The sequence below is a fragment of the Wocania arenilitoris genome (assembly GCF_021728535.1).
GTDB lineage: Bacteria > Bacteroidota > Bacteroidia > Flavobacteriales > Flavobacteriaceae > Wocania_A > Wocania_A arenilitoris.
Genome location: NZ_JAKKDU010000007.1, coordinates 1 through 57,671, shown reverse-complemented (window position 1 = coordinate 57,671; position 57,671 = coordinate 1). Strand labels below are relative to the sequence as shown.

At 31.4% G+C, this 57,671-nt stretch carries 60 protein-coding genes, 2 tRNA genes and 2 pseudogenes (1 of these 64 running past the window's edge); 43 read left to right on the top strand and 21 right to left on the bottom strand.

Features of this window, described 5'->3' with window-relative positions:
- The 3 genes from L3X37_RS07145 to L3X37_RS07135 form a co-directional block, all read left to right on the top strand.
- A protein-coding gene (locus tag L3X37_RS07145; protein WP_237239484.1) for a M28 family peptidase crosses the window boundary here: on the top strand, window positions 1-859 show its 3' portion. 197 nt of this gene lie to the left of the window's left edge; 859 of the gene's 1,056 nt are visible here — the last part of the coding sequence; the start codon falls outside the window, past its left edge; its stop codon occupies window positions 857-859.
- A gap of 69 nt (window positions 860-928) precedes the next feature.
- A complete protein-coding gene (locus L3X37_RS07140) occupies window positions 929-1,942 on the top strand; it encodes a M28 family metallopeptidase (protein WP_237239483.1) in 1,014 nt (337 codons plus the stop codon).
- A 50-nt stretch (window positions 1,943-1,992) separates the two neighbouring features.
- Window positions 1,993-2,415, top strand: a complete 423-nt coding sequence (locus L3X37_RS07135) for a hypothetical protein (protein WP_237239482.1) — start codon at window positions 1,993-1,995, stop codon at window positions 2,413-2,415.
- Window positions 2,416-2,460: 45 nt separating this feature from the next.
- Here the strand turns inward: L3X37_RS07135 and tnpA are convergent, their stop codons facing one another.
- The 3 genes from tnpA to bshB1 all read right to left on the bottom strand — a co-directional run bounded on the left by tnpA (window position 2,461) and on the right by bshB1 (window position 4,190).
- Window positions 2,461-2,892 carry an IS200/IS605 family transposase gene (gene tnpA, locus L3X37_RS07130; RefSeq protein WP_237239481.1) on the bottom strand — a complete coding sequence of 144 codons (432 nt, stop codon included), beginning with the start codon at window positions 2,890-2,892 and terminating at the stop codon, window positions 2,461-2,463.
- A gap of 248 nt (window positions 2,893-3,140) precedes the next feature.
- A tRNA-His gene (locus L3X37_RS07125) sits at window positions 3,141-3,216 on the bottom strand.
- A gap of 257 nt (window positions 3,217-3,473) precedes the next feature.
- The gene (gene bshB1 / locus L3X37_RS07120) at window positions 3,474-4,190 is read right to left on the bottom strand and encodes a bacillithiol biosynthesis deacetylase BshB1 (RefSeq protein WP_237239480.1); all 717 of its coding nucleotides are present in this window, start codon (window positions 4,188-4,190) and stop codon (window positions 3,474-3,476) included.
- Between the two features lie 295 nt (window positions 4,191-4,485).
- Between bshB1 and L3X37_RS07115 the strand changes: the two genes are divergently transcribed.
- From L3X37_RS07115 to L3X37_RS07105, 3 genes are all read left to right on the top strand, one after another.
- On the top strand, window positions 4,486-6,327 hold the full coding sequence (locus tag L3X37_RS07115) for an SLC13 family permease (protein ID WP_237239479.1): 1,842 nt from the start codon (window positions 4,486-4,488) through the stop codon (window positions 6,325-6,327).
- 35 nt (window positions 6,328-6,362) lie between these two features.
- Complete coding sequence (gene pckA, locus L3X37_RS07110; protein ID WP_237239478.1) at window positions 6,363-7,994, top strand: phosphoenolpyruvate carboxykinase (ATP); 1,632 nt, start codon at window positions 6,363-6,365, stop codon at window positions 7,992-7,994.
- Between the two features lie 108 nt (window positions 7,995-8,102).
- Window positions 8,103-8,786: a DUF2490 domain-containing protein gene (locus L3X37_RS07105; protein WP_237239477.1), complete on the top strand. Its 684-nt coding sequence runs from the start codon at window positions 8,103-8,105 to the stop codon at window positions 8,784-8,786.
- Between the two features lie 28 nt (window positions 8,787-8,814).
- Here the strand turns inward: L3X37_RS07105 and rlmF are convergent, their stop codons facing one another.
- Entirely contained in the window at window positions 8,815-9,693 is an 879-nt protein-coding gene (rlmF, locus tag L3X37_RS07100; RefSeq protein ID WP_237239476.1) for a 23S rRNA (adenine(1618)-N(6))-methyltransferase RlmF, read from the bottom strand.
- A gap of 3 nt (window positions 9,694-9,696) precedes the next feature.
- Window positions 9,697-10,122, bottom strand: coding sequence for an MATE family efflux transporter (locus L3X37_RS07095; protein ID WP_369409884.1), 426 nt, complete (start codon window positions 10,120-10,122; stop codon window positions 9,697-9,699).
- A gap of 314 nt (window positions 10,123-10,436) precedes the next feature.
- On the opposite strand from L3X37_RS07095, the gene L3X37_RS07090 reads away from it, so the two are divergent.
- Window positions 10,437-11,096, top strand: coding sequence for an HAD family hydrolase (locus L3X37_RS07090; RefSeq protein WP_237239475.1), 660 nt, complete (start codon window positions 10,437-10,439; stop codon window positions 11,094-11,096).
- Window positions 11,097-11,143: 47 nt separating this feature from the next.
- Here the strand turns inward: L3X37_RS07090 and L3X37_RS07085 are convergent, their stop codons facing one another.
- Both L3X37_RS07085 and mscL read right to left on the bottom strand, forming a co-directional pair.
- Window positions 11,144-11,290, bottom strand: a complete 147-nt coding sequence (locus L3X37_RS07085) for a hypothetical protein (protein ID WP_237239474.1) — start codon at window positions 11,288-11,290, stop codon at window positions 11,144-11,146.
- Between the two features lie 8 nt (window positions 11,291-11,298).
- Window positions 11,299-11,742: a large conductance mechanosensitive channel protein MscL gene (mscL, locus tag L3X37_RS07080; RefSeq protein ID WP_237239473.1), complete on the bottom strand. Its 444-nt coding sequence runs from the start codon at window positions 11,740-11,742 to the stop codon at window positions 11,299-11,301.
- Between the two features lie 319 nt (window positions 11,743-12,061).
- On the opposite strand from mscL, the gene L3X37_RS07075 reads away from it, so the two are divergent.
- Both L3X37_RS07075 and L3X37_RS07070 read left to right on the top strand, forming a co-directional pair.
- Entirely contained in the window at window positions 12,062-12,664 is a 603-nt protein-coding gene (locus L3X37_RS07075; protein WP_237239472.1) for a SatD family protein, read from the top strand.
- The gene (locus L3X37_RS07070) at window positions 12,658-13,380 is read left to right on the top strand and encodes a DUF3307 domain-containing protein (protein ID WP_237239471.1); all 723 of its coding nucleotides are present in this window, start codon (window positions 12,658-12,660) and stop codon (window positions 13,378-13,380) included. Before L3X37_RS07075 ends, L3X37_RS07070 begins: the two co-directional genes overlap by 7 nt.
- A 318-nt stretch (window positions 13,381-13,698) precedes the next feature.
- Here the strand turns inward: L3X37_RS07070 and L3X37_RS07065 are convergent, their stop codons facing one another.
- Window positions 13,699-16,968 (bottom strand): cytochrome c biogenesis protein, encoded by a 3,270-nt coding sequence (locus L3X37_RS07065; RefSeq protein ID WP_237239470.1) that lies wholly within the window; start codon window positions 16,966-16,968, stop codon window positions 13,699-13,701.
- 196 nt (window positions 16,969-17,164) lie between these two features.
- Entirely contained in the window at window positions 17,165-17,569 is a 405-nt protein-coding gene (locus tag L3X37_RS07060) for a group III truncated hemoglobin (RefSeq protein ID WP_237239469.1), read from the bottom strand.
- Between the two features lie 60 nt (window positions 17,570-17,629).
- On the opposite strand from L3X37_RS07060, the gene L3X37_RS07055 reads away from it, so the two are divergent.
- The 12 genes from L3X37_RS07055 to L3X37_RS07000 all read left to right on the top strand — a co-directional run bounded on the left by L3X37_RS07055 (window position 17,630) and on the right by L3X37_RS07000 (window position 29,598).
- Window positions 17,630-18,397 (top strand): Rossmann-like and DUF2520 domain-containing protein, encoded by a 768-nt coding sequence (locus tag L3X37_RS07055; protein ID WP_237239468.1) that lies wholly within the window; start codon window positions 17,630-17,632, stop codon window positions 18,395-18,397.
- The gene (locus L3X37_RS07050) at window positions 18,378-18,908 is read left to right on the top strand and encodes a KdsC family phosphatase (protein WP_237239467.1); all 531 of its coding nucleotides are present in this window, start codon (window positions 18,378-18,380) and stop codon (window positions 18,906-18,908) included. The genes L3X37_RS07055 and L3X37_RS07050 overlap by 20 nt, the downstream gene beginning before the upstream one ends.
- Window positions 18,909-19,013: 105 nt before the next feature.
- Window positions 19,014-19,919 (top strand): geranylgeranylglycerol-phosphate geranylgeranyltransferase, encoded by a 906-nt coding sequence (locus L3X37_RS07045; protein WP_237239466.1) that lies wholly within the window; start codon window positions 19,014-19,016, stop codon window positions 19,917-19,919.
- A gap of 7 nt (window positions 19,920-19,926) precedes the next feature.
- On the top strand, window positions 19,927-20,520 hold the full coding sequence (locus tag L3X37_RS07040) for a Maf-like protein (RefSeq protein WP_237239465.1): 594 nt from the start codon (window positions 19,927-19,929) through the stop codon (window positions 20,518-20,520).
- An 88-nt stretch (window positions 20,521-20,608) separates the two neighbouring features.
- A complete protein-coding gene (locus tag L3X37_RS07035) occupies window positions 20,609-21,544 on the top strand; it encodes a septum formation inhibitor Maf (protein WP_237239464.1) in 936 nt (311 codons plus the stop codon).
- Window positions 21,545-21,599: 55 nt separating this feature from the next.
- Complete coding sequence (locus L3X37_RS07030) at window positions 21,600-22,130, top strand: mechanosensitive ion channel domain-containing protein (RefSeq protein ID WP_237239463.1); 531 nt, start codon at window positions 21,600-21,602, stop codon at window positions 22,128-22,130.
- A 33-nt stretch (window positions 22,131-22,163) separates the two neighbouring features.
- Entirely contained in the window at window positions 22,164-23,231 is a 1,068-nt protein-coding gene (gene corA / locus L3X37_RS07025) for a magnesium/cobalt transporter CorA (protein ID WP_237239462.1), read from the top strand.
- Window positions 23,232-23,314: 83 nt separating this feature from the next.
- Window positions 23,315-25,840, top strand: a complete 2,526-nt coding sequence (locus L3X37_RS07020; RefSeq protein WP_237239461.1) for a PIG-L family deacetylase — start codon at window positions 23,315-23,317, stop codon at window positions 25,838-25,840.
- Window positions 25,841-25,954: 114 nt separating this feature from the next.
- The gene (locus L3X37_RS07015) at window positions 25,955-27,769 is read left to right on the top strand and encodes a sodium:solute symporter family protein (protein ID WP_237239460.1); all 1,815 of its coding nucleotides are present in this window, start codon (window positions 25,955-25,957) and stop codon (window positions 27,767-27,769) included.
- Window positions 27,750-28,739, top strand: coding sequence for a Gfo/Idh/MocA family protein (locus tag L3X37_RS07010; protein ID WP_237239459.1), 990 nt, complete (start codon window positions 27,750-27,752; stop codon window positions 28,737-28,739). Before L3X37_RS07015 ends, L3X37_RS07010 begins: the two co-directional genes overlap by 20 nt.
- A gap of 204 nt (window positions 28,740-28,943) precedes the next feature.
- Entirely contained in the window at window positions 28,944-29,408 is a 465-nt protein-coding gene (locus L3X37_RS07005) for a hypothetical protein (protein WP_237239458.1), read from the top strand.
- Window positions 29,398-29,598 carry a helix-turn-helix transcriptional regulator gene (locus tag L3X37_RS07000; RefSeq protein ID WP_237239457.1) on the top strand — a complete coding sequence of 67 codons (201 nt, stop codon included), beginning with the start codon at window positions 29,398-29,400 and terminating at the stop codon, window positions 29,596-29,598. The genes L3X37_RS07005 and L3X37_RS07000 overlap by 11 nt, the downstream gene beginning before the upstream one ends.
- Window positions 29,599-29,671: 73 nt before the next feature.
- Here the strand turns inward: L3X37_RS07000 and L3X37_RS06995 are convergent, their stop codons facing one another.
- Entirely contained in the window at window positions 29,672-30,520 is an 849-nt protein-coding gene (locus tag L3X37_RS06995; RefSeq protein WP_237239456.1) for a DUF2911 domain-containing protein, read from the bottom strand.
- Between the two features lie 216 nt (window positions 30,521-30,736).
- Here L3X37_RS06995 and L3X37_RS06990 point away from each other — a divergent pair, with 216 nt between their 5' ends.
- From L3X37_RS06990 to L3X37_RS06915, 16 genes and pseudogenes are all read left to right on the top strand, one after another.
- Window positions 30,737-31,393, top strand: a complete 657-nt coding sequence (locus L3X37_RS06990) for an MIP/aquaporin family protein (protein WP_237239455.1) — start codon at window positions 30,737-30,739, stop codon at window positions 31,391-31,393.
- A 76-nt stretch (window positions 31,394-31,469) separates the two neighbouring features.
- The gene (locus L3X37_RS06985; RefSeq protein ID WP_237239454.1) at window positions 31,470-32,126 is read left to right on the top strand and encodes a TetR family transcriptional regulator C-terminal domain-containing protein; all 657 of its coding nucleotides are present in this window, start codon (window positions 31,470-31,472) and stop codon (window positions 32,124-32,126) included.
- A 9-nt stretch (window positions 32,127-32,135) separates the two neighbouring features.
- Window positions 32,136-33,448, top strand: a pseudogene (locus L3X37_RS06980) (ABC1 kinase family protein).
- A 1-nt stretch (window position 33,449) separates the two neighbouring features.
- Window positions 33,450-34,076: pseudogene (locus tag L3X37_RS06975) on the top strand (flavin reductase family protein).
- 88 nt (window positions 34,077-34,164) lie between these two features.
- A complete protein-coding gene (locus L3X37_RS06970) occupies window positions 34,165-35,634 on the top strand; it encodes an SDR family oxidoreductase (protein ID WP_237239453.1) in 1,470 nt (489 codons plus the stop codon).
- Between the two features lie 192 nt (window positions 35,635-35,826).
- Window positions 35,827-36,255: a hypothetical protein gene (locus tag L3X37_RS06965; RefSeq protein WP_237239452.1), complete on the top strand. Its 429-nt coding sequence runs from the start codon at window positions 35,827-35,829 to the stop codon at window positions 36,253-36,255.
- A complete protein-coding gene (locus tag L3X37_RS06960; protein WP_237239451.1) occupies window positions 36,252-36,524 on the top strand; it encodes a TIGR03643 family protein in 273 nt (90 codons plus the stop codon). The genes L3X37_RS06965 and L3X37_RS06960 overlap by 4 nt, the downstream gene beginning before the upstream one ends.
- 50 nt (window positions 36,525-36,574) lie before the next feature.
- Window positions 36,575-37,264, top strand: coding sequence for a GTP cyclohydrolase I FolE (folE, locus tag L3X37_RS06955; protein ID WP_237239450.1), 690 nt, complete (start codon window positions 36,575-36,577; stop codon window positions 37,262-37,264).
- A gap of 4 nt (window positions 37,265-37,268) precedes the next feature.
- The gene (locus L3X37_RS06950; protein ID WP_237239449.1) at window positions 37,269-37,487 is read left to right on the top strand and encodes a hypothetical protein; all 219 of its coding nucleotides are present in this window, start codon (window positions 37,269-37,271) and stop codon (window positions 37,485-37,487) included.
- A gap of 157 nt (window positions 37,488-37,644) precedes the next feature.
- Window positions 37,645-37,860: a hypothetical protein gene (locus tag L3X37_RS06945; protein WP_237239448.1), complete on the top strand. Its 216-nt coding sequence runs from the start codon at window positions 37,645-37,647 to the stop codon at window positions 37,858-37,860.
- Between the two features lie 21 nt (window positions 37,861-37,881).
- Window positions 37,882-38,565, top strand: a complete 684-nt coding sequence (locus L3X37_RS06940) for an SDR family NAD(P)-dependent oxidoreductase (RefSeq protein WP_237239447.1) — start codon at window positions 37,882-37,884, stop codon at window positions 38,563-38,565.
- 3 nt (window positions 38,566-38,568) lie between these two features.
- Entirely contained in the window at window positions 38,569-39,105 is a 537-nt protein-coding gene (locus L3X37_RS06935; protein WP_237239446.1) for a glutathione peroxidase, read from the top strand.
- Window positions 39,106-39,111: 6 nt separating this feature from the next.
- Window positions 39,112-39,288: a Lacal_2735 family protein gene (locus L3X37_RS06930; protein ID WP_237239445.1), complete on the top strand. Its 177-nt coding sequence runs from the start codon at window positions 39,112-39,114 to the stop codon at window positions 39,286-39,288.
- Window positions 39,275-39,736: a TspO/MBR family protein gene (locus tag L3X37_RS06925; protein ID WP_237239444.1), complete on the top strand. Its 462-nt coding sequence runs from the start codon at window positions 39,275-39,277 to the stop codon at window positions 39,734-39,736. Before L3X37_RS06930 ends, L3X37_RS06925 begins: the two co-directional genes overlap by 14 nt.
- Before the next feature lie 99 nt (window positions 39,737-39,835).
- Complete coding sequence (locus tag L3X37_RS06920; protein WP_237239443.1) at window positions 39,836-40,297, top strand: SRPBCC family protein; 462 nt, start codon at window positions 39,836-39,838, stop codon at window positions 40,295-40,297.
- 1 nt (window position 40,298) lies between these two features.
- The gene (locus tag L3X37_RS06915; protein WP_237239442.1) at window positions 40,299-41,603 is read left to right on the top strand and encodes a cryptochrome/photolyase family protein; all 1,305 of its coding nucleotides are present in this window, start codon (window positions 40,299-40,301) and stop codon (window positions 41,601-41,603) included.
- A gap of 156 nt (window positions 41,604-41,759) precedes the next feature.
- On the opposite strand, the gene murA is transcribed toward L3X37_RS06915, so the two are convergent.
- From murA to L3X37_RS06900, 4 genes are all read right to left on the bottom strand, one after another.
- The gene (gene murA / locus L3X37_RS06910; RefSeq protein WP_237239441.1) at window positions 41,760-43,070 is read right to left on the bottom strand and encodes a UDP-N-acetylglucosamine 1-carboxyvinyltransferase; all 1,311 of its coding nucleotides are present in this window, start codon (window positions 43,068-43,070) and stop codon (window positions 41,760-41,762) included.
- Window positions 43,071-43,078: 8 nt separating this feature from the next.
- Window positions 43,079-43,726, bottom strand: coding sequence for a DUF4290 domain-containing protein (locus L3X37_RS06905; RefSeq protein ID WP_237239440.1), 648 nt, complete (start codon window positions 43,724-43,726; stop codon window positions 43,079-43,081).
- Between the two features lie 177 nt (window positions 43,727-43,903).
- The gene (locus tag L3X37_RS15230; RefSeq protein WP_262910790.1) at window positions 43,904-44,035 is read right to left on the bottom strand and encodes a hypothetical protein; all 132 of its coding nucleotides are present in this window, start codon (window positions 44,033-44,035) and stop codon (window positions 43,904-43,906) included.
- A 16-nt stretch (window positions 44,036-44,051) separates the two neighbouring features.
- Complete coding sequence (locus tag L3X37_RS06900) at window positions 44,052-44,345, bottom strand: DUF493 family protein (RefSeq protein WP_237239439.1); 294 nt, start codon at window positions 44,343-44,345, stop codon at window positions 44,052-44,054.
- Between the two features lie 92 nt (window positions 44,346-44,437).
- Between L3X37_RS06900 and L3X37_RS06895 the strand changes: the two genes are divergently transcribed.
- The 5 genes from L3X37_RS06895 (at window position 44,438) to L3X37_RS06875 (ending at window position 49,275) form a co-directional block, all read left to right on the top strand.
- A complete protein-coding gene (locus L3X37_RS06895; RefSeq protein WP_237239438.1) occupies window positions 44,438-44,977 on the top strand; it encodes an AAA family ATPase in 540 nt (179 codons plus the stop codon).
- The gene (locus L3X37_RS06890; protein ID WP_237239437.1) at window positions 44,978-46,882 is read left to right on the top strand and encodes a RecQ family ATP-dependent DNA helicase; all 1,905 of its coding nucleotides are present in this window, start codon (window positions 44,978-44,980) and stop codon (window positions 46,880-46,882) included.
- 299 nt (window positions 46,883-47,181) lie between these two features.
- Window positions 47,182-48,129: a methionyl-tRNA formyltransferase gene (fmt, locus tag L3X37_RS06885; RefSeq protein ID WP_237239436.1), complete on the top strand. Its 948-nt coding sequence runs from the start codon at window positions 47,182-47,184 to the stop codon at window positions 48,127-48,129.
- Between the two features lie 188 nt (window positions 48,130-48,317).
- Complete coding sequence (locus L3X37_RS06880) at window positions 48,318-48,590, top strand: HU family DNA-binding protein (RefSeq protein WP_099564007.1); 273 nt, start codon at window positions 48,318-48,320, stop codon at window positions 48,588-48,590.
- 124 nt (window positions 48,591-48,714) lie between these two features.
- Window positions 48,715-49,275 carry a YqgE/AlgH family protein gene (locus tag L3X37_RS06875; RefSeq protein ID WP_237239435.1) on the top strand — a complete coding sequence of 187 codons (561 nt, stop codon included), beginning with the start codon at window positions 48,715-48,717 and terminating at the stop codon, window positions 49,273-49,275.
- Here L3X37_RS06875 and L3X37_RS06870 read toward each other — a convergent pair.
- Together L3X37_RS06870 and L3X37_RS06865 are read right to left on the bottom strand one after the other, a co-directional pair.
- The gene (locus tag L3X37_RS06870) at window positions 49,272-50,114 is read right to left on the bottom strand and encodes an aminotransferase class IV (protein ID WP_237239434.1); all 843 of its coding nucleotides are present in this window, start codon (window positions 50,112-50,114) and stop codon (window positions 49,272-49,274) included. The genes L3X37_RS06875 and L3X37_RS06870 overlap by 4 nt on opposite strands.
- 63 nt (window positions 50,115-50,177) lie before the next feature.
- Window positions 50,178-50,570: an START-like domain-containing protein gene (locus L3X37_RS06865; protein WP_237239433.1), complete on the bottom strand. Its 393-nt coding sequence runs from the start codon at window positions 50,568-50,570 to the stop codon at window positions 50,178-50,180.
- 133 nt (window positions 50,571-50,703) lie between these two features.
- Between L3X37_RS06865 and L3X37_RS06860 the strand changes: the two genes are divergently transcribed.
- Window positions 50,704-50,777, top strand: a tRNA-Met gene (locus L3X37_RS06860).
- A 98-nt stretch (window positions 50,778-50,875) separates the two neighbouring features.
- On the opposite strand, the gene L3X37_RS06855 is transcribed toward L3X37_RS06860, so the two are convergent.
- From L3X37_RS06855 to L3X37_RS06835, 5 genes are all read right to left on the bottom strand, one after another.
- The gene (locus L3X37_RS06855; RefSeq protein WP_237239432.1) at window positions 50,876-52,024 is read right to left on the bottom strand and encodes an alpha-hydroxy acid oxidase; all 1,149 of its coding nucleotides are present in this window, start codon (window positions 52,022-52,024) and stop codon (window positions 50,876-50,878) included.
- Between the two features lie 332 nt (window positions 52,025-52,356).
- Window positions 52,357-54,009, bottom strand: coding sequence for a sodium:solute symporter (locus L3X37_RS06850; protein ID WP_237239431.1), 1,653 nt, complete (start codon window positions 54,007-54,009; stop codon window positions 52,357-52,359).
- A 66-nt stretch (window positions 54,010-54,075) separates the two neighbouring features.
- Entirely contained in the window at window positions 54,076-55,392 is a 1,317-nt protein-coding gene (gene xylA / locus L3X37_RS06845; RefSeq protein WP_237239430.1) for a xylose isomerase, read from the bottom strand.
- 146 nt (window positions 55,393-55,538) lie between these two features.
- The gene (locus L3X37_RS06840; RefSeq protein ID WP_237239429.1) at window positions 55,539-57,026 is read right to left on the bottom strand and encodes a xylulokinase; all 1,488 of its coding nucleotides are present in this window, start codon (window positions 57,024-57,026) and stop codon (window positions 55,539-55,541) included.
- 393 nt (window positions 57,027-57,419) lie between these two features.
- Window positions 57,420-57,671 (bottom strand): transposase (locus tag L3X37_RS06835; protein ID WP_237239428.1); only part of this gene is annotated, 252 nt, incomplete at its 5' end.

The following is a 57,671-nucleotide window of genomic DNA, read 5'->3' as shown; positions in this document are numbered from 1 at the left end:
TCGAGAAGTAGGTGAAATTGGGCAAAAAAAAGCAGCTCAGTTTCTTAAATCATATTATCAAACAGAACAAATAGAATCTCCTTATGGCAATAATGCTAATTACTATCAAACAATACCTGAGAGTTTCTTTTATGGAAAAGCAAAAAAAACAGAAAATGTTTTAGCATATATTAAAGGTTCTGAAAAACCTGAAGAAGTCATTATTATTTCAGCACATCTTGATCATTTGGGTATTTCAGAAAAAGGAGAAATATTTAACGGTGCCGACGATGATGGATCGGGCACTGTAGCTATAATGGAAATTGCTCAAGCTTTTAATCAAGCAAAAAAAGATGGCAATGGCCCTAAAAGAAGTGTATTATTTATTCATTTTACTGCTGAAGAATTGAATAAACAAGGTTCTGAATATTACACAAAATACCCAGTATTTGCTTTAAAAAATACCGTTACAAACCTTAATATTGATATGATTGGACGAGTTGATGATGCACATTTAAATAACAAAAATTATATCTATTTAATAGGCTCAGACAGGTTAAGTAAAGAATTACACTATACCTCTGAAAAAGTAAATAATTCTTACTTTAACATTAATATAGATTATAGATATAATGTTGTAGGTGAAAAAAATCATTATTATAAACGGTCCGACCATTATAATTTTGCAAAGCACGATATTCCAGTTATTTTCTACTTTAATGGTGTGCATGATGATTATCATGAAATTACCGATACACCAGATAAAATAGATTATAACGTATTAGAAACACGTACTAAACTTATATTTGCAACAGCATGGCAAATAGCGAATCAAGAGCATCGTATTAGAAAAGATGAAGACAACGAGTTCTTAAAATAAGAGCAAATAATCACTATATTTATTTCCCTTTTTTGTAATATAGTAACTTAAAAACAACACGTATATATAATGAAAAAAATAGGTTTGCTTTTTTGTATGGCTATTCTAATAGCGTCATGTAGCAGTTCAAATAATAAAAATGCAAAGAAAGATGTTACAGACTATGCTAAAACCATTGCAGCAAGCGAGTTAAAAGACATGCTTTACACCTATGCATCAGATGATTTTGAAGGTAGAAAAACTGGTGAACCTGGACAAAAAAAAGCCATTGAATTTATAAAAAAACAATATGAAGATGCTAAAATCCCTTCTCCAATTGCTAATGGCAATTATTTTCAAGAAATACCAGAAAAGTATTTTAAAGGTAGAGCTAAAACTTCAGAAAATGTTGTGGCATTTATAAAAGGCTCAGAAAAGCCAAACGAAGTTATTGTAATATCTGCTCATTTAGACCATATTGGAATATCATCTGATGGCGAAATAAATAACGGAGCAGATGATGATGGTTCTGGCACAGTAGCAATCTTAGAAATTGCTAAAGCCTTCAAAACAGCATCAGAAGAAGGTAATGGACCTAAACGCTCTATTGTATTTTTACATGTAACAGGCGAAGAAATTGGTTTGTTTGGTTCGCGTTATTATACCGATGTAGATCCTATTTTTCCATTAGAAAATACCGTGACTAATTTAAATATAGATATGATTGGTCGTGTAGATCCTAAACACGAAAATGGTAAAAATTATTTGTACCTCATTGGGTCAGATAGACTAAGTAAAGAATTGCATGATGTTTCTGAAGCTGTAAATAAAAAATATGTAAATCTAGAATTGGATTATACTTTTAATGCTATTGATGATCCTAATCGTTTTTACTACCGATCTGATCATTACAATTTTGCAAAAAACAATGTGCCAGTAATTTTTTATTTTAATGGTACACATGCTGATTACCACAGACCATCTGACACTCCAGACAAAATAAATTACGAATTTTTAGAAACACGTACCCAACTTATTTTTTATACGGCTTGGGAATTGGCTAATAGAGATGAGCGGGTTAAGGTTGATCCAAAAGAATCATAATTTTTATACAACATAGTTATTCTTGTAAGTAAAAAAATGGCAACTAATTTATGAATAAGAAAACTTTTGCTCTCTATACTATCTTAGCTATGCTTTTAAGCTCTTGCTATTCATACAGAGTTCAACCAAAAGAATTTCGAAAATTAGAAAACACTAATACTCAGCCAAAAGCTTATATAATTAATCGAACATTGGAAAAGGAAGTTGAAATTCTGAAATCATCTGAATTATTTATAATTGTTGAGGATAGTTTGCATGCAGATTTAAACATTAAGCTTTACCCTATAAATAAATACAGGCGAGGTGGCGACGGAACTATTTGTTCTATTACTATATTTCTTACAATTATGCAATTACCTTGTTTTAATTCATCTTCGTATAAATTCAAATTTGACGAGATTTACAAAGAAAACATAAAGAAAAACAATATTGAATTATTTATAACTAAACCACTATGGACTAAAGTACCATAGGTTTTTAAATCTGACTAAAGTCAGCAGTACGCAAACAATTCGTGATTACTCAAGTATAAAAGAATCTGTATCATTGTTTGATTTTCGATGATGTTCTAAATATTCATTTACCATTTCATCTGTAATATTACCAGTACTCCAACAACCAAATCCTATAGCCCAAAAATGCCGCCCCCAATATTTTTTGTGCAATTTCGGGAACTCTTGCTGCAATCGACGAGAACTTCTCCCCTTCATTTTCTTTACTATACTGCTAATATCTTGTGATGGACGATATTCTATATGCATATGAACATGATCTTTACTAACAACCCCTTTCAAGATATTTATCCCTTCCGCATCACAAATCTGTATCAATATAGACCTACACTTTTTTTGGATATCACCTTCCAAAACTGAATATCTGTATTTTGTACTCCAAACTATATGTACTGTTAATCTAGAAACAGTATGTCCATTTACTCTTTGCTCTGACATAAACCAAAGATAAAAATTTTTAGAAGCTAAAGCGAGATGCACTAAAGTGCATAGTTTTAACTAAATTTGAGACCAATAAAAGAATTTGGTTTTGGGATTTTCTTTCTTTCAAAAAGAATTTTGAAAAAAAAGCTGGTAAAGCATTGTTAGGAATGTATTATAGAGACAAATAACAAATTCACATTAAAAGAGTAAATTTAATTGAACAAAAAAAGCCTTCCAAATAACTCGAAAGGCTTTTACTTTTTGGGTGGAAGACCGGATTCGAACCGGCGACCCTTGGTACCACAAACCAATGCTCTAACCAACTGAGCTACAACCACCATGTATTTTAATTTAAAACTTTAAAAAAGTTTTTACAAAAGGAGCGCTCTAACCATCAGAAAGAACACCACCATGTATTTTGTTTTAAAACCTTAAAAAAGTTTTATAAAAGGAATGCTCTAACCAACTAGTAAAAGCAACCATGTAACTAGCATTTTGCAATGCGTGTGCAAATGTAATTGATTTCAATCTTTTCTACAAAGACTTTTTTTAATATTTTAAGTACCTTCTAAAAATAAAATCTATAATATTCTTAACTACTTTAAATTAAATAAACTATCAACTGCTAGATAACGCTCAACAGTAAAGCCTTCGGCATATTCAACACCAACTAAACGCCCTAAGTCTCTTGCTCTATATTTTATGCTATCGGTAAAGTTTTTGCTAGAAATTGGAGTTTCTGGCTCTTTACTTTTAGCATCATAAAATTGTGTTTCATAGGCTAAAACTGCTTTCATTTTTATGTCTATAAATTCAGAAACATCAACAACAAAATCAGGTTCTAAATTTTTCCATTGTATATAATGGTATACCTGTTTTGGTCGCCAAGGACTTTGTACATCATCATCAACGGCAGTCTCTATTTTTATCAATCCGCTTAAAAAACAAGCATCGCTTACTAGTTTACTTCCTTTCCCGTGGTCTATATGCCTATCATCAATTGCATTACAAATCACAATTTCTGGTTTGTATTTTCGAATTACTTTAATAATGTCTAATTGATGTTGCTTATCATTTATAAAAAAACCATCAGAAAAACCTAGATTCTCTCTAACAGAAACACCTAGTATATCAGCGGCATTACTAGATTCAACGGCTCTTGTTTTAGCAGTGCCTCGTGTCCCTAATTCACCTTTAGTTAAATCTATAATACCAACTTTTTTGCCCTTGGCAATTTCTTTTGCTATGGTGGCTCCGCAACCTAATTCTACATCATCAGGATGTGCACCAAAAGCAAGAATATCTAATTTCATATTAATTATTTATAATTCATAAAAACCAAAAATAACTTATTAATCCTATTTTTTTTTAGTTTTTTATTCAATTTCATTAAAGATTCACATGTAATTCTTCAATAAAAACTAGCAAATTCATAAAACTCGTAATTACGAAAACGTATTCGTAAATAAGATTTGCAGTTTCTGTTTGATAAATATAACAATAGTTAAAAAATAACTGTCACTGCAAAAGCATGACATTAATCATAATTATACAGAAACTTCTACTGTAATTTTACAATATAATTATTAAACCCTTTAATTATAAGGTATGATCTATTTAATGCTACTCATTTTAGTTATTACAATTGGGCTTTTTGTTTGGGGCAAGTTTACACCAGATATTGTAGCTCTAATTTCTATGATAAGTTTATTCTTAACAGGTATTCTAGATGCTACCGAAACTCTAAGTGGTTTTAGTAACCCTACTGTTATAATGATTGCTGCATTATTTATTATAGGAGAAGGTATTGCACAAACTGGTTGGACAGCTATGGCTGGTAAAAAGTTTGTGGAGTGGGCAGGAAAAAGCGTTCCAAAATTATTAGTAATTGTAACTCTTGGCGCAGGAGTATTATCTGGATTTGTTAGTAATACAGGTACTGTTGCTACATTAATGCCTTTAACCATTTCATCAGCTTGGAGTATTGGTACATTACCTTCTAAAATGTTAATGCCTGTTGCTTTTGGGTCGAATACTGGTGGATTACTAACACTAACAGGAACACCTCCAAATATTATAGCAAGCAACGCTTTAATTGAAGCTGGTTTTGAAGGGTTTTCATTCTTTGAATTTGCATTAATTGGATTGCCATTACTTTTAATAGCACTACTCTATTTTAGGTATATAGGTTACAAACTTTTACCAAAAAACAAAACAAATAACAGACCTGTAAATATTGAATCCACTTTACACAATTGGATTGAAGCTTATAAAGTAGATGATGGTTACTATAGATTACGCATTAGAAATTTATCTCCATTAATTAATACAAAACTTCAAGATTGGCATTTAGAAAAGGAATATAATGTTTCTATAATTCGATTAAAAAGAAGACATGTAAATGTTTTAAAGGGAATACACCAATTTGAAGAGTTTCCTGATCCTAATACAGAATTACGCTTTCATGATATTATTACCGTAAAAGGTGAAACTGAAGCTATTAACAGGCTGATGATTACTTTTAGACTGGGGCTATTACCTTTAGAACCTATTACCGAAGAGTTAAAAAACAACCTGATTAATCAAGAGGTAGGCATGACTGAGGTAATAGTAAATACAAATTCTATACTTGTTGGAAGACGTTATAAATTAGGCGATTATTTTAAGCGATATGGTATTCAACTGTTAGCAGCATCTCGAAACAATAAACCTCTAAAAGAAAAAGAAATTATAGTAAGAGCTGGTGATTCGTTTTTAATTAGAGGCACTTGGGAACATATAGACAACTTAAAAAAGCAACACGAAAACTTAGTTATTATTGGTAGTCCAGAAGGCATGGCAAAAAATGTAGAGAGCCTAAATATTAAATCTTATATCGCTCTAGCATCGTTGGTCTTAATGATAATACTTATGGTATTTAAAATTGTACCTGGTTCTATAGCAGCATTAATTTCTGCTGGAATTATTTTACTAACAGGATGTGTACCAATAACTAAAGCTTACAAAGGTATAAGTTGGACTAGCGTAGTTATGATTGCTGCCATGATACCTATGGGCATTGCATTGCAAAAAACAGGAACTGCACAAATTATTGCAAATGGTTTAGTAGATTATTTAGGGGCTATTCACCCCATACTCTTACTTGGCGGCGTGTTTTTACTAACAACAACTTTTAGTCAAGTTATAAACAATTCAGCAACAGCAGTATTAATGGCGCCAATAGCTATACTTGCTGCAAACTCGCTAAACCTATCACCAGCACCATTTATGATAGCGGTTGCTATAAGTGCATCAACAGCTTTTTTAACACCAATAGGCACTACAACTAATGCTATGGTAATGACAGCTGGTGGTTATAAATTTATGAATTACTTAAAAGTTGGTACGCCATTACTTTTAATATTCTTTACAATATCAATGATACTTGTGCCCATTATTTGGCCATTTTAATAAATTAATAATAGGAACCTTTAAATTAAATAAAAATGAAAACAACAGGAACAGTTCAAAACGACAAAACCCTTGAAAAGTATGGACTAAAAAATGTAACAGTTAATTGGAATTTGCCACCCGAAGAACTTCAAAAAATTACAGTTGATAAAGGCATGGGAAAAGAAACTGCAAATGGAACACTTGCTATAAATACTGGTAAATTTACAGGACGTTCTCCTCAAGACCGTTTTTTAGTAAAAGATGATTATACAGCAGATAAAGTTTGGTGGGGAAAAACTAATAAAGGTATTTCTCCCGAAAATTTTGACAAACTAGAAAAAGAAGTTGTTAAGTATTTATCTGGAAAAGAGATTTACGCTCGTGATGGTTATGTTTGTGCAGACCAAGAGTTTAGAACAAATATAAGAACAGTAACTGAGTTACCTTGGTCAAATTTGTTTGTATACAACATGTTTTTAAGACCAAGTGAGAAAGAGTTAGAAAATTTTAAAGAAGATTGGTTAATACTTTGCGCTCCTGGGTATGAATGTCCAGATCCTAAATCTTTTGGCATTCGTCAAGGAAATTTCTCAATACTAAATTTCACTAAAAAAATAGCGTTGGTAGGAGGATCAGCATATGCTGGAGAAATGAAAAAAGGCATTTTTTCTGCACTGAATATGATTTTACCAACAGAACATAGCGTACTTCCTATGCACTGTTCTGCCAACGTAGGCAAAAAAGGTGATACAGCTATTTTCTTCGGATTATCAGGTACTGGTAAAACAACCCTATCTGCAGATCCAGACAGAAAACTAATTGGAGATGACGAACATGGTTGGACAGCTGATAATACTATTTTTAATTTTGAAGGAGGTTGTTATGCGAAAGTAATTGACCTAACCGAAGAAAAAGAACCAGATATTTTCAGAGCTATTAAACCTGGGGCTATGCTTGAAAATATTACCTTTAAGGAAAATGGCGAGCCTAATTATAAGGATAGCAGTATTACTCAAAATACGCGTGTTAGCTACCCAATTTATCATATTGATAACATTCAAGAAACACTTTATGCTAACAATCCTAAAAACATCTTCTTTTTAACATGTGATGCCTTTGGGGTATTGCCTCCAGTATCTAAATTAACTCCTGGACAAGCGGCTTATCATTTCATTTCTGGATACACTGCTAAAGTAGCTGGAACAGAAGCTGGAATTACAGAACCAGTACCGTCATTCTCAGCATGTTTTGGAGAACCATTTATGCCTTTGCATCCAACTGTTTATGGAGAAATGTTAAGTAAAAAAATGCAAGAAGCAGGTGTAAACGTTTGGTTAATTAATACAGGGTGGAGTGCTGGTCCTTACGGTGTTGGTTCTCGTATAAAATTAAAATATACAAGAGCTATGATTACTGCAATACTTAATGGCGATTTAGATGATGTAGATTACGATCAGAACTTTATTTTCGGGTTACACATGCCTAAATACTGTCCTGGTGTACCATCAGAATTATTAGATCCAATGAATACATGGTTACAAAAAGGAGCTTATGTTGGAAAAGCTATTCAATTAGCACACTCTTTTCACCTAAACTTTGAGAAATTTGCAGCACAAGCATCTACACAAATTATTGAAGGTGGGCCACTAATTGATGAGCATCATCATTTACACGAACACTTTTAATAGGTTCTTATTAAACCGTAAAAGGAGCTCTTTTTTGAGCTCCTTTTATATTTCTAAATTTATATTGTGTTTCTGAAAAATATTGTGCATTCTCATTTATTTGAACTCATGAAAAAAATAATATTACCACTAAGTTTACTATTAGTTTTTTATACTAATTATGCTCAAACTGATTCAGAAGATAAACTAGGTGCTTGGTATGATATTGGTTTAAACCACAGAATTGCAGAAAAAATAAGTATTGAAACTTATGCACAACTCTGGCTGTATGAAGTTAATGATAACTTTAACTTCTTTTTATTTAAATTAGGTTATAATTACCATTTTAATCCTAAATTGACTGCAACAATTTATTTGGGCTATTCAGATATTGACGTCAACATAAATATGAGCTCTTCACATACTTACGAAAGGCGAATTACAGAACAAATTGTATTTAAGCATAAAATAAACAAAATACCTTTAGACCACAGATTTAGAATAGAACATCGTTTTTTCAAAAAGCTTGATACTAAATCTAAAACGGCTAGATTACGCTATAGATTAGGTAGCAAGTTCAATTTAAATAACACTTTATTTATTCGTTTACATAACGAAATCTTATCAACACCCAAGTTTACTAATACATTAGAGAACAGATTTTATACAGGCTTAGGTATAAACATTTCAAAATCTAGCAACATAAAATTAGGTTATATGAACAGAAATACACCAAGTAAAGCAAACTTGCACAGAATTCAAGCTGGGATTTTTATAAAAACAGATTTTAGAAAAAATAAAAAGTTAATCTAAAACATCTCCAAGTCAATTTTTACATTTCTTACATTACAAATGTCCATGCTACTATACGCGATATTTTATTGCCTTGTCTCATATCGATGGTTTTAATTTTAGTAGCATTTAATTTTTTTAAGGATTTATAAATCCCTTTAACCAATTCTCTTTTAGACACTAAAGTTGAAAACCAAACACATTGCTCTTTAAATAAATAACTTTCGTATAAGTAATTATGAATAAATGCTTTTTCGCCACCTTTATACCACAACTCATTATGCGTGCCAGAGAAATTCCTAAGTATCTTATCTCCTAACCTATTTAAACCTTCTAATTTTGAGGTTGTTGCCTTTAAAGCCTCGTCTTCTGATTTATAAAATGGAGGATTGCATATTGAAATTGAAAACCTGTTATCTTCATTAAAAACACCTTTAAGAATTTTCGAACTATCTGCCTGAAATCTTAACTCAACTTTATCGTTCAATTTATTTTTATCGATGATTTTTTGAGCGTTTTGTAATGAGGTTTTATCAATATCAGTTGCCACAAAATTCCAGTTATATTCAGCAACACCTAAAATAGGGTAAATGCATGTTGCTCCAGTGCCAATATCTAAAACACTAATATTTTTATTAATATTTGAAGCTTTTAATATATCAGAAATATGATGAATATAGTCTACTCTACTGGGAATTGGCGGACATAAGTTTATATCTGGAAACTCCCAAAATTTAATATCATAATATTTAAATAACAATGCCTTATTGAGGACTTTTACAGCTTTAGGATTTGCAAAATCTATGGTTTTGGTTTTGTATTTATTTATAAATACATAAAGCAACAAATCTGGAAAGACTTTGCATAATTCATCAAAGTCATATTCAGATTTATGCTTGTTTTTTGGATGAAAGTTTTTCTCAGACATTTTTTATACTTGTATTGCCTTCCAATACCCTCTTTTAAACCAAATTATAGCAATAATGGCTGCTACAAAAACCCTTAAAAAAATAACTTGCACCGCTACTTGCGATGCTCCTTTAATATCGGTTTCACCCACACGTCTTGCTACTACAGCTGTATCAGCCATACTTAAACCAATAGCCACAGCATACACCAAAGTAATTACAGATTCTGTTAAACCAATGGTTGCTACAGCATTTACGCTAACTTGCGAAACATACATAATATCAACTATTGCAAAAATAGATTCCATGAGCATTTCTAAAATCATGGGAATAGACAACATAAAAACTGCTTTACGTATACTACCAGATGTAAATTCTTGGTCTTTGCCAGTAACAGCTATTTTAAAATATTGAATGAATTGTTTTAATGAAATTTTATTTGATTGCATATTTATAAAGTATAAAGTAATAGACATAACTAAACACAAATTAGTACTTAGTAATTTTTTAGTTCGAGAGGAATCTCGATACAATACGGAAGTCAAATTATACAATCATAAGACCACAAATATGGAAAATTAATTTAAAACCACAAAATACGTTTAGAAATTGACAAAATAATTCACCCTCCCTTTTAATTCTTTTTTGGACACGAATTACGCTAATTTGCACAAAATAAATCAGTGTAATTCGTGCAATTAGTATCTATTTTTTTAATAAACCAACTTAAAATAAATACATATCTTCGCTGAAATTTTTTAAGATGATAAAAGCGGTTATTTTTGATATGGATGGTGTTATTGTTGATAGCGAACCTTTGCACCACAAAGCGTATCAAAATATGTTTAAAGATGTAGGCATAAAGGTGTCTGACGCGCTTTACGAATCTTACACTGGACAAGCAACTCTACCTATTTGTCAGCACTTATGTAAAACATTTAATCTTACTGAATCGCCCGAAACTTTAATGGCTATAAAGCGAAAGCATTTTAAATATTTATTTGATAACGATAATAGCTTTACACTTATTGATGGTGTTTTAGAATTGATACAAGATTACCATAATAATGACTTAAAACTGGTCTTGGCATCGTCGGCTTCAATGCCTAATATTAATAGAATTTTTAATAGATTTAGCTTAAATCAATATTTTATTGCAAAGCTTAGTGGAGCCGATTTAAAAGCCTCAAAACCACATCCTGAAATTTTTATAAATGCTGCTAAAGCTTCTGGTTTTAAACGTGAAGAATGTGTTGTTATTGAAGATTCTACCAACGGCATAAAAGCTGCAAATGCAGCTGGTATTTATAGTATTGCTTTTGATAGTAAACACTCTAAAAATCAAGATTACTCAACCGCCAATAAAGTGATTACTGATTTTATGGAGATTCGATATAATAAAATTAAAAATGTTTTGAAATAAAAATGAATATTGATGAGAAACTGAAACTAGTTCAGTTTGACGAAAAATTATTTTTCTTTAGCTTTTCTAATTATAGCTTTCAAGCGTTCTTTACGCAAAGCTTCCTCTGCTTTCTTTTTATTCTTTTTTCTATTCATTAATTTTGAATGCTTAGCCTTATTTTTGGTATTTTTCTCTCTTCCTGTTTTTGCCATAATCAAACTCATTTTTTAGACTTTAATAATGCATTCTGTTCTTCCATTAAATCGGTAAGTTTTGATAGCAATTCTATATCTTTTGGTGTTGCTACCGTTGTGTCTTTAGTGTCTTGCGCTTTTTTACGCAATCTATTCATAAACTTAACTACAATAAATATTGTAAACCCTATAATAATAAAATCTAAAAAGGCTTCACCCAAGGCGCCATACCCTATAGCGACTTCATCTGTAATTATTGTACCTTCAGTATTTTCAACAGCATCTTTAAGTATAATGCGCTTATCTTGAAAATTTACTCCATTTGTTAATAACGACAATGGTGGTAAAAATACTTTTTTTACTAATACATCAATTACTTTATTAAATGCGGCTCCAATAATAATACCCACAGCCATATCCATCATATTTCCTTTTACAGCAAACTCTTTAAATTCCTGAAATAGTTTCATTTTTTTATCTTTTAAAAATTATTACGCAAAGGTATTTGTTTTAAATCGGGTTATAAAAAACAAACTTTTATATATTAGTTTTTTTTAAAACATTTATGCGATTCTATTTAGCATCATTAAAAGAACATGCACTATCTGCTTTATAGCAGATAATTAAAATCATTACATTTTTAGCAGATATTATTGATTATCTACTAAAAAAATGATATTACTAATTATTATCTTTTAAGCTAATATTTTAAATTATTAGTTAATTAGTTAATATTTTCGTTTTTTTAATAAAATTTTATACATTTGATTATACCTTTTTTACCAAACTATGACAAGTATAATAACAGGTGATATTATAAATTCTCAAAAAAGCTCTCCAAAACTATGGTTAGAGGCGCTTAAAACTATATTAAATAATTATGGCAATTCCCCTTTAACATGGGAAATATATAGAGGTGATAGTTTTCAATTAGAAGTTGCTCCAAAACAAGCATTAGAAGCTTGTCTTTTAATAAAAGCCACCATAAAGCAATTTGAAAATATTGATGTAAGACTAGCCATTGGTATAGGAGAAAAAACCTATCAATCTATTAAAATTACAGAATCAAACGGAAGTGCTTTTGTAAACTCAGGCGAATGTTTTGAAAATCTGAAAAAAACAACACTCGCTGTAAAATCTCCTTTTAATGAGTTTGATAATTCAATAAATATCATGCTAGAACTTGCGCAATTAGTTTTAAATAACTGGACAAGTACATCGTCACTTCTTGTTAAAACCACTTTAGAAAATCCAGACTTAAACCAAAGTCAATTAGCTGAAATTTTAGAAAGAACGCAAGGAAATATTAGTCAAGGACTTAAACGTGCTGGTTTCGATGAGGTTTCAAAACTATTACACTACTATAAAACCCAAATACAGAACTTATGTTAGCCTTATTTATCAAATTAGTATTAGCGCATTTTATAGGCGATTTCTTATTACAGCCACAAAAGTGGGTGATTCACAAAGAAACACATAAACACAAATCTAAATTTTTATACTGGCATATTTTAGTGCATTTTGGTGCTTTGATACTAGTATTACAAGCCAATTTTAATTATTGGTTGGGTATATTAATAATTATTGTCTCACATTATATTGTTGATGTTATTAAACTTCACTTAAAATCTATACTTAATAACAGGCTGCTTTTTGGCTTAGATCAAGTAGCTCATTTAATAATAATTGCATTAGTGGTTAGCATTTATCAACCCTATCAGTTTAGCACAAACACACTTTACAACCCTTCCTTTTTATTATTAATTACAAGCTTATTGGGTGTTACAGTGGTATCGTCTATAATTATGCGAACCATAATCTCGAAATGGTATCTAAAAGAAGATAGTAATGATGAGTCTTTAGAAAACGCAGGAGCCTACATTGGGATGTTAGAACGCCTATTTGTATTCGCCTTTATAATAACACAGCATTGGGAAGGTATTGGGTTTTTATTAGCAGCAAAATCGGTATTTCGCTTTGGCGATTTATCAAAAGCCAAAGACCGAAAACTTACCGAATATATTCTTATAGGCAGTTTATTAAGTTTTGGACTAGCTATTTTATTCGGACTAGGTTACGAGTATGTTTTAGGATTGATAGAGAAATAATATAATAATGACGTTACCCCACCCTTCGACAGGCTCAGGGCAGTAGGGGTCGGGTTTTCCGTTACAATCTTTTAAAACGTCATTGCGAGGACGAAGGACGTGGCAATGACGTTTTAAAAAGGATTTCTACTGCAATCCCCCTAACGCAGGCAAGTCAGCTATATTCAGTAATTTATCTGTCATAACCTTTCAAAATCCGTTAAGTTTACAGTTTAAAAATAAATCTTAAAATCACATATTCAGATATAGAAAGTAAAAAAATTAAAACAAACAAATTCCTACCTTCACTTCGACTTCGCTCAGTGACCACGCAGGTATTTATTTCTTATAATGCTTAGCATATCCGCGGTAAGCGAAAAAACCTAAAACAGCAACGATAGCACAAGCAATTAATATAAACTTAACACTCACTATTTGGTCGCCACTTGCATAACTATGCAATCCAGCTAAGTAGAAATTCACTCCAAAGTAAGTCATTAAAATGCTCGCAAACGCCACAATAGACATGAGGTTAAAAAACCATCGACCACGCAACCCAGGAATTAATCGCATGTGTATTACAAAAGCGTAAATCATAATGCTAATAAGTGCCCAAGTTTCTTTAGGATCCCAACCCCAATAGCGCCCCCAACTTTCGTTTGCCCACATGCCTCCTAAAAAGTTTCCAATGGTTAGCATTACCAAACCTACAGTTAAAGCCATTTCGGTAATTATGGTAAGTTCTTTTATGTTAAGATCCATTTTCAACTTGTTCTCGTTTGTTGTAAAAATCATCAATAATAACGATACTACACCTAAAATCATACCCAATGCAAATGGCCCGTAACTAGCAACAATTACAGCTACATGAATCATGAGCCAATAACTGTTTAAAACAGGCTGAAGGTTTGCAATAGCAGGATCCATCCAATTCCAATGCGCAATCATTAAAATCATAGAAGTTACAAAAGCTCCTGCGGCAATGGTTAAATTAGAAGTACTTCGCTTTCCAAGAACAGCCATAACAATCTCAGATATGTTTTTCTTTTGGACTCTCTTTTCCTTTTTACTTATTCCAGTAATTAAACCAAACAACATTGTAGACCAAGCCACATAAATCATAGACTCGTAAGCATCACTCCAAGGGGCATGTCCAGAAATATACCAGCGCATAATTAAACCTGCTGTGTGTAAAATAAACAACCCGAAAATCGCAAACTTTAACACATTTACAGTAATATTCATGGCTTTGCTTTTTTCTTTAAATATTTGAATAATTAGTATAATAAATAGCAGTGTTCCTGCATACATATACCAACTAAACAGTTTTTTAAAGATGTCGTATTTGTTGTAGCGCACTTCTGTTTTTACTTTCTCATCGCTCAACATTACCTCAGCTCCATATTGATGTTGCGTTTTTTTAAACGCCGATAAAAGTTTTGAAGCTTCAGAGAAATCTCCTGATTGTTTTGCTTTATTAAGCGTAAATAAATAAGCTCTAAATCCGTTTTTTATAAAATTACCGTAAAGCGAATCTTCAATTTTATTATTTAACGCTTTGTCAACTCTATAATCATAAGCCGAAATCCATTTGTTATTTTCATCATTAGGAATAGGGAATATTTTTAACGACATACCTTCAACAGCATTATACAGTAAACTAACACGTTGGTCGGCTTCTTTAAATTCTTTTTGAAATGCATTAGGAACTTGTGCTCTATATGCTTCTTCTAAATAAGGCGCTAACTTATATTCGCCTCTAATTGTAAAAAAATCAGCTAAAGCAGCATATTTTTCTTCTTTATTTATACCTATTAAACTTCTTATAGAGTCGCCTTTTTTAGGCTTTATATAAATAACAGGTACATTATACCATAATAATGGACTCTCTTGTATGGATAAAAGTACTTGGTTAGCATCAAAACCCTCATAAGTATCATTTTTACTTAATTTACGCAACATTTCTGAGGCATAAGTATTAACAGGCATCATACGTCCGCTAAGATCTTGAATAACTAAATGCCCGAATTCATCAGCATGTACTTTTGGTGTTATATTGGCTTTTAATACAGAATCTATTTGAGTTTTTGATGGTTTAGAGTGATCATGTCCATCATCTTCAGAATGTTGTTGAGAAAATGCATTCATCCCAAAACATACCAAAACAATTGAAAGTAATTTTGCTTTTTTGGCTTTTACTTTGGTAAGTTGTCTTTTTAAATCGCCAAAACGAGAACCTTTTACAAACAAAATAGCCATCAAGCCAAAATAAAGAAGAAAATAACCAATATACGTTAGTAATGTTCCCCAATAATCATGGTTTAAAGATAATATAGTACCTTTCTCATCAGGATCAAAACTAGATTGAAAAAATCGGTATCCACGATGATCTAAAATATTATTCATAAATATTTTATAATCAAAATCACCTTCTTGTTCATCTAAAACAGTGACTTCACTTGAATAAGCTGCATTCATAGTTGAACCAGGATACTTTTCGGCTTCAAAATCGTTTAACTTAATTTGAAATGGTAATTCTAATACTTTCGATCCGTATTTAAAAGCAAAGTCTAAGCCTCCAACTTTAATTTGTTTAAAAGCAGCATTTGTACCCTTCCCGCCAATTAATCCAACTGTTTTAGTTTCGTTATTTGTGCTAACCTTAAGAACCAAACCATCACTATCATTTTTACTTTGTAACATTTTTGGTTTTTCAACTACATCAAAAACACCTTTTACAACTGGTTTCGGAAACACCATTTGCATATTACCAATACTATAAAGCGAGCGCAAAACTAATGGTTGCAAGCTGTCTTTAACCAACTTACCACGGGTTTGTGTAGCCATAGTCATGTATTCGCCTTCAAAAGGAGATTGTATGGTCAATTCGTTTTCAGAATAGCTAATATTTATGGCACCTTGGGCTGGATTGTTTAAAGTAAAAATAACATTATGGATACTGGTTTGAGTCCCTTCCTTTAAAAAATGATTATGAGACCCAGCACCACTTCCTTCAACAATTTTAAGGTAAGACTCTCCATTATTATCTGGTACAATATCTTCTTCAGCGTGAGCTATAAACTTTTCTAATTCAATAGTTACAGGTTGATTGTTGTAGTCTGTTTTAACTTTAAAATCATTATCTAAACGTTTAGAAAAATCAACTTCAGATTCTAAAACACGTCTTTGGCTTTGACCATCAATTTGATAATCTCCATCAATATAAGTTGTTACATATGTTTTTTGTGATAAAAAGGTGTTTTCGGTTGCGCCTTCTCTTATCGCCATCATGCCCTCAAAACTAACATAGCGTGTAATAAACGCACCAAGTAAAATAAAAATGAATGATAAATGTAAAATTAGTGTCGCCCATTTTTCTTTTCTATATAGCCGAAAACGAAAAATATTTCCTGCAAAATTAATTACAAAAAACACCATAATAGCTTCAAGCCACCATGTGTTATAAATTAAATTTCTAGTGTATGGCGTGGGCGATGTTTCTTGTCCGGCATCTAAAAATGTTCCAATTGCCATTGCCGCAGCAAAGGTTAAAAATAAAACAGCAGTAAGTCTAGTTGAGAAGATAATTTTGGCGAGTTTATTTTGCATATTAACTACCTTTTTTAGGTCGAGCAAATTTAAGGATTTATGTTTGTTTTTAAGTGTTAAAGTATTGAAAAAGTTTGAAGACCGAAGACCGAACTCGCTTACTCTACTTTTATATGTTTCTATATTTTACGAAAGGGTACTAATACATAAAACTTAATCTAACCATTTGAAAACTGATACTGCGACTGTAAACTGCCTACTTTTTCGTTCTCGCTTCAAATATTTTTAAATATAAAAATGTGCCCATTTTTCTGGCGCGCCGTTTAGCGTTTTCTGCATAATCGCCTTCAAAAAGTTCATCGATAGTTTGAAACCATAGGTTTAACCAAAGTCCAAAATGCAATTCAGTAATGGTATTGTTGTTATCTCTATCAACTTTTACATGGGCTTCTAAAGGATCTCCATTGTATCGTTTTTCTAGCTTTCTTGTCATAAACAAACTCGATTCCCAAAACGTTGTAAGTCTATCTATATGCTCTGGCCAATCCTTAATTATATCATTAAAAAAAGGTCCTAAAACTGGATCTTTTCTTACTTTTTCATAAAATGATGTGACTAATAAAAATACGCCATCTCTAGTTTTAATATCTTTTTTAATCATAGAGTACAAAGATAAGCCATAAGTCTTTCATATAATACATTACTTGCTTATTTTAGCTCTATGATTTCAGTAGTAATTCTTGGCGCTGGCAATGTAGCAACTCATTTATTTAAAGCTTTTAATACAGCTAATAATGTTTCCGTAAATCAATGGTTTAACAGAAATATAAGTTCTATTTTTCAATATAAAAATGAAGTTGATATTACTGATGACTTATCATTATTAAAAGATGCCGATGTGTATATTATAGCCGTTAGTGATGATGCTATTGCTGAACTATCTAAACAACTAACCTTTAAAAACAAACTTGTTGTACACACTTCTGGCAGCGTTGGTATTTATGATATTGATAAGAAACAAAAACGTGGTGTATTTTATCCATTACAAACCTTTAGTAAAGATGCCGAAATGGATTTTAAAAACGTCCCGATTTGTATTGAAACCATTGATAAAAAAGATTATCATATTTTAAAAGAATTGGCTATTTCTATAGGAAGTCCAACAAAAAAAGTAAATAGCGATCAACGCCGTGTATTACATTTAGCTGCTGTTTTTGTAAATAATTTTACCAATCAATTGTATAGAATTGGACATGAAATTACCGAAAGCGAAGGTGCAGAATTCGATTTGCTAAAACCGTTAATTCTTGAAACGGCAAATAAAATTCAGGAATTATCGCCTTATATGGCGCAAACTGGTCCGGCTAAACGACATGATAAAAAAACCATAAAAAAACATTTAAAAAGTTTAGAAAACGATCATCATAGAGCAATTTATGAGTTACTTACACTATCAATTCAACAAACCCATGGAAGAAAAAAGTTATAAAGAATATTTAGAGCATATTACCACGTTCATTTTTGATGTTGATGGTGTTTTAACCAATGGATCTGTAACCATAACAACTACTGGAGAGATGTTACGAAAAATGAACATTAAAGATGGTTATGCACTTAAAACCGCTGTTGATGCTGGGTTTAATGTTTGCATCATTTCTGGAGGCTCTAATGAAGGTGTTCGTATTCGTTTAAAAGGTTTAGGTATTACTGATATATATTTGGGCGCACACAATAAGATTGAACAACTTAATGATTACTTCAATAAAAAAAACATAAAACCAGAAAACGTGCTGTATATGGGTGATGATATTCCAGATTTCCCTGTAATGAAAATTATTGGCTTACCATGTTGCCCGCAAGATGCAGTGCCAGAAATAAAAAATATTTCAAAATACATTTCGCATAAAAAAGGCGGTAAGGGTGCAGTTCGCGATGTTATTGAACAAGTTATGAAGGTTCAAGGAAAATGGAATGGTAATTTTGATGCACAGTATGATTAGCTGTAGGCAGTAGGCAGTAGGCAGTAGGCAGTAGGCAGTAGGCAGTAGGCAGTAAAATAAATATAAGTTAATTTAGCTACAACTTTGAATTTTAAACCCTAAACTTTGAGCTTCCTAAACCTCATTCGTTGGAAAAATTTATTACTGATTGCTCTTGTGCAGCTATTAATTAAATATGCCCTTTTAGAACCATTTGGTTTTAGCTTCGGGTTAACAACACTACAAATTTCAATTTTAATTTTAGCTACTATTTGTATTGCTGCAGCTGGCAATATTATCAACGACATTTATGATGTTGAAATCGATTTTGTAAACAAACCTGATAAAATCATTATTGGTAAAAACATATCAGAAAAAACAGGATATAATCTTTTTATTATTTTAAATGTAATTGGTGTTGGTCTAGGCTATTACTTGTCGCAATCTGCTGGTAAAAGTGCTTTTTTCTCAATATTTGTTATTATTTCGGCATTACTTTATATTTATGCTTCTTACTTAAAACAAACACTTTTAATTGGCAATATTATTATTTCTGCGCTTGTAGCACTAAGTATTATTGTGGTTGGCATTTTTGAATTATTACCTGTAATTACAACAGAAAATAGACAAACCCTATTAACCTTTTTTAAAATAATTTTAGACTATGCGCTGTTTGCTTTCATTATAAATCTTATTAGAGAAATTGCAAAAGATATTGAAGATATTGATGGTGATTATAAAGCTGGCATGCGAACACTACCAATTATTATCGGTAGAGAACGCGCAGGCAACATCCTTTTTGTTTTAACGCTTGTTCCACTATTTGCTGTATCTTATTATGTTATAAATTCGTTATACAGAAATCAAATTGCTGTAATCTATTTTTTAGCTTTTATAATTGCTCCTTTGCTCTATATCAGTATTAAATCGTTTAGTGCAAAAACTAAAAAAGACTATCATCATATTAGTAACATTTTAAAATTGGTGATGCTTTTTGGGCTGCTTTCACTACTTTTATATAAGTATAATTAACCATAAAATGTTAAACCAAAAACTAAAAAACTACAATATCATTTTAGCATCCGCTTCACCTAGGCGACAAGAGTTTTTTAAAGGTTTGGACTTAGATTTCGAAATTCGACTAAAACCCATAAAAGAAGAATACCCACCACGACTAACACATTTTGAAATAAGCAATTATTTAGCACAATTAAAAGCATTACCATTTAAAGCAGAGTTACAACCAAAAGACATCCTAATTACTAGCGATACCATTGTTTGGCACAATAACAAAGCTTTAGGTAAACCCAGAAACGAAGACGATGCTTTTTCTATTTTAAAAACACTAAGTAATACAACGCATGAGGTAATTACTTCGGTTTGTTTTACAACTACAACTTCAGAAAAAACCATTTATAATATTACCAAAGTCACATTCAAATCGCTGTCAGATGATGAGATTAATTTCTATATAAAAAACTATAAACCATTTGATAAAGCTGGTGCCTATGGCATTCAAGATTGGATTGGTCAAATTGGTGTTACAAAAATTGAAGGCTCTTATTTTAACGTTATGGGCTTACCAATTCATGCTGTTTATAAAACGTTAAATGACTTAGTAAAAGCGTCTTAATTTTGTAACTTTACTCGATAATCGAGATTTAAATACCATAGATATCTATCTTGATTAATCCGAAGTCGATTACTTTAAAAGCTTAATTATGAGAACACTTATAAAATTATCCTTGGTTATCGTATTATTAATTTGTCTTGCTTCTTGTAAAAATGAATCAAAACAACAAAAAGATATGGCGGTTAATTTCGCAACGGAAACAGCACCCACAAAAAAGTTATCTTTAAAAGAACCACCGCAAGCATTTAAAGACTATTGGTATGCAGGTAAAGCAGAAATCACATCATATAAATTAGAGCAAGCACGTTACGGTGAAATAAGAAACGGAAAAGCGGTTTTAATTTATGTTACCGAAGATTTTTTACCAAATAAACAGGTAAAAGCCGATAATCAAAACCCAAATAATATTTCTGTTTTAAAATTGAACGCTACAAAAAAATTTAATACAGGATTGTATCCGTATTCTGTAATGCAAAGCACATTTTATCCCGTTTCTAATAACCAACATGCCATAAAGGTAACAAGCTCTATGCAAGAATGGTGCGGACATGTTTATGCACAATTAAACAATAGAGATAAATTTGAAGTTTCAGCATTTTCATATTTTGAAAGTGAAGGCGATCAAAACTTTAAACTCGAAAAAGCCATTTTAGAAAATGAGTTATGGACTCAACTGCGCATTAATCCTAAATCCTTACCAACTGGGAATATCAAAATTATTCCTTCTCTAGAATATAGTCGATTAAAACATGTAAAACTTAAAGCTTACAATGCTAAAGCTACTTTATCAAATGACACATTTTCAATTGATTACCCAGGGTTAAATAGAACATTAGCTATTAAATTCAATCCTAACTTTCCTTACGATATAGAAAGTTGGGAAGAAACTTTTAAAAGTGGATTTGGCAAAAACGCCAAAACCTTAACAACAAAAGCTACAAAACTAAAAACCATAAAATCTGCCTATTGGGGAAAAAACAGCAATGGCGATGAAGTTTTAAGAGATACACTTCAACTAAATTAATATTGTATCAAATTGTGGTTATCTTTGCAAGCATTAATATCCTAATTAAAAAATAATGTTTTCCGAAACACTTCAAAGTCAGCTAATAATATCAGGAATAGTTATTGTTTCTTTATTGATTATTAGAGCAATCACCCATTTTACAATTACCAAAGTAGCTAGAAAAAATGGTATAAACGATGCGCGAATAAGATTGATGCGCAGGTATATAACCGTAACACTGTTTTCGATAGTAATACTTATTGAAGCCTTTGTTTTTGGAGCAGAGTTTGAAGATTTAGCACTTATATTTTCATCGGTATTTGCCATAATTGGCATTGGCTTATTTGCCATTTGGTCTATACTAAGCAACGTAACTTCTGGTATTATTATGTTTTTTAACTTCCCTTATAAAGTTGGCGATAAAATAGAAATTCATGACAAGGACTTTCCCATTACCGCTATTATTGAAGATATTAGAGCCTTTCAATTACATTTACGATTAGATGATGGCGATTTAGTTACATATCCAAATAATTTAATATTACAAAAAGCCGTTACACTTATTAAAAAAGATGCCATTGAAGATGATGGGGAAGCTGTGTAATTATTCACTATATTTATAATATACATTTTTTAGATGTTAAAATCAAAAGGCAAAATTCATACTAAAAAACTAGGGCAAATACCTGGAAGCATTATATATACAGGTGAAAAAGAATCTCAAAAACTTTTTATTGAAGCGTTCGATTATAGTAAAGAACACTGCATAGAAAAAGAGTTACTTGCCGCAGAAGAAAGCTTTGAGTTTAAACTATCTGACTCTATAACATGGATTAATTTAAACGGGTTAAATCATGTTAATGAAATTGAAAAACTAGGTAATCACTACGATTTACATCCACTAGTTTTAGAAGATATTGTAAACATAACACAACGCCCAAAAATTGATGAATACGAGAACTATTTATTTGTGGTTCTAAAAATGCTTTATTATGATGCTAATAACAAAATAGTCTCAGAACAGGTAAGTTTTATTTTAGGAAAAAATTATGTGCTAACTTTTCAAGAATCTGATGGCGATGTTTTTGATGAAGTTAGAAACCGAATTAGGCATGCCAAAGGTCGTGTTAGAAACATGCAGGCAGATTATTTACTATATATTTTAATTGATGCTATTGTAGACCATTATTTTAATATTATTGAGGTATTAGGTGAAAAAATTGAAGATTTTGAAACGGCAATATTCTCAGGAAATGTTCATGACTCTATAAGCAAAGATATTCAAGATTTAAAACGAGAAATTCTAAGAGTGCGTCGTGCTATTTTTCCGCTTCGCGAAGTGATAAACCGTATTGAAAAACACGAAGGAACTCTAATTCTAAAAAAAACAAAAACGTTTTACCGTGATATTTACGACCATTTAATACAAGTCTCTGAAAACATCGATATTTATAGAGAAATGATTTGGAGTTTAATGGATATGTACATGACAACCATTAGCAATAAAATGAACGAGGTTATGAAAGTGCTCACCATTATGGCTTCTATTTTTATTCCGCTTACTTTTATTGCTGGTATTTATGGTATGAATTTTGACTATATTCCAGAACTTCAATACAAATATTCTTATTTTATTTTATGGGGCGTTATGATTTTACTTTTTATTGTCATGCTTTTTTACTTCAAACGCAAAAAATGGTTGTAATAAATTTAAGTTAAAGAAACATTAAAAGCTACTCCTCGCCTATTTTACTTTGCTATATTTGATTTTTAGCTAAAAAAATAATTATGCAAAAAAACCTGTTTTCTATATTTATAACACTCTTTTTTTGTTCTGTTTTACAAGCACAAAAACCAAAAACACCCTCATCATCTCAGATATACGAATCCATTCAAAAACTTAATTTTTTAGGTTCAGTATTATATGTAGCTGCTCATCCAGACGATGAAAACACACGCCTTATTTCTTACATGGCTAACCACTTAAAAGCACGAACAGGGTATTTATCTTTAACCAGAGGCGATGGCGGACAAAACGAAATTGGCCCAGAATTAAGAGAACTTTTAGGTGTTATTAGAACGCAAGAATTATTGGCTGCAAGACGTATTGATGGTGGCGAACAATTTTTTACAAGAGCTAACGATTTTGGTTACTCAAAACATCCAGATGAAACTTTAGAAATCTGGGATAAAAATGAAGTTTTAAGCGATGTGGTTTTAGCAATTCGGAAATTTAAACCAGATATCATTATTAACAGGTTCGACCACAGAAGAGCTGGTAGAACGCATGGGCATCATACTTCTTCTGCCCTCTTAAGTATGGAAGCATTCGATCTTGCTAGCAAGAAGTCTTCGTATCCCGAATTACTTAAAGACGCTAGCATATGGCAACCAAAACGTTTGTTTTACAATACAAGTTGGTGGCGCTATGGTAGTAGAGAAGAATTTGATAAAACTGACAAAAGCAATATGCTTAGTTTTGATATTGGCACTTATTATCCGTTAAAAGGATTGAGTAATAATGAGATTGCTTCTTTGGCAAGTAGCCAGCATTTATGTCAAGGTTTTGGGCGATTATCGCAACGAGGTTCTCAACAAGAATATATCGAGTTTTTAAAAGGCGACCCATTAACCGATAACGAAAATATTTTTTCAGGCATTGATACCTCATGGAATCGTGTAAAAGGCGGAAAAGCTATTGGCGATATTTTATATAAAGTTGAAAACAACTTCAATTTTAAAAACCCTTCGCAACATATTGGGCAATTGCTTGAAGCTTATAAACTGCTTCAAAATATAGATAACGAACATTGGAAAACTCAAAAATCAAAAGCATTAAAATCTATTATAGAAATGTGCTCTGGTTTATATTTAGAGGCTTCGGCAGATACAAATTGGGCAACACCAAATGAAACCATAAATATAAATATTGAAATTTTAAACCGAAGTAATCTTTCGATAAACTTGGTTAGTTTAAACAACAAAAATGATTTAAATGTTTCAAAAAACATCGCATTAAAAAACAATGTAAAATATATATTTAAAGAAACTATTAAAATTAATAAAGATGAAAAAACAACAACACCATATTGGCTAAGTGAAAAAGGTACTTTGGGCATGTATAAGGTTGATGATACTAAACTAATAGGCTTAGCTGAAACACCAAGAGTTTATAATATTAGTTTTAACCTTTTAATTAACAATATTCCGATAACTATAACTAAACCCGTAATTCACAGATACTCTAAACCAGACAAAGGTGAATTGTATAAACCTTTTGAAATAATTCCAGAAGCTTCTGCAAAAATTACCGAAAAAGTCATTATTCTAAATAATAATAAGCAACGCGATATTACGGTAGTTGTTAAAGCAGGACGAGATAATCTTGAAGGCTTTGTTGAAGTTTGTCACCCAAATGATTGGAGCATTTATCCTAAAAACCAAAAAGTTAACATTAAACACAAAGGCGAAGAACAAACGCTTGTTTTTACTGTTATTCCTCCTAAAAATGAAAGTGAAGGTTTTATTGGGCCAATAGTTACCATTAATGAGAATTTATACACCAAAGAGCTTATAGAAATTGATTATAATCATATCCCGTTTCAAACCGTTTTATTACCAAGCGAGAGCAAAATAGTACGATTAGATATAAAAAAGAAAGGCGAAAATATTGCCTACATTCAAGGTGTTGGCGATGTAGTTCCTGAAAGTTTAAAGCAAATAGGCTATAATGTTTTAACTATAAAACCAGAAGATATTAATGCTGAAATACTTACCAGGTTTGATGCCGTAGTAGTTGGTATTAGAGCCTATAATGTACTTGACGATTTGCAATTTAAGCATAAGCAATTGTATGATTTTATTGAAAATGGTGGCAATGTAATTGTTCAGTATAGTAAAAACTTTGGGCTTAAGACAGATAATATATCTCCCTTTGATTTAAAATTATCGAGAGATCGGGTTACAAATGAAAATGCCGAAGTTCGTTTTTTAAGCCCCGAGCATCCTGTACTTAACTATCCTAATAGAATAACTAAAAAAGATTTTGAAGGTTGGACTCAAGAACGCGGTTTATATTTTCCTAGTAAATGGGGAGACGACTTCACACCCATTCTTTCAATGAATGATAAAGGAGAAACACCAAAAGATGGAAGTTTACTAGTGGCAAAATATGGTAAAGGCTATTATATATATACTGGGCTAAGCTTTTTTAGAGAATTCCCAGCTGGTGTTTCTGGCGCTTATCGATTATTTGCAAATATGCTTTCTATAGGGAAAGAAGATTTAACTCTAGAACCTAAACTAAACGACTAAATATGAACCAAGACAAACCCGAAAAACAACCTTGGCTAAAACTTTATTCCATTGTTTTAATTGCTAATACCATTTATATTATTGCTTTTTATTTAATAATGAAAGCTTTTTAATATGCAAACATTAAATTGGATTGATTGGGTTGTTTTAACCGTTACGTTAGTAACTATAGTTGGCTATGGCACATGGAAAACCCGAGGTAGAAAAAGCGCACAAGACTACATAAAAGGTGGCAACACAACAAAGTGGTGGACTATTGGCTTATCGGTAATGGCAACACAGGCTAGTGCCATAACTTTTTTATCAACAACGGGGCAAGCGTTTTCAGATGGTATGGGGTTTGTTCAATTTTACTTTGGTTTACCCATTGCCATGGTTATTATTTGTTTGGTTTTTATTCCTTTATATCATCGCCTAAAAGTATATACAGCCTACGAATTTTTAGAAAACAGATTCGATTTAAAAACAAGAAGTTTAACGGCTATTCTGTTTTTAATTCAACGTGGATTAGCAGCGGGAATTACCATTTTTGCCCCTGCAATAATCTTATCAGTAGTCTTAGGTTGGAATATTACTTACCTCAATATTGCAATCGGCGTTTTAGTTATTATTTATACCGTTTCTGGTGGCACAAAGGCCGTAACAGTTACACAAAAGCAGCAAATGTTTGTCATTTTTGCAGGCATGCTTGCTGCATTGGTTATTATTTTAAATTTAATTCCAGATAACGTTTCGTTTACTAAAGCTTTAGATATTGCTGGTGCAAGCGGGCGAATGGAAGTTTTAGATTTTTCATTCGATTTAGAAAACAGATACACCGTTTGGTCTGGATTAATAGGCGGAACATTTCTTGCTCTTGCCTATTTTGGAACCGATCAAAGTCAAGTACAACGCTACCTTTCTGCAAAATCGATGAAAGAAATGCAAATGGGTTTAATTTTTAATGGGTTATTAAAAGTACCTATGCAATTCTTTATTTTATTAGTTGGCGTTATGGTATTTGTGTTTTATCAATTTAATGCAGCTCCACTTAATTTCATTGATGCTTCAACTAAAAAAGTTTTAGCTTCAGAGTACTCGCAACAATATCAAAATCTTCAAGAAAAACAAAACAATCTTTTTAATGAAAAGAAAGCTTTAAGTATTCAGGTTTCCAAAAATGATGATGATAAATTACGACAAGATTTATTCGTTTTAGATAGCATTGAAAAAACACACCGATTAAAATCAAAATATTTAATAAAACGTGCTATTGACACCGCTTATGCTAGCAAATATGATAAACTAAATACGGAATTATTAGCTTTAAAAAAAAATAAAAACAGTGATGCTTACAAAAAGAAAAAAGAAGAATTGAACACTTGGTATAAAGAATCTGCAAAAGACACCCAAACCAACGATAGGGATTATATGTTTATTACTTTTATTCTCAAATATCTACCAAAAGGTTTAATTGGTTTATTATTGGCGGTTATACTTTCGGCTGCTATGTCCTCAACAGCATCAGAGATAAACGCACTTGCAACTATTACCTCTATCGATTTATATGGAAGGAATTTAAAAGAAGATAAGGACGAAAAACACATGGTAAAAGCCACAAAAATGTTTACTCTACTCTGGGGAATCATGGCTATAATTATTGCTTGTTTTGCTAATCTTGCTGAAAATTTAATACAATTGGTTAACATTATTGGCTCTATATTTTATGGTAATGTATTAGGTATTTTTCTTTTAGCATTTTTCTTTAAGTTTATTAAAGCTAATGCTGTTTTCGCAGCTGCACTGATTACTCAAATTATAGTTATTATTGGCTGGTGGTTTGATTGGATGCCTTACTTATGGCTTAATCTTTTTGGTTGCATTTTAGTTATTTTAATTGCAGTATTAATTCAATTTTCACAAAAAAATAATGACAGAATCAGTGCCTAATAAAACCATTAATTGGGGTATTATTGGTTTGGGTAACATTGCCAATAAATTTGCAAAAGATTTATTGACTATTGAAAACGCTAACCTTTATGCGGTAGCATCACGCTCTTCAGCAAAAGCAAACGAATTTGCACAACAATACAATGCTACTAAAGCCTATGAATGCTATGAAGATTTAGCAGAAGACCCTAACATTGATGCCGTATACATAGCTACCCCTCATGTTTTTCATAAAGAAAATACGCTTTTATGTTTAGAAAATAATATTGCCGTTTTATGCGAAAAACCTTTTGCAATGGATGCTAAAGAGGTTGATACTATGATAGCAAAAGCTAAAGAAAAAAAAGTGCTTTTAATGGAAGCACTTTGGACTTACTTTTTACCACATTATCGATTTGTTTTAAGAACACTGGAAAACAAAACTTACGGAAATATTTTAAAATTAGAAGCTGATTTTGGTTTTAAATCTAACCATAGTAAAACCTCTCGAGTATGGGAGAAATCGTTAGGAGGTGGTAGTTTGTTAGACATAGGAATCTATCCTGTTTTTACGGCATTATCTACTCTAGGAAATCCAAATACAATTAAAGCCAATGCAATAATTACAGAAACTGGTGTAGATTCTACTTGTGAGATGACGTTTAATTACACCCCAAATATTAAGGCTTTTTTAGAAAGCTCTTTTATAGAAGACACGCCAACTGAAGCCATTTTTTATTGCAAAAAAGCCACTATTAAAATTAATACACAGTTTCATTGTCCAACTACAGTTACTATAACAGAAGCTAATGGTGAAGAAAAAACTATCGATTTTAACTACAAAACCATTGGCTACAATTACGAAATTGAACATTTTAATAGTTTACTTAGAGCACAAAAAACTGAAAGTGATATTATGACATTTCAGTTTAGCAAACAGCTTATTAAAACTTTGGATGGTGTTAGGAAGATTATAAACCTTCATTACTAAAACCTTTTACTTTAAAGATTAGTTTTTATTACTTTATGACAATCTTATTTGTCTAAATGTAAAGTTTATTTTACTTTTGTTTTATCAATCATATAAATCAACTTAAAACGAACAGTTATGAAATGCCTAATAATAATTTTAAAAAATAAAGGAATTAAAAAAGGCATCGCATCTGACCAAATTAATAACATTAAAAACTAACAGATGAAAACAAATTATTTACTACCAAACAAATACAAAATAGTAGGCTGGGTTCTATTTATATTAGGTATTATATCAGGTTTATTAATTACTATTTATGAATTTGAACTTGATTTTTTTAAAATCAAAGTCCTTCAAATGTTTAACTTTAAAGGCAATAAAGAACCTTTTTTTTGCATTATAAAAAACAATGTACTAGATGAAATAATTTCAATTTGTATTATTGTTGGAGGTCTTCTAGTTGGTTTTACAAAAGAAAAAATTGAAGATGAGTTTATTTATAAACTTCGCAAAGACTCTTTAGTATGGGCAATTATATGTAATTATACTATATTGTTATTTACTATTATATTTATTTATGGTGGTGATTTTTTTGATATAATGATATACAACATGTTTACTCCATTACTATTCTTTATAATCCGCTTTAATTTTTTAAAACTAAAAAATAGAAGTCATGAAGAATAATATAAAAGTGCAACGCGCAATTCATGATTTAACTCAGGCAGATTTGGCAAAAAAAATAGGTGTTAGCAGACAAACCATTAACGCTATGGAAAAAAACAAATACGTCCCCTCCACAGTCCTATCATTAAAAATTGCAAAGCTTTTTAAAAAACCCGTTGAAGACATTTTCTTTCTTGAAGATGAAGATTAGGTACAAAAAAAAGCGCAACCATAATCAGTTGCGCTTTAAATATCTAATCTTCTAAAAATCTAAGAAGTCTAAATTAAATTGCTCCCCATTCTTTTAAAGAATCTTGGTTCATTTTAACAAAACCAATATTTCCAGCTTTTTCAGCAAGCTTCATAGAGGCCTTAGCAGCTACTATAGCACTAGCTTTATCTCCAGCTTTAGCATGAATTAAAGCTTGTTGTCTTAAAATCCAATAGCGTGGATTATCTTTAGTCATTTCTACAGCTTTATCAATCCAAACCTTAGCTTTCTTAATATCTTTTCCTTCTTGTAAATAATATTGAGCAGAAGCATAATAATCATTCACACCTGGACCACTCATAACATTATTAATACTTGCTAATACAGCATTATCTGTTGGCACTTCAAATGGTACAGCTATATATGTTTTGTCCCAAATTAAATCAAGTGTTGCTCCTTTATTTGTAATATTATTAATATCTAAAGTAAAGGTTTCTACGCTAAACGTAATAGGGTTAGACCTTACAGTTGTTTTAGCAGCAACATGATTTTCATCTAATTCATTAGGTGTTCCATTCGTCTTTCCATCATTATAAAAAATAACTTCCCAAGATTCAGCGTTAGGAATTGTAAAAACAGAGTAAGAACCTGCTTTTAAAGTTTGTCCATCAACAATTGCGTCTGTACTAAATGTTATTTTAGTTCTAGCATTAGCTCCAGTACGCCATATTTTACCATAAGGCACTAAGTTTCCAAAAACCGATCTCCCTTTTACACCTGGTCTAGAATATTCTATAGTTACATCGGTTAAACCAACCTTTTGTTCTATTTTAGAAAACGGACTTGGTTGTGGTGTCTTAACCTGTGCATTTACCGAATAAGCCATTGTAAATGCCATTAAAATTAATAGTAGTTTCTTCATTTTTACATATATATTAGTTAATCAAATAATTAATTATTAATGCATAAAATTACGGAACAAAAAATCTATAAGTGTTAACAAAAGCTTAAATTAAGGAGTTATATATTTGCAGCAAAATAATTTGTGCGTTACCCAAAAGGGTAGGGCTTTACGCTATATCTTTTGCAAAAAAGAAAAAGGATGCCGCATCAATCCCTAACGCAAAAAAAGTTTAATATGAAAAAATACATTTCCGAAACAATAGGCACGTTCTCCATGGTATTCTGTGGTTGTGGCGCCATGACCATTAATGAAATTACAAACGGAAGCATATCGCACGTTGGAGTTGCTATAACTTGGGGACTCATAGTCATGGCCATGATTTATGCTTTTGGCGAAATATCTGGAGCGCATTTTAATCCAGCTGTAACTATTGGTTTTGCATTCGCTAAAAAGTTTGCTTGGAATCAAGTGCCTAAATATATTTTAGCACAAGGCATTGGAGCGTTTTTTGCTATTTTTATTTTATGGTTTTTATTTCCCGAAAGTCAGTTTTTAGGCGAAACCACACCTGCAGAAAATTTTCCTGCATATAAGGCCGCTATTTTAGAGTTTCTACTCACATTCTTCCTAATGGTAGTTATTATCAACGTATCAACAGGTAGTAAAGAAATTGGTACTATGGCAGCAATAGCAGTTGGAGGCGTTATTCTTTTAGAAGCTATGTTTGCAGGACCCTTAACCAAGGCATCTATGAACCCCATTCGATCTATTGCACCAGCAATTTTTACTGGTAATTTTCAATACTTATGGCTTTATATTACTGCTCCTGTATTAGGCGCTATTGTAGCAGTTTCTAGTTGTAAACTTGTTAAAAATGACAATTGTTGCTAATAATTTATTAAATTTGTTTAACTTTTATTAAAAATAGTTAAACATTTTGTATCTTTGTTGTAAATCATATCAGATTATGGCAAAGAATAAATCAATTTCAGAAGAAAAAATCCTAACACTGTATATGGATTATGTTTTAGAACATGACCAAAACCCTAAGTCTGTGTACTCATTTTCTAAGGCTAATAATTTTGAAGAAGCTGTTTTTTACAAATATTTTGCATCTTTTGAGGTCATTGAAAAAAGTATTTTTGAAGCTTTCTTTACCAATTCAATAAACACTTTAAACAAAAGCGTCGATTATAAAATATTTGATTCTAGAAACAAACTACTAAGCTTTTACTATACTTTTTTTGAAAACTTAACGACCAATAGAAGTTATGTATCGCATGTGCTCTACAAGTACAAAAACGACTTAAAAGGTTTAAAAACACTCGCTGGTTTAAAACAACATTTTACTACATTCATCTCAAACCTAGAAATTCAGATGTTAGATTTAAAGCACGAAAAACTAGAGAAGATACAAGACAAAACATTAAAAGAATCGGCGTGGTTACAGCTGTTAATTACTATAAAATTTTGGTTAGACGACACATCGGCTTCATTTGAAAAAACAGATATTTTTATAGAAAAATCAGTTAATACAACCTTTGATGTTTTAGATATAGTACCAATAAAAAGTGTATTAGACTTGGGCAAATTCTTGTTCAAGGAAAAATTTCAAATGAATTAATATAAAATTATGAAAACCATAGATAAAATACCAACCTCAAAAATACAACGTGCTACCAAATTGGTTTCAACTGGTGCAAAAGTTGGGGTTAACTATTTAAAATATTATGGCGATAAAATGGTTAATTCTGAGGTTGAAGCCAAACAACGGTTAAATAAAAATAATGCTAATGATATATATGATGGTTTAAAACAACTTAAAGGAAGTGCGCTTAAAATAGCACAAATGCTAAGTATGGAAAAAGTATTTTACCACAAGCTTACGTAGAGAAATTCTCGCTAGCACAATTTTCTGTACCACCTTTATCTCCACCATTAGTTATAAAAACATTTAAAAAATATTTTGGAAAACATCCTAACAATTTGTTTGATACTTTCAACGCAACTTCTGTAAACGCTGCTAGCATCGGTCAGGTGCATATGGCAACCAAGAATGGGAAAAAACTTGCTGTGAAAATCCAATATCCAGGAGTTGCGGAGAGTATCGCTTCAGATTTAGCCATGGTTAAACCTATTGCTATAAGTATGTTTAATATTAAAGGTAAAGATTCTGATAAATATTTTAAAGAAGTAGAAAATAAATTGGTCGAGGAAACCAATTATGTTTTGGAAATAGCACAAAGCAAAGAAATTACTAAAGCGTGTTCACATATTCCTAATTTAATGTTTCCTAAGTATTACAAAGAACTATCTTCTGAACGTATTATCACCATGGATTATATGGTTGGTAAACACCTTTCGGAATTTGCTACACAAAATACAGACCAACTAAAAGCACATAAATTAGGACAAGCCCTTTGGGATTTTTACATGTATCAAATTCATAATTTAAAAAAAGTACATGCAGATCCACATCCTGGGAATTTTCTAGTTTCTGAAAAAGGAGAATTAATAGCGTTAGATTTTGGGTGTATGAAAACCATTCCTATGGAATTTTATACACCTTATTTCGAATTAGCAAAACCAGAACACATCAACAATCAAGATTATTTCGTTACAAAACTCTATGAGTTAGAAATATTGCGAGAAGATGATTCAGAAGAAGAATTAGCTTTTTTCACCAATATGTTTTATGAAATGTTGAGTTTATTTATAGAACCATTTCAACAAGAAAGTTTTGATTTTTCTGATGCGGAATTCTTCGATAAAATTGCTACATTAGGAGAACTTTATTCTAAAAGTACCGATTTAAAAAAGATGAATGGTAACCGTGGATCAAAGCATTTTATTTATATTAACAGAACTTTTTTTGGGCTTTATAATTTAATGTTCGATCTGAAAGCTAAAGATATTAAAATCAACAATTATTTAATATTGTCTTAAAATGAGATACTTTAGCGAAAGTGATATTCAAGATTTAAATCATATTTATAAAATTAATTTAATTAATAGTTGTTCAGGCTATAAGTCAGCCAATCTAATAGGTTCTATTTCAGAAAATCATGTCGAAAATGTTGCCATTTTTAGTTCAATAACTCACATAGGTTAAAGTCCTGCAATGTTAGGTTTCTTTTCAAGACCAACAACAGTAATTAGAAATACATATGATAATATAAAATCAACAGCTTTTTTTACTATAAATCACATTCATAAAGATATCATAAGTGATGCGCATCATACTTCTGCTAAATACCAAAGCAATATATCAGAGTTTGACGCTACCAATTTAAATGCAGAATACAAGAATAAATTTTTAGCCCCTTTTGTAAAAAATGCGCCAATTCAATTGGCGATGAAATTTGTTGAAGAATATAATATTAAGGCAAATAACACTATATTGGTTATTGGTAAAGTTGTTGGCTTATATGTTAACAATAATCTTATTGAAGACGATGGTTTCATCAATTTAACTAAAGCGGAGATAGCTGCAATAAATGGATTGGATGGATACACCATTCCAGAATCAAAAACCCGATATGGGTATCAAAGACCAAAGGAATTAGTAACATAAAATATCATATCCCTCGATTGCAGTCGAGAGATTTACAGAATAGATAAATTAAGGTCTCGGCTACGCTCGACTCACAAAAGTATAAAGTATGACAATTCTTGTAACAGGAGCAACAGGTTATATTGGTAAACGGTTAATTTCTGTTTTATTAAATGAAGGGCATACTATTATTTGTGTTGTACGTGATAAAGCTAGGGCTGATAAAAGTTATTCTGAAGAGGATAATTTTTATGTAATTGAAGCAGATTTTTTAAAACCAGAAACGCTTAAAAACATACCAAAAAAAATAGACATTGCGTATTATTTAATTCATTCAATGTCTAACTCTTCAAAAGATTTTGAATCTCTAGAAGAACGTTGCGCTATCAATTTCAAAAGTTACATTGAAACTACTCAAACAGAACAAGTTATTTACTTAAGCGGTATTACAAATGAAGATAAACTATCAAAGCATTTACAATCAAGAAAAAATGTAGAAAACCATTTAGCTTCAAATAATTATGCATTAACCGTTTTTAAAGCAGGAATTATAGTAGGTTCTGGAAGTTCTTCATTTGAAATTATAAGAGATTTGGTAGAAAAGCTACCATTTATGATAGCACCAAAATGGCTAAACACAAAAACACAACCACTAGCAGTTCGAGATGTTTTGGCATTTTTAAATAAAGCAGCTGGAAATGAAACTGTTTATAATAAATCGTATGATGTATTTGGTCCAGAAATTATTACTTACAAACAGATGCTCTTACAATTTGCAGAAGTACGCGGTTTAAAACGTCGCATTTTTACTGTTCCAGTAATGACACCCAAATTATCATCATATTGGCTGTATTTTGTTACTTCAACTTCATACAAACTAGCATCGACTTTAGTAGATAGTATGGGCGTTCAAATCATAGGAAAAGAAAGTGAAATCAATCAATTATTAAAAGTTAATCCAATAACATACAAAGAATCAGTTTCTTTAGCTTTTAAAAAGATAGAGCAAAATAGCATTGTGTCAAGTTGGAAAGACTCAATGGTAAGCAGTGGTAGACTTAGAAATAGTTTACACAAATATGTAAATGTACCAAAGTTTGGTTGTTTTAAAGATTACAAAGAGCGTTATGTTATTGACATTGATGAAACTATTGAGAAAATTTGGAGTATTGGCGGCACTAATGGCTGGTATTACGGTACTATTTTGTGGCGTATTAGGGGCTACATTGATAAACTTTTTGGAGGTATAGGTTTAAGACGCGGACGTACTAGTCCAACTGATTTAAATGCAGGAGATGCCTTAGATTTTTGGCGCGTTATTTTTGCTGACAAATCACAACAAAAATTACTGCTTTATGCAGAAATGCGACTACCAGGAGAAGCTTGGTTAGAATTTAAAATTGAAGAAAACAAATTAAAACAAACAGCAACTTTTAGACCTCGTGGACTATGGGGTAGACTCTATTGGTACAGCGTTCTACCCTTTCATTCATTTATTTTTTCAGGAATGATTAATAAACTTGTTAAAGTTAATTCTCAAAAAAATATAATTATTAAAGAAAACACACCTCGCATATAACTACTCCTAACTATTAATAATTGAATGGTGAAAACCTCAAATTACTCTAAATTTTTTGTAATAAAATTATAAACTATTAGACTAATAATTGTACACTACTATAAGTTTTATCAATACTACTATCTTATTTTTTGTTTAACTTTTTTATATAATTATTAAACATTTTGTATATTTGAGTTGTAAGTTAAAAATATGATACTTAATACAACTCACAAAATTAAAGGACACAAACAGATCATAAGAGATTTAGTTGGCAGATCATTCACTTTATTAGAATCATTCCAAATGAAAGGAGTAGGTTCTAAACGCATGATAATTGAAGAAGTAAGTCCAAATTTACAATCTTTTATGAATGTTGTATCAGACATCAATTATGCTAATATAGAATTAAGAACTAATGGTATTTTAATTTTTATCAATAAAGGCTTGCAAAATTTTACATGGATAATTCCTTATTACCAGTTAGTAATTTACAAAACAAATGGGGCAAGTATTCATGCTCAAGGGAAATATATTCATTTTAAAAATAATATAACCTTTAAAGAAAATAAACATTTTTTTGATAAGATGTTGGATGAAAAAATTAAATACGACGAACAATATAACTTTCAGAATGCATGATACTATCCATTGAAGATACCGATCGAGTTATTGAAATGGCTTGGGAAGACCGAACCACTTTTGAGTCTATAAAATTTCAATTTGGATTGAAAGAACAAGATGTTATAACATTAATGCGAAAACATATAAAACCAAGTAGTTTCAAAATGTGGAGAAAACGTGTTCAAGGTCGTGCAACAAAACATGAAAAGCTAAGAGTATTTGAAAAGGGACGCTTTAAGTGCAGCAGACAGAAACAGATAACAAACAATAATATATCAAAACGTTAACGTGCTTTGATTGGTGGTAACACATCAAGACAGCACATAAAAAAGACACTATGCAATTAGAAAAATTAAGAACAAACGGACACAAGTTAAACGGATTTTCTTTAGATGATATTGGAGACGACCATCTCTTTACAGGTCTAGAAACACCAATGAAACCTGATGCTTTTAAGTTGTCTGACGAAGAAAAAAAAGAACGTATTGCCATTTTATTTGAAGAAATAATGGATGTTCTGGGCTTAGATTTAACTGATGATTCGCTACGAGGCACTCCTAAACGTCTTGCTAAAATGTACATAGATGAAATATTTTCAGGATTAAACCCTGCTAATAAACCAAAAGTAGCCTTGTTTGATAATAAGTATCAATACAACCAAATGTTGGTTGAAAAGAATATTACGTTCTATTCTAATTGCGAGCACCATTTTGTGCCAATAATTGGTAAAGCACATGTAGCTTACATTTCCTCAGGAAAAGTTATTGGTTTATCAAAACTTAATAGAATTGTACAATATTATGCTAAACGCCCACAAGTTCAGGAACGCTTAACAAACCAAATAGCAAACGAATTAAAATCAATTTTAGATACCGAAGATGTTGCAGTAATCATTGATGCTAAACATCTATGTGTATCTTCTAGAGGCATAAAGGATGATACCTCTTCGACGGTTACCGCTTTTTATGGCGGAAGATTTAATACTTCAGAAAAAATTACAGAACTACAAAATTACTTAAACAGTTAATATAATGGAATTAATAAACAGAGCATTAGAATTTGAACAAAGAAAAATGAGATCCCTTTCAACTAGCGATCGTGTAAAAATATCAAGAGAAGCTAAAGCCTTAATACTAGATTTAAATCAAATCTATAAGCAGAAAAAGGACGATAACATTATGGATATCATGAAGCGTTTAACTGCTATAAAAAGAAAAGTAGAAAAACGATTAAAAGGTCGCCTTTTATAATAGTATAACTTTCAAAAATAACAGGTTAACCTGTTGAAATATTAAATTTTATTTAATAAATCCATATAAAAATAGGTAATCTTCTATATTTTATTATATTGCGAAAATGTGCATATAGTAGTGCACTTTACACAAAAATTATAGTAAGATTAGTATTATGGAGATTATTGACAAAGCTTTAGAGTTCGAAAAACGCAGACACACTTTTAAAACAACAAGTGAGCGTATCGAATCGTCTAGAGAAGTAAAAAGTTTAATATTAGGTTTAAACGACATCTACAAAGTAGAAAAAGATCCAGAGATTATGGATTTAATGAAGCGTTTAACAGTAATAAAACAGAAAATTGAAAAGCGGCTAAAGGGCAGGCCATAAAAACTAAATGCCCTGAAACCCATGAAAACGATAATAATTGTTGGTGGAAGTAAGGGCATTGGAAAAGCTTTAGTTGAAAAACTATTAGCAACCTGTAATGTTATAAACATTAGCAGAAGTACTCCAGAAACATCGCACAACAACCTAACTCACCATCAATGCGATGTAACACAAGACGAATTACCAAATATTGAAAATGCAGACGGACTTGTTTATTGTGCGGGCAGTATTAACTTAAAACCTATTGGGCGTTTAAGTATCGATGATTTTAAAAATGATTTTGAAATCAATGTTATTGGTGCTGTAAAAGCAATTCAAAAATATCTTCCAATTTTAAAAAATGGAAGCAATCCCGTTATTGTATTATTTAGCACAGTAGCAGCTAAATTAGGTATGCCATACCATGCAAGTATTGCTGTTGCAAAATCGGGCATTGAAGGTTTAGTGAAATCTTTAGGTGCAGAATTGGCTCCTACTCTACGCATAAACGCTATTGCGCCTACTGTAACTGATACAGCATTGGCCTCTAAGTTACTGCGTAATGATAAAATGATTGAAAATATAACTGAGCGTCATCCGCTTAAAAAATTCTTGTCACCAGAAGAAGTCGCAGATATGGCTGAATTCTTATTATCTGAGAAATCGTCTTCTGTTTCGGGGCAAGTATTTGAATTGGATTGCGGTATTGTAAGTTTTAAAATTTAGTCCATGAATCTTCTTAAAGCATTCCTAGCAACATTTAGCTCAAAATCATCAAATAAAAAAATGGAAATAAGCTCTATTTATAATATTAAAATAAATGCCTTAAATGGCAAACCTATTGATTTAACTGATTACAAAGGTAAATTCATCCTCTTTGTAAATGTAGCTTCTAAATGTGGTTTTACGCCACAATATAAAGAATTACAAAAGCTTCATGAAAAATATGAAGATAAGTTGCAAGTTATTGGTGTGCCTTGTAATCAATTTGGCGGACAAGAACCTGGTAATGCAGACGATATAGAGTCCTTTTGTGAAGTAAATTATGGTGTTACGTTTCAAATTACAGAAAAAATTAATGTAAAAGGGAAACACCAACATCCATTATACACTTGGTTATCTCAAAAAATAAATAATGGTGTAAAAGATTCTTCGGTAAAATGGAATTTTCAAAAATATTTAGTTGATCCTAATGGTAATCTGGTAGATTATTTCCTTTCCACTACAAAGCCATTAAGTTCAAAAATTGTAAAACATTTAAAGTAGATTGTTATGTTTAGTTTTTTTAAGAAGAAATCAGAAAAAGAAAAATTAGAAAAAAAATTTAAAAAGTTAATGCAGGAGTGGCATCAGCTATCCTCAATTAATAGAGCTGCCAGCGATAAAAAATTTGCTGAAGCGCAAGAAATAGCAGATTTAATAAATAACATGAAAGATGAAGCTGCTTAAATACGTTTTAATATTTCTAATAATAAATTTTGGTGCTTTAGCTTTTGGTAATTGGCTTATGGATGATGGTCCACAAACGAAATGGTATATAACTCTAAATCTAGCACCTTGGACACCTCCAGGATGGGTTTTTGGTGCAGCTTGGACAACCATAATGTTTTGTTTTTCCATTTACATGGCGTATCTATACAAATTAAAAGCTAACGCCTTAGTTATTAGTTTATTTAGTGTTCAGTTTGTATTAAATGTTATTTGGAACTACATTTTTTTTAATCAGCATATGGTTGGTTTTGGCTTTACAGTAATTATACTTTTAACCTTAGTTGTTGCCATATTCACCGTTTTATTTCTAAAAGAAATGAAAGTTAAAACCATACTTATTTTACCTTATTTAATTTGGTTAGGTATAGCAACATCGCTTAATGGGTACATTTTATTTAACAATTAAAACATTGAATGAAACATCCATGATTAATATTTAATCACACAACCAAATGATTATTTAGGATGTTACATGTGACCGTTGAATAACAATAAATATAAACACATGAAAATTTATAGATTACATAAAAAACAGAACTTACCCATTAACGTAGATGAGGCTTGGGGTTTTCTTTCAAATCCTAAAAACTTAAAAACTATAACGCCAGATTACATGGGCTTTAATATTTTATCTGGAGCTGACAGACCAATGTTTGCGGGTCAAATTATTCAATACATAGTAACACCTGTATTAGGCATAAAAACAAAATGGGTAACCGAAATTACGCATATGGCAGACAAGCACTATTTTGTAGACGAACAACGTTTTGGCCCTTATGCTCTTTGGCATCATAAACACTTTATTAAAGCTATTGATGGCGGTGTAGAAATGGAAGATATTATTGATTACAAAGTACCTTTTGGCTTGCTTGGGCAACTTGTACATCCTATTTTGGTAAAACCAAAACTGGAAGAGATTTTTAATTACAGAACTAAAAAATTAGAGGAACTTTTTGGTAAATACTAAAATGAGGCAACCTATTAACATATTCTGGCTTCGTCGCGATTTAAGACTTGAAGACAATCACGGTTTATTTGAAGCTTTAAAAGAAAAAATTAATGTTATCCTTATATTTATTTTCGATTCTGAAATATTAGATAAACTACCAAAAACTGATGCGCGTGTTACTTTTATTTATCAAACACTACAATCTATAAATACAAAGCTTAAAGACAACTACAAAAGTGGTATCTCTATGTTTTATGGTAAACCACTAGATGTTTACAAACAATTAATTACTCATTACAACATAAAAACAGTTTATACAAACCATGATTACGAACCGTATGCCAGAATGCGAGATAAGGAAATTAGAAACTTTTTAAATGATAATAATATAAGTTTTAAAACCTATAAAGATCAGGTTGTTTTTGAAAAAAACGATGTTGTAAAAAACGACGGCAAACCCTATTTGGTTTATACCCCTTACATGAAGCGTTGGAAAGAAACCTTTAAGAATATTGACTTTAAATCTTATAAATCTGAAACGTTATTGGATAATTTAATTTCAAATAAATCCTTTCCTAATTTAAGTCTATCAGATATTGGTTTTAAAACCTCTCAACAGCAAATAAAACCTTACCTAATTAGTTCACAATTAATACAAACCTACGAAGCTACACGAAATTATCCTGCAAAAGATAGTACGTCGCGTTTAGGTCCTCATTTACGATTTGGTACAGTAAGCATCAGGAATATGGTAAAAAAAGCCATTGCTGAAACCAACGAAATTTTCTGGCAAGAACTTATTTGGCGTGAGTTTTTTATGCAGATACTTTGGCATTTTCCGCAGACACAAACCCAAAGCTTTAAACCCAAATACGATCGTATTTTTTGGCGAAATAACGAAACTGAATTTAAAGCTTGGTGCGAAGGTAAAACAGGATATCCATTGGTTGATGCTGGCATGAGGCAATTAAACCAAACTGGCTTTATGCACAATCGCGTACGTATGCTAGTTGGTAGTTTTTTATGCAAACATTTATTAATCGATTGGCGTTGGGGCGAAGCTTATTTTTCTAAAAAACTTCACGATTATGATATGGCGAGCAATATTGGTAATTGGCAGTGGGTTGCTGGCTGCGGTGTTGATGCTGCACCATATTTTAGAATATTTAACCCAACAACACAAATACAAAAATTTGATAAAAACTTAGAATATATTAAAACATGGGTTCCAGATTTTCAAGAACTCATCTATCCTACTCCTATTGTTGATCATAAAATGGCTCGAAAGCGCTGTCTAGAAGTTTATAAAAATGCTTTAAATTAAACTTTAAACGCAGTATCTTTATTATAAAAACTGACTAAATTCGTTTAAAACGATGCCTATTCGTGAATTATTACTCAAAAGATATTAAAACTCCTTTAAAAGTATAAAAAGAGAACTGCAAACAACAATGTAAGTAATAGCGAAATGTTATTAAAATTAATCTACTCTTTCGATATGCGCACCTATAGCACGCAAACGTACATCAATGTTTTCGTAACCACGATCTATTTGCTCTATATTCATAATAGTTGAAGTCCCTTTTGCAGATAAGGCTGCAATTAATAAAGATACTCCAGCACGAATATCTGGCGATGTCATGGTTGTTGCTTTTAAAGTTGATTGAAAATCATGTCCAATAACTGTAGCACGATGCGGATCGCAAAGAATAATTTTTGCACCCATATCAATCAATTTATCGACAAAGAACAAACGACTTTCAAACATTTTTTGGTGTACTAAAACACTACCTCTAGCCTGTGTAGCTACAACCAATATTATACTTAATAAATCTGGTGTAAACCCAGGCCAAGGAGCATCAGAAATGGTTAAAATAGAACCATCAATAAAGTTTTGTATTTCGTAACCATCAGTATGTTTAGGAATATGAATGTTATCGCCTTGTCTTTCAACAGTTATACCTAATTTTCTAAATACATTTGGTATCACGCCTAAATCGTCCCAACTCACATTAGTAATGGTTAGTTCACTTTTAGTCATTGCAGCTAAACCAATCCAACTCCCAATTTCAATCATATCTGGAAGCATAGTGTGGTCTGTTCCACCTAAACTTTCAACGCCATCAATAATTAATTTATTAGAACCAACGCCACCTATTTTTGCCCCCATGCGATTAAGCATTTTACATAATTGTTGCAAATAAGGTTCGCAAGCAGCATTATAAATGGTGGTTTGTCCTTCAGCTAAAACAGCAGCCATAACAATATTTGCGGTTCCGGTAACTGATGCTTCTTCAAGCAACATATAAGTGCCTTTTAGTTTATCAGATTCTACACCATAAAAATGGTCTTCTTTACTGTATCTAAATTTAGCACCTAATTTTATAAAGCCTTCAAAATGGGTGTCTAAGCGACGACGACCTATTTTATCACCTCCTGGTTTTGGTATATAACCTTTTCCAAAACGTGCTAATAACGGACCTACAATCATTATTGAACCACGAAGTCCTTTACCGTCTTCTTTAAATTCTGCTGATTCTAAATATTCTAAATTAATATTATTAGCTTGAAACGCATACGAGTTTGGTGATAGTTTTTCAATTTTTACACCCAGTTTTTTTAATAAACTAATAAGTTTGTTTACATCTACAATATCTGGAATGTTGTTTATGGTAACACGCTCTGGGGTTAATAATACTGCACATAAAATTTGTAACGCTTCATTTTTGGCCCCTTGTGGTTGTATACTTCCTTTTAATTGATGCCCACCTTCAATTTTAAATGTTCCCATAAATACTCTTAGTAGCGTTTTCTTTGGCGGTTATTTGAATTCTTTTTTTGGTGTCCGCCTTTCTTATTATTACTATATTTAGTCTTGGTACGCATTAAGCTCGATGAAGCTGATAAATCTTCTTCAGAATTACGCAAATCTATTTTACCGCCAGATAATTCGAATAAATGATTAAAAATAACTGCATCTTCAACTGTGTCTTTGTTCCAATTTAAAAAACACTTTTTCATGTGATTAGCTATTGTATATAGTAAAGCTTCTTTAAGTTCACCATCTTCCCATGTATTAGCAACGTCTATCATGGTTTTAATATTGTTCCCGTAAAAACGATACTTAGGGAAATTTTGAGGATATTTTAAAGGTTCTGGTGCTTCTTCAAAAAGTTCTTTTGTTGGCTTTGGGAAAGGTGAATCGGCATCTAACTCAAAATTAGACATGATAAAAAGCTGATCCCATAATTTATGCTGAAAATCTGGAACGTCTCTTAAATGCGGTTGCATATTTCCCATTACAGAAATTATGGCTTTAGCTAAATTATTACGTTCTTCCTTTGTTTCTCTTGTTTTTGCATGATTAATCATTTTCTGCATATGGCGACCATATTCCGGTATAATTAAATGCTCACGCTCTGTGTTGTATTCTAAATCGTCTATCAAAATAAATGTGTAGATTATATATTTGTGCACGTAGTTGTTATGCTTGCGCAAAATACAAAAAAAAAAGAACTAGACAATCTTAGATAAGAATTGTTGTGTATTAAAATTTCTAGTTTTTAAATATGGGGGATTTCATCTTTTAGGCGTTAATAAAATGAGTAGCTTTTGTAAGCGCAACTATTCTATCCAAGTCATTTTCCAATCTTTTATTTTCCATTCGTCGTTATCTCTTCCCAAAATAACTTCACCGCCCTGGTAACCTAACCTAAAGGATACTTGAACACTATCTTTAGCGGTATTAAAAGACATTCTAGTAATCTCTGGATTATAAACTTATAACGCCTTCTACTTTTTTAGCTACTTCTTTATATTTTTCAATAACAGCATCAGGATTTCTCATAAGTAAGTTAACCGATACACTGGTGTATTTACCGTTTTTAGATTCGGTTGTGTTTATAACAGCACCCATATTATCAAAGATGACTTCAAGTTTTGCTATTTTTTCTAAATCTGACTTTACAATAAATTTATATAAATATTCTGCAGGCCAATTAGTAGTGTCGTGTAATTGCTCTTTTAGTTTTTGGTAAAATTCTTCCGAGTTTGGAGTTGTGCTCATTATAATTATTTAATAAGCTGCAAAGATACTGTTTATTTGTATTTTTTTTATACGAGTTTAATTCCGATTTTTACAGCATAAACCTTAGCCTTTTGAATATTAAAAAAATTGTTATTACTGGTGGTCCAGGAACAGGAAAATCTAGCATTATTAATGAATTGATTAAGAGAGGTTATACCTGCCTTGAAGAAATTTCGAGGCAAGTAACGCTAGATGCTAAAAAAGAAGGTATCGAACAATTATTTTTAACAAACCCTTTATTATTTAGTGAACTACTTTTAAAAGGACGCCAAAAACAATATATTGATGCCGCTAAACTAAATGCTGATATTGTTTTTTTAGATCGTGGTGTTCCTGATGTTTTAGCTTATATGGATTTTATTGGTGATAATTATCCACAATATTTTATTGATGCCTGTAAAGATTCGAAATACGATATGGTGTTTATTTTAAAACCTTGGAAGGCCATATACACAAGTGATAATGAACGTTATGAAAGTTTTGAACAAGCACTTCAAATTCATGATAGCTTAGTTAATACGTATAAAAATTACAATTACACATTAATTGATGTCCCTTTTGATACCGTAGAAAACAGAACCGATTTTATTTTAAAAGTAGTAGGAATCTAAATGGAACATCCTATTAACATATTAGAACGCTACTGGAAGTTCTCTTCGTTTAAACCCAATCAAGAAGCTATAATACATTCGGTTTTAGATGGCGAAGATACTTTTGCGTTATTACCAACAGGTGGCGGAAAATCGTTATGTTTTCAAATCCCTGCTTTAGTAAAAGAAGGTATTTGCATTGTTATTTCGCCGTTAATTGCGCTTATGAAAGACCAAGTGCAACAACTTAACAATAAAGGCATTAAAGCCATGGCGCTAACGAGTGGGATTTCGTATAGCGAATTAGACACGCTTTTAGATAATTGTATTTACGGAAATTATAAGTTTTTATACCTATCTCCAGAACGTTTGCAACAAGAATTAGTGCAAGACAGAATTCGATTAATGAACGTGAATTTAATTGCGGTTGATGAAGCACATTGTATTTCGCAATGGGGAAGCGATTTTAGACCAGCTTATAAAAACATTACACTGCTGAGGCAATTGCAACCCAGTGTAAATGTAATAGCTTTAACCGCTTCGGCAAAACCAGAAGTTATTGAAGATATTACAAAAGAACTCGATTTTATTAAACCTAAAATATTTAAACAGTCCTTTTTTAGACCTAATCTGGCCTACATGGTTTATCATGAAAACGATAAATACTACCGTATCGAAAATATTTTAAGAAAGTATAAAGCATCATCAATCATTTATGTTAGAAACAGAAAACTAACTTTAGAGTTATCTTCCTTTTTGTACTCAAAAAATATTACAGCAACACATTACCATGGCGGTCTCTCAAACGATGAAAAGAATGAGAATATGACTGCTTGGATAAACAATCAAAAACAAGTTATGGTTGCTACAAACGCGTTTGGTATGGGTATTGATAAACCAGATGTAAAAACGGTTATTCATTTAAATTTACCCGAAAGTATAGAAAGTTATTTTCAAGAAGCAGGTCGTGCTGGTAGAAATGGCGACAAAGCTTTTGCCGTTATTTTAAAAAACAATAGTGATTCTGTTTTAGTTAAAAATCAGTTTTTAAGCGTTTTACCAAAAGTAGGTTTTGTAAAACAAGTGTATAGAAAACTCTGCAGTTATTTTCAGATTTCTTATGGCGAAGGCGAATATACTATACACAATTTCGATTTTAACACCTTTTGTAAAACGTATAATTTTAGTTCGATTTTAGCGTATAATACACTTCTTATTTTAGATAGAAATAGTGTGATTTCTTTATCGAAACAATTTAAAAATAAAGTAACGGTTCAATTTATTATTTCTAGCCCTTCTTTATTTAATTATTTAGAAACACATCAAGAATTAAGCATTATAGTAAAATCAATGCTTAGAATGTATGGTGGCATTTTTGACCACGTTACTAAAATTGATTTACCTCGAATTGCAGAAAAAGCTTCGGTTACAGAATCAAAATTAATTCAAGCGTTATATGAATTAGAAAACAACCAAGTTATTACACTCAATTTGGCTAAAACCGATGCACAAATCACGTTTATTCAACCACGAGAAGATGATAAAACTATTAACCGCATCGCAAAAATTATAGAACAGCAAAACAAACTAAAACAACAGCAGGTTAAAAGTATGCTAGATTATGTTGAAAATGATTCAGTTTGTAAAAGCATGCAACTCCTCGCTTATTTTGGTGAAAAAGAAATAGAACCTTGTGGTATTTGTTCGGTTTGTGTTGAAACTAAAAAAGAGAAAGCTCCACAAAATTTAAAATCTTTAAAAAATAGTATTATTGAATTATTAGAGACTGGCGAGTTGTCATCACGTCAAATAAATACAACCATTGAAGCTTCAGAAAAAGACATAAAAACAGTTTTAAAATTACTACTAGAGCATGGTATTATAAAAATTACGCCAACAAACACCTATAAATTAAGTCATATATAAAATGGGTTTGTTTAGTATGTTACTTGACTTTCTAAAAAAATTCGGCTACCTTCGTTTAACGGCAGATATAAACAATATTGCAGACAGTTTATATCCGAAAATCATTAAACGAACCTCTCCAAAAATAAAAATATTCTAATTTAAAAACAGGAGTTAGCAAACACACGCGTTAGGGATAGCAATGGAAATCCTTTTTGTGAGGCACGAGCAAAAAGATTGCAATGGATAGCCCGCCCTGACACTCTGAGCGTAGTCGAAGAGCAAAGGGAACGCCCAAATTTTAAATAATAAAGAAATAAATGAAAAAATTAAGAATTGTTTTTATGGGCACACCAGATTTTGCGGTGGCTACATTAAAGGCTTTAGTTGAAAATGACTATAATATTGTTGGTGTTATAACTGCTCCAGATAAACCAGCAGGACGAGGACGTAAATTAAATGAAAGTGCGGTAAAGCAATATGCCAAATCTGTTGAATTAAATATTTTACAACCTACTAACTTAAAAAATGAAGATTTTATAGATGAATTAAAAGCTCTTAAGGCAAATCTTCAAATAGTAGTTGCTTTTAGAATGCTACCAAAAGTGGTTTGGCAAATGCCTAAATATGGGACGTTTAACTTACATGCTTCCTTATTACCAAATTACCGGGGTGCAGCTCCAATTAATTGGGCTATCATAAATGGTGAAACCAAAACTGGGGTTTCAACATTTTTTATTGATGAAAAAATTGATACGGGTGAAATGATTCTTCAAGAAGAAATTGATATTGATTCAAAAGAAAATGCGGGGAGTCTTCATGATAAGTTAATGAGTATCGGCAGCAAGTTGGTTTTAAAAACTGTTGCTTTAATTGAAAAAGGTGAAGCTGAAACCAAACCTCAGATAGATACAAATGATATTAAAACAGCGCACAAATTAAACAAAGACAATTGTAAAATTAATTGGAACGACTCTATAAACAACATTTACAATTTAATTAGAGGTTTAAGTCCGTATCCAGCAGCTTGGTGTACTTTAATAAATGATGAAGACGAGTTAGATATAAAAATTTATAAAGCTAATAAAGAAAAAACATCACATAACTTAGAAATTGGGGCTATAATTTCAACAAAAAAAGAATTAAAAGTTGCAGTTACAAATGGTTACATAATTATACAAGAAATTAAGCTTCCGGGAAAGCGAGCAATGGATGTAAAATCGCTTTTAAATGGTTATACTTTTGATGTCCATGCTAAAATGCTCTAACCCCCTATTCTCACTCATATTTTAAAAACGTCGATAAAACACATTATCTTTATTAACAAAAGTGTTAAGTTATCAACAATACAAGGTATTTCCCTTGCTATTACTTGTGTGGTAGCATAATCCGTATAAATTTGTAGAGGATTTAACAAAAATGTTTAACCAATTTATTAATAATTAAATTTTATATTATGAACAAAACAGATTTAATCGACGCAATGGCAGAACACGCAGGAATTACTAAAGCAGCTGCAAAAAAAGCTTTAGAATGCGCAATTATTGAAATTGAAGGAGCTTTACAAAAAGGTAACAGAGTTTCTTTAGTAGGGTTTGGATCTTGGTCAGTATCTAGAAGAGCTGCAAGAGAAGGAAGAAACCCTCAAACTGGAGCTACTATCAAAATCAAAGCTAAAAACGTAGTAAAGTTTAAAGCTGGATCTGATTTATCAAGTGCAGTAAACTAGTATTTAATAAAATATATTCTTTAAATGCCTTCATAAATTGAAGGCATTTTTTGTTGATTATATAGCTAAAGAGTTGCTTTTTTAATAAATAAATACTAGATTTAGTTGTTAATTACTAAAAAAAATGACTTCAATTAAACCAAAAAAAGGTAATTTATTAATAGCAGAACCTGCTATAATTGGAGATGTTTCGTTTAACCGCTCTATAGTTTTATTGGCAGATCATTCTAAAAACGGTTCTATAGGTTTTATACTCAATAAACCGTTAGAATATACTATTAGTGATTTAGTTCCTGAAGTTGAAGCCAATTTTAAAGTTTATAACGGTGGCCCTGTTGAACAAGACAACCTGTATTTTATTCACAAAGTACCTGAGTTAATCCCTGGAAGTATTGAGATTTCATTAGGTATTTATTGGGGAGGCGATTTTAGCAAAGCGGCACAACTTATCACAGATAACTCTATAAAAGAAAATGATATTCGTTTTTTTCTTGGATATTCTGGTTGGGAAATCAATCAATTAGATAACGAATTAAAGGCAAATTCGTGGGTTGTTACTAATAATATTTACAAAGATCGAATTATAGAGAAAAACTATGAAACGTTTTGGAAAGAAAAAATGCTTGAGTTTGGTGGCGAATATAGTATTTGGTCTAACGCACCAGAAAACCCAAGTTTTAACTAGTCCAATCTTAATTTAATATTTATTTTTTGCAATAGTATTTTAGAGACCTTATTAGTATATGTCTTTTTTCTATATTTTGTAACTGGTTGAATACCTACAACAGCATTTGTTATAAAAATCTCATCTGCTTTTTGAAGTTCAAATGGAGAAATAGACGCTTCAATTAATTTGTATTCTGGAATTGTTTTTATTATTTCTAAAAGTTGCTTTCGCATTATTCCTTTTAAACAGCCATCTGTAATTGGAGGTGTTTTTATTTCATTTCCTTTTACAACAAAAACATTCCCATTTAGAGCTTCAATAACATGTTTATTAGTATTTAATAAAAGACAATTATTTAAGTTGTTTTCTTTAGCATAAATACTTCCAACCACATTAATAGCTTTATTATTTGTTTTTAAAGTTGAAAGTAAAGTGGGCGAAACATAATAATCTTTAAACAAATCGATTTCGTAAAACTCATTTTTTAACAGATAAAAATCTTCTTTAATTTCTTGTACTATTATAATAAAATCAACATCATTATTATCTGGCAAATACAAACCGCCTTCGTTACGCTGTACCAATAATTTTATACGAGCTGATGCTTGCCGTAATTTGTTTGCTTCTAATGTTTTTTTAATTTGTTCTTCAAGAAACTCCATAGTAAAATTCATGGGTATTTCCATACGCATAATACGCATTGAAGCCATTAATCTAAAATAATGGTCTTCCCAAAAAAGTAATTTACCATAAGATGTTTTAATGGTTTCAAAAAGGGCATCGCCATAATTAAAACCTCTACTATGTATCGATAATTTAAAGTCTGAATCTAAAATTTGTTCGTTAAAATTTATCATAAAAAACCCACTTTTATATAAATTGAAAGCGGGACAAATATAATCGATTTATATATTATTTAATTAAGCTGAACCTAATACTTGTTTTAAATCTGCGATTTGATTTTCCCAAAGCATTTTAGCTTCTTCTACTTCATCTTCATCAGCAAAATCTGTTACCATTAATGATACATCTTTAGTAATTTCATCAACCTGAATTCTAACTTCAAAATAACATAAAGATCCTTCTTCTTCATCTGCCATCCACCTAAATTTAACACGTTCTCCACTTTTTTTACTTAACAATTTAGCTTGTTCTTCACTATCGTCCCAAATAAAAGTAAATAATTCGCCTCTTGAGTTTACATTATCTGAAAACCACTCTGATAAACCTGAAGGTGTAGATATATATTGATATAATAATTGCGGAGACGCATGTATAGGGAATTCGATTTCAAATTTAATTTTTTCGTCCATTAGTACTTTGAGATTTAATGATGCTCAATATATACATTAATTGATGAGTTTTGCAATTATTTTTAATAATATTTTACACTATTAAAAGTTTGTTGCCATTAATATTGTTTTTATATTTGCACCCTTAAATTATGGCGAGGTAGCTCAGTTGGTTAGAGCGTCGGATTCATAACCCGGAGGTCGCGGGATCGTGCCCCGCTCTCGCTACAAAGAAGAAGTCGTCTAAAAAGTAATTTTTAGGCGATTTTCTTTTTATTTATTAAACCTTTTTTCCTTTATTATTCTCTAATATTAAACAAGTAAAATTATTTGATCAAATGGTAAGGAAAATCTGTTGTTTTCTCACAACATAACTGTTCCATGACTTGTTGTAATTCTGTTTTTAAAAGTGAAATAGTATGGTTTCCTCCTTTTTTTCCTAAAGCAGAAACGCCGTACATAAACGAACGCCCCATAAAGGTAAACTTTGCTCCACTTGCCATAGATCTAGCAACATCAGGACCGGAACGAATACCACTATCCATCATCACAGTGATTTTATCGCCATATTTTTCTGCAATTGTTGCTAGCGGTTTAACTGTTGATTGGCCAGCATCTAATTGACGACCACCGTGATTAGATACAATAATACCATCTAAACCTAAACGAATGGCTTCTTCTGTATCATACTCTGAAGCTACACCTTTTAAAACCAATTTCCCTTTCCACATATCGCGGATTGGTTTTATTTTCTCTTCATTCAATCGTCCACTAAAGGTTTGATCCATGAATTTACCCAATTGCTTTAAATCCAAATCTTTTGGCATATAAGGTTTTAAAACCTCAAAATTTGGTATACCATGTTTTAAAGTTTGCAAACTCCAATGAGGTCGTCCAATTGCTTGCAAAATATTAGTTAAATTCATTTTAGGAGGCATAGCCAACCCATTTCTAATATCCCTTGGTCTAAAACCAAATGTAGGCACATCACAAAGAATAACTAAAACTGGACATTCTGCTGCTTCAGCTCGTTTTATAATATCGTCTCGCAATCTATTTTCTGTTGGATGATATAATTGAAACCACGCTTTTCCTTCGGTTAATTCGCTTGCACGCTCAATACTTGTTGTAGTAACTGTACTAAGAATAAATGGAATATTATGCTCAAACGCTGCTTTAGCCAAAATTTCAGGAGAATTAGGCCACATTAAACCTTGAAGACCTACTGGAGCTATACCAAACGGGGCATCATATTCAATACCAAATAATTTGGTTTTTAATGAAGATCCGTGGTGTTTTCTTAAATAATTTGGTTTAAGTTGAATATCTCTAATCTCAGCAGTGTTTCTAATTAAATTAACATCTTCATTACAACCACCATCTAAATACTCAAATGCAAACTTTGGTATTTTTTTTTGAGCTTTTCTTCTCAAGTCTTCAATTGATGGATATCGAGTATCAAACTTTATTGCCATAGATATTTATATTATGATAAAAATATTTTCTTAAATGTTTCAAATTTTAATCAATCATTAAATTATTCGCGCTTGAAATAGTTATTATTACTGCTTTATAAATTCTACCTAATTATTTTGGTAAGCTAATTTCTATAAATCAATTAATCTCAAGATTTTATAAATTTGAAATGATTTGGAATATTAAATCAAAACAAATATGAAGCAAATTTAATATTTAAAGTTAATAATAAAATGAACATATTTTATCACGAAATTTTCACTTGATAAATTTCAATTTAGTCTAGTACTTCCATTTAAAAGAACCTCCTTAATGCGTCTACCTTCATTAATTAACCAGTAAAATAACTCAATACTCCAATAACTAATATTACTAGAATTATAGAAAGCACTACGTCAATAGTATCGTAACTTCCTTTATTCTCCTGTTTTTGTTCAGGAGTCAAAGTTCCAAACGATAGACCAACAATAGTTTTATAGTTTGGAGCTGTAGTAAACAGACTTACTGAAACACAAACTATTACTGAAAATATAAACATAAATATTGCCATATGAGCGAAATTTATGGTTGCAAATTCGTACATAATACCATCTAAAGTTTTAGCAGCTGCAATTTGAGGTTGATAATATATCTCAGAGCCTAATCGTAATATTAAAAGCAATAGACCTGTAAGTAATGTAGTGATTGCCGCTTTGGCGTTAACACGTTTCCAAATAATGCCTAAAAGAAACACTGCAGTTACTGGAGGTGCTATATAAGATTGTACATTCTGAAGGTATTGATACATAACGCCTCCTCCAATTTTTTCCATAATTGGAATCCAAATAATACCTAAAACTACAATAAATCCAGTAGCAATTTGCCCTACTCTAACCAGTTTAACTTCGGTCATGTTTGGTTTTAATTTTTTGTAAATATCAATTGTAAATATTGTAGAACAAGAATTAAATACCGACGCTAAAGAACTCATTAATGCAGCCATTAAACCACCTGCAACCAATCCTTTTAAACCAACAGGTAATAGGGTTTTTACTAACATTGGAAATGCTCTATCTGCTTTTTCAATAGAAAATACTTCTGGGTTTTGAATAGATAAGGCAAATGCAATAATACCTGGAACCAAGAATATTAAAATGGGTAATAATTTTAAATACGCTCCAAAAATAGCACCTCTTCTACCAATTTTTATATTATTAGCAGCTAAAGTACGTTGTACTATGTACTGGTCTGTACACCAATACCAAATCCCAACAATTGTGCCTCCTATTAATAAGCCTGTCCAAGGAAAATTAGGATCATTCATCGGTCTCCACATATTAAAATGATCAGGACTCACAGCAGTTACTGTATCTCTCAATTGCGACCATCCACCTACTTCTTGTAACCCCAAATATGTAATAATTATTGAACCGAGAATCAAAATAACTGTTTGAAGAGTTTCAGTATAAATTACCGCTTTCATACCTCCAATTACAGTGTAAACTCCAGTAAAAATCACAATACCAATAGCGCCATACCAAAATGGAATACCTAACAACTCAGATACAACAATACCTCCAGCATAAATTGTTACCGATACTTTTGTTAGAACATAAGCTACCAAGGAAAAAACCGATAAAAACCAACGTGATCGAGAATCGAAACGTTTTTCTAAAAACTCAGGCATTGTAAAAGCGCCGCTTCGAATGTAGAAGGGTAAAAATAACCATCCTAGCAGGAGTACAATCCAAGCATGCAACTCATAATGCGCCATTGGTGTACCAGACTCAAAGCCTGTTCCAGCTAAACCAACGACATGCTCTGACCCAATATTAGATGCAAAAATTGATGCTCCTATAACAAACCACCCAACATTTCTTCCTGCTAAAAAATAATCTTCAGTATTCTTATTTTTTTGAAGTACAACCCAAACAGCTACTGCTACAAGAGCTAAAAAATAAATACCTAAAACAATCCAATCTAATCCTTCTAATACTGTTCCCATATTTATAGTTAATTCTTTTTTATTTTGATATTTTTAGATTTTATACCCTGAAAGTTCTTATGGTTTTTATATATATTGATTTATAATATTCTCAAACAACTCTTGTTTTCCACTTTTTAATGGCAGTTCGCCATTTTCTTGAGCAATTTTATATAAATCTTGTAAGGTTAATTTTCCGTTCTCAAAATCTTTTCCCTTACCCGAATCAAAAGAGCTGTAACGTTCTTTTCTTAATTTTTCATAAGGAGAAGAGGTTATGATTCTATCGGCAATTAACAATGCTCGTGCAAAAGTATCTGCGCCACCAATATGTGCGAGAAATACGTCATCTAAATCTGTTGAATTTCTTCTGATTTTAGCATCAAAATTAACACCACCACCTTGTAAGCCACCTGCTTTTAAAAATACTAGCATAGCTTCGGTTGTTTCTTGAATGTTATTAGGGAACTGATCGGTATCCCATCCATTTTGGTAATCCCCTCTATTGGCATCAAGACTACCCAACATACCTGCTTTTGCAGCTGTTTCAATTTCGTGTTGAAAAGTGTGCTGAGCTAAAGTAGCGTGATTGACTTCAATATTTATTTTGAAGTCTTTATCTAATCCGTATTCTTTTAAAAATCCGATAGCTGTTGCGGTATCAAAATCGTACTGGTGTTTTGATGGTTCCATAGGTTTTGGCTCAATAAAGAAATTTCCTTTAAAACCTTGGCTACGTGCATAGTCTCTTGCCATACCTAAAAACTGCCCCATATGGTCTAACTCACGCCCCATATCTGTATTTAATAAAGACATGTAACCTTCACGTCCTCCCCAAAACACGTAGTTTTCTCCACCTAATTTTATAGTAGCATCTAAGGCTAATTTAATTTGCCCACCTGCTCTTGCTACCACATTAAAATCTGGATTTGTTGAAGCACCATTCATATAGCGTGGGTTTGAAAAACAGTTTGCTGTACCCCATAATAATTTAACACCGCTAGAGTCTTGTTTATCTTTTATATAATCTGTAATGATTGCTAATCTTTGTTCTGATTCAGAAAAGGTTGCTCCTTCTTGAATTAAATCGAAATCGTGGAAACAGAAATAATCGAAGCCCATTTTACCAATAAACTCGAAAGCGGCATCTGCTTTATCTTTTGCAGCCTGAATGGGATCTGAAGATTGATCCCATAAGAAATTTTGAGTTCCAGGACCAAATGGATCAGACCCTTGCCCGCAGAACGTATGCCAGTAAGCAACAGAGAATTTAAACCAATCTTTCATGGTTTTACCTGCTACTACTTGGTTTGGGTTGTAATATTTAAATGCTAACGGGTTATCTGATTCTTTACCTTCAAAATTAATTTTGTTTATGCCTTTAAAGTATTCTTTAGTTGCCATGATAAAATGTTTATTTGTGTATTTGTTTAATTGTTTGTTTGTTTTTTGTTCTGTATTGCGTTAGGGAATGCAGTGGAAATCATTTTTGTCAGTTACAATCAAAAAGATTGGAACGTAAAGCCCAACCTTGCGTTATTTCCCAAATGTTATTTGTTTAGTATAAGCTCTAATTCTTTTTTCCAATTATTATATGCTCCTAGATAGAGTTTCTTTTCTTTAAATGGTTTGAATGTTGTAACATGGTCGTTGTCCATTATGACTTTACCAAAGGCTTCAAAATCACCTTTATGTAAATTTGCGGCTCGTGCTGCTCCTATGGCACCTGTTGTGTTGTAAATTTCTATTTCTTGATCTATTAATGTCGCTACGGTATTTGCAAAAATTTCTGAACGGAATAAATTATCGTTTCCAGCTCTGATTACACTTGGTTTTATACCATCGGAGGTCATGATTTCCATACCATATACAAATGAAAATGCAATACCTTCGAGTGCTGCTCTACATATATGCCCTTTATGGTGGTTGTTTAAATTTAAGTTTACAATGCGTGACCCAATTTGTTGGTTATTTAGCATACGCTCTGCACCATTTCCGAAAGGAATTAAACACACGCCATCTGAACCGACAGGAATTTCTGAAGCCAAGGTATTCATTTCTTCGTACGAGCTTACGGCTAAGTTATTGAGTAACCAGCGGTACTGAATACCAGCGCCATTTACACACAATAACTTGCCAATTCTTGGGCTTGAACCTTTTTGATAATTTACATGTGCAAAATTATTTACTCTGGAGTTTTCTTTTACTGACAAGCTTTGTGTAACCGCATAAACTACCCCCGAAGTACCACCTGTTGCTGCTACTTCTCCGGGATTAAAAACGTTTAATGATAAAGCGTTATTTGGCTGATCTCCAGCTCTATAAAAAATAGGCGTTCCTGTGGCGATACCGCTTTCTGCCTCGCCTTTTTCATCAACTGTAGATTGTACTCCAAATGTTTCAACAATGTCTGGAACTAAAGCTTTATCTATTCCATAATGTTCTAAAAGAAAATCGGCTACGTTATCTTTTCTAAAATTCCAGAATATACCTTCTGATAGTCCTGAAATGGTTGTGTTTATTTTATTTGAGAATTTGTATGCTATAAAATCTCCGGGCAACATAAATTTATAAGTATTGTTGTAAATATCTGGCTCGTTTTCTTTTACCCATTTAAGTTTTGAAGCTGTAAAATTTGCTGGAGAATTTAATAATTGTGTTGCGCATTTATCTTCTCCTAATTCTGCAAAAGCTTTATCACCTATTTCTACTGCTCTACTATCGCACCAAATTATACTTTTGCGTAATGTATTCCCTTTTTTATCAACTAAAACAAGTCCGTGCATTTGATACGATATACCTATACCCTTAATTTGGCTTTTGTTAATATTATACTGCCTTTTTAAAGCGGTTATAGCATTGCAAATATGTAACCACCAGTTTAATGGTTCTTGTTCTGCCCATCCATTTTTTGCGGCGTACATACTCATTTCTTCTTTTGGCTCTTGCACTACAGCTAAACTTTTACCAGACTCTACCTCTACTAAAGCTGCTTTTATGGATGAACTTCCTATATCTAATCCTAAGTAGTAATTCATTATTGTTAACCTATAAACTTTTAAGGAGTATCAAATTCAGGTTTTGTTAATTTTCAAAAATAAAATTCAAATATAATATTAATTTATATTACGTATCTCAAGAATACAAATTTCATTTAAGAATTAAACCATTAAGCAAAAAAAGTATCAGTTATAGTCTGATTGATAGCAGACTTAACTAAATATATTAGTAATTTTGTTTTTCATGGTTTATTTTGAATTAGTCACAATAATTAAATCAGATTAACTATCTGTTTTTTCATACAGTTAGTTTGTAAGAAGTCGTCTAAAAAGTAATTTTTAGGCGATTTTCTTTTTGATTATTTTTAGCTTATTGTTTTAGTTTTCAATATTAGGGTTCAAAAAGCTTGATTTAAAAAAGCAAAAGCGATTTTATAGCGCTAAACTATACTTTTTAAGGTTATGTGCCATGGCAACTAGACCTATTTCTACATTTACTTTATCAATACCTCTTAGCATAAATCGTTTAAAATTCATATTATGTTTTATATTTCCAAATACGGCTTCTAAATCGGTATAGTTTTCTTCGCTACCATAACCTGCATCTGCAGTGAGTGTTTCTGGGGTTTCATTATAATTCTCTATATGATTAGCAACATGGTCTTTTAATGTGGTGGTATCTGC

Coding starts and splice junctions, on each gene's coding strand:
- L3X37_RS07140 (WP_237239483.1), top strand. CDS start 929: ATGAAAAAAATAGGTTTGCTTTTTTGTATGGCTATTCTAATAGCGTCA.
- L3X37_RS07135 (WP_237239482.1), top strand. CDS start 1,993: ATGAATAAGAAAACTTTTGCTCTCTATACTATCTTAGCTATGCTTTTA.
- tnpA (WP_237239481.1), bottom strand. CDS start 2,892: ATGTCAGAGCAAAGAGTAAATGGACATACTGTTTCTAGATTAACAGTA.
- bshB1 (WP_237239480.1), bottom strand. CDS start 4,190: ATGAAATTAGATATTCTTGCTTTTGGTGCACATCCTGATGATGTAGAA.
- L3X37_RS07115 (WP_237239479.1), top strand. CDS start 4,486: ATGATCTATTTAATGCTACTCATTTTAGTTATTACAATTGGGCTTTTT.
- pckA (WP_237239478.1), top strand. CDS start 6,363: ATGAAAACAACAGGAACAGTTCAAAACGACAAAACCCTTGAAAAGTAT.
- L3X37_RS07105 (WP_237239477.1), top strand. CDS start 8,103: ATGAAAAAAATAATATTACCACTAAGTTTACTATTAGTTTTTTATACT.
- rlmF (WP_237239476.1), bottom strand. CDS start 9,693: ATGTCTGAGAAAAACTTTCATCCAAAAAACAAGCATAAATCTGAATAT.
- L3X37_RS07095 (WP_369409884.1), bottom strand. CDS start 10,122: ATGCAATCAAATAAAATTTCATTAAAACAATTCATTCAATATTTTAAA.
- L3X37_RS07090 (WP_237239475.1), top strand. CDS start 10,437: ATGATAAAAGCGGTTATTTTTGATATGGATGGTGTTATTGTTGATAGC.
- L3X37_RS07085 (WP_237239474.1), bottom strand. CDS start 11,290: ATGGCAAAAACAGGAAGAGAGAAAAATACCAAAAATAAGGCTAAGCAT.
- mscL (WP_237239473.1), bottom strand. CDS start 11,742: ATGAAACTATTTCAGGAATTTAAAGAGTTTGCTGTAAAAGGAAATATG.
- L3X37_RS07075 (WP_237239472.1), top strand. CDS start 12,062: ATGACAAGTATAATAACAGGTGATATTATAAATTCTCAAAAAAGCTCT.
- L3X37_RS07070 (WP_237239471.1), top strand. CDS start 12,658: ATGTTAGCCTTATTTATCAAATTAGTATTAGCGCATTTTATAGGCGAT.
- L3X37_RS07065 (WP_237239470.1), bottom strand. CDS start 16,968: ATGCAAAATAAACTCGCCAAAATTATCTTCTCAACTAGACTTACTGCT.
- L3X37_RS07060 (WP_237239469.1), bottom strand. CDS start 17,569: ATGATTAAAAAAGATATTAAAACTAGAGATGGCGTATTTTTATTAGTC.
- L3X37_RS07055 (WP_237239468.1), top strand. CDS start 17,630: ATGATTTCAGTAGTAATTCTTGGCGCTGGCAATGTAGCAACTCATTTA.
- L3X37_RS07050 (WP_237239467.1), top strand. CDS start 18,378: ATGGAAGAAAAAAGTTATAAAGAATATTTAGAGCATATTACCACGTTC.
- L3X37_RS07040 (WP_237239465.1), top strand. CDS start 19,927: ATGTTAAACCAAAAACTAAAAAACTACAATATCATTTTAGCATCCGCT.
- L3X37_RS07035 (WP_237239464.1), top strand. CDS start 20,609: ATGAGAACACTTATAAAATTATCCTTGGTTATCGTATTATTAATTTGT.
- L3X37_RS07030 (WP_237239463.1), top strand. CDS start 21,600: ATGTTTTCCGAAACACTTCAAAGTCAGCTAATAATATCAGGAATAGTT.
- corA (WP_237239462.1), top strand. CDS start 22,164: ATGTTAAAATCAAAAGGCAAAATTCATACTAAAAAACTAGGGCAAATA.
- L3X37_RS07020 (WP_237239461.1), top strand. CDS start 23,315: ATGCAAAAAAACCTGTTTTCTATATTTATAACACTCTTTTTTTGTTCT.
- L3X37_RS07015 (WP_237239460.1), top strand. CDS start 25,955: ATGCAAACATTAAATTGGATTGATTGGGTTGTTTTAACCGTTACGTTA.
- L3X37_RS07010 (WP_237239459.1), top strand. CDS start 27,750: ATGACAGAATCAGTGCCTAATAAAACCATTAATTGGGGTATTATTGGT.
- L3X37_RS07005 (WP_237239458.1), top strand. CDS start 28,944: ATGAAAACAAATTATTTACTACCAAACAAATACAAAATAGTAGGCTGG.
- L3X37_RS07000 (WP_237239457.1), top strand. CDS start 29,398: ATGAAGAATAATATAAAAGTGCAACGCGCAATTCATGATTTAACTCAG.
- L3X37_RS06995 (WP_237239456.1), bottom strand. CDS start 30,520: ATGAAGAAACTACTATTAATTTTAATGGCATTTACAATGGCTTATTCG.
- L3X37_RS06990 (WP_237239455.1), top strand. CDS start 30,737: ATGAAAAAATACATTTCCGAAACAATAGGCACGTTCTCCATGGTATTC.
- L3X37_RS06985 (WP_237239454.1), top strand. CDS start 31,470: ATGGCAAAGAATAAATCAATTTCAGAAGAAAAAATCCTAACACTGTAT.
- L3X37_RS06970 (WP_237239453.1), top strand. CDS start 34,165: ATGACAATTCTTGTAACAGGAGCAACAGGTTATATTGGTAAACGGTTA.
- L3X37_RS06965 (WP_237239452.1), top strand. CDS start 35,827: ATGATACTTAATACAACTCACAAAATTAAAGGACACAAACAGATCATA.
- L3X37_RS06960 (WP_237239451.1), top strand. CDS start 36,252: ATGATACTATCCATTGAAGATACCGATCGAGTTATTGAAATGGCTTGG.
- folE (WP_237239450.1), top strand. CDS start 36,575: ATGCAATTAGAAAAATTAAGAACAAACGGACACAAGTTAAACGGATTT.
- L3X37_RS06950 (WP_237239449.1), top strand. CDS start 37,269: ATGGAATTAATAAACAGAGCATTAGAATTTGAACAAAGAAAAATGAGA.
- L3X37_RS06945 (WP_237239448.1), top strand. CDS start 37,645: ATGGAGATTATTGACAAAGCTTTAGAGTTCGAAAAACGCAGACACACT.
- L3X37_RS06940 (WP_237239447.1), top strand. CDS start 37,882: ATGAAAACGATAATAATTGTTGGTGGAAGTAAGGGCATTGGAAAAGCT.
- L3X37_RS06935 (WP_237239446.1), top strand. CDS start 38,569: ATGAATCTTCTTAAAGCATTCCTAGCAACATTTAGCTCAAAATCATCA.
- L3X37_RS06930 (WP_237239445.1), top strand. CDS start 39,112: ATGTTTAGTTTTTTTAAGAAGAAATCAGAAAAAGAAAAATTAGAAAAA.
- L3X37_RS06925 (WP_237239444.1), top strand. CDS start 39,275: ATGAAGCTGCTTAAATACGTTTTAATATTTCTAATAATAAATTTTGGT.
- L3X37_RS06920 (WP_237239443.1), top strand. CDS start 39,836: ATGAAAATTTATAGATTACATAAAAAACAGAACTTACCCATTAACGTA.
- L3X37_RS06915 (WP_237239442.1), top strand. CDS start 40,299: ATGAGGCAACCTATTAACATATTCTGGCTTCGTCGCGATTTAAGACTT.
- murA (WP_237239441.1), bottom strand. CDS start 43,070: ATGGGAACATTTAAAATTGAAGGTGGGCATCAATTAAAAGGAAGTATA.
- L3X37_RS15230 (WP_262910790.1), bottom strand. CDS start 44,035: ATGTCTTTTAATACCGCTAAAGATAGTGTTCAAGTATCCTTTAGGTTA.
- L3X37_RS06900 (WP_237239439.1), bottom strand. CDS start 44,345: ATGAGCACAACTCCAAACTCGGAAGAATTTTACCAAAAACTAAAAGAG.
- L3X37_RS06890 (WP_237239437.1), top strand. CDS start 44,978: ATGGAACATCCTATTAACATATTAGAACGCTACTGGAAGTTCTCTTCG.
- fmt (WP_237239436.1), top strand. CDS start 47,182: ATGAAAAAATTAAGAATTGTTTTTATGGGCACACCAGATTTTGCGGTG.
- L3X37_RS06880 (WP_099564007.1), top strand. CDS start 48,318: ATGAACAAAACAGATTTAATCGACGCAATGGCAGAACACGCAGGAATT.
- L3X37_RS06875 (WP_237239435.1), top strand. CDS start 48,715: ATGACTTCAATTAAACCAAAAAAAGGTAATTTATTAATAGCAGAACCT.
- L3X37_RS06870 (WP_237239434.1), bottom strand. CDS start 50,114: ATGATAAATTTTAACGAACAAATTTTAGATTCAGACTTTAAATTATCG.
- L3X37_RS06865 (WP_237239433.1), bottom strand. CDS start 50,570: ATGGACGAAAAAATTAAATTTGAAATCGAATTCCCTATACATGCGTCT.
- L3X37_RS06855 (WP_237239432.1), bottom strand. CDS start 52,024: ATGGCAATAAAGTTTGATACTCGATATCCATCAATTGAAGACTTGAGA.
- L3X37_RS06850 (WP_237239431.1), bottom strand. CDS start 54,009: ATGGGAACAGTATTAGAAGGATTAGATTGGATTGTTTTAGGTATTTAT.
- xylA (WP_237239430.1), bottom strand. CDS start 55,392: ATGGCAACTAAAGAATACTTTAAAGGCATAAACAAAATTAATTTTGAA.
- L3X37_RS06840 (WP_237239429.1), bottom strand. CDS start 57,026: ATGAATTACTACTTAGGATTAGATATAGGAAGTTCATCCATAAAAGCA.